Annotated in this window: 56 protein-coding genes (2 of these 56 running past the window's edge); 29 read left to right on the top strand and 27 right to left on the bottom strand. The window is 56.4% G+C overall.

The window, feature by feature from the left end; translation table 11 throughout:
- A protein-coding gene (locus tag LA5095_RS15170; RefSeq protein WP_208992735.1) for a glutathione S-transferase family protein crosses the window boundary here: on the bottom strand, positions 1-382 show its 5' portion. The gene continues 227 nt to the left of window position 1, outside the view; 382 of the gene's 609 nt are visible here — the first part of the coding sequence; its start codon is at positions 380-382; its stop codon lies off the left edge, out of view.
- A 168-nt stretch (positions 383-550) separates the two neighbouring features.
- On the opposite strand from LA5095_RS15170, the gene LA5095_RS15175 reads away from it, so the two are divergent.
- Entirely contained in the window at positions 551-1459 is a 909-nt protein-coding gene (locus LA5095_RS15175) for a LysR family transcriptional regulator (RefSeq protein ID WP_029064541.1), read from the top strand.
- A 511-nt stretch (positions 1460-1970) separates the two neighbouring features.
- On the opposite strand, the gene LA5095_RS15180 is transcribed toward LA5095_RS15175, so the two are convergent.
- Complete coding sequence (locus LA5095_RS15180; RefSeq protein ID WP_055116925.1) at positions 1971-3167, bottom strand: hydantoinase/carbamoylase family amidase; 1197 nt, start codon at positions 3165-3167, stop codon at positions 1971-1973.
- A gap of 516 nt (positions 3168-3683) precedes the next feature.
- Here LA5095_RS15180 and LA5095_RS15185 point away from each other — a divergent pair.
- Together LA5095_RS15185 and LA5095_RS15190 are read left to right on the top strand one after the other, a co-directional pair.
- The gene (locus LA5095_RS15185) at positions 3684-4631 is read left to right on the top strand and encodes an ornithine cyclodeaminase family protein (protein ID WP_055116309.1); all 948 of its coding nucleotides are present in this window, start codon (positions 3684-3686) and stop codon (positions 4629-4631) included.
- A gap of 424 nt (positions 4632-5055) precedes the next feature.
- The gene (locus tag LA5095_RS15190; protein WP_055116311.1) at positions 5056-5850 is read left to right on the top strand and encodes a GNAT family N-acetyltransferase; all 795 of its coding nucleotides are present in this window, start codon (positions 5056-5058) and stop codon (positions 5848-5850) included.
- Positions 5851-6421: 571 nt separating this feature from the next.
- Here the strand turns inward: LA5095_RS15190 and LA5095_RS15195 are convergent.
- Positions 6422-7312, bottom strand: a complete 891-nt coding sequence (locus LA5095_RS15195; protein WP_055116313.1) for a LysR family transcriptional regulator — start codon at positions 7310-7312, stop codon at positions 6422-6424.
- Positions 7313-7410: 98 nt separating this feature from the next.
- Here LA5095_RS15195 and LA5095_RS15200 point away from each other — a divergent pair, with 98 nt between their 5' ends.
- The 5 genes from LA5095_RS15200 (at position 7411) to LA5095_RS15220 (ending at position 10482) form a co-directional block, all read left to right on the top strand.
- On the top strand, positions 7411-7701 hold the full coding sequence (locus LA5095_RS15200; protein WP_055116927.1) for a putative quinol monooxygenase: 291 nt from the start codon (positions 7411-7413) through the stop codon (positions 7699-7701).
- Positions 7702-7776: 75 nt separating this feature from the next.
- Positions 7777-8787: a zinc-binding alcohol dehydrogenase family protein gene (locus tag LA5095_RS15205; protein ID WP_055116314.1), complete on the top strand. Its 1011-nt coding sequence runs from the start codon at positions 7777-7779 to the stop codon at positions 8785-8787.
- Positions 8788-8857: 70 nt separating this feature from the next.
- Positions 8858-9409 carry a thioredoxin family protein gene (locus tag LA5095_RS15210; RefSeq protein WP_055116317.1) on the top strand — a complete coding sequence of 184 codons (552 nt, stop codon included), beginning with the start codon at positions 8858-8860 and terminating at the stop codon, positions 9407-9409.
- Between the two features lie 12 nt (positions 9410-9421).
- Complete coding sequence (locus tag LA5095_RS15215) at positions 9422-9802, top strand: VOC family protein (RefSeq protein ID WP_055116319.1); 381 nt, start codon at positions 9422-9424, stop codon at positions 9800-9802.
- 92 nt (positions 9803-9894) lie between these two features.
- Positions 9895-10482, top strand: a complete 588-nt coding sequence (locus tag LA5095_RS15220; protein WP_055116321.1) for a YceI family protein — start codon at positions 9895-9897, stop codon at positions 10480-10482.
- Positions 10483-10488: 6 nt separating this feature from the next.
- Here LA5095_RS15220 and LA5095_RS15225 read toward each other — a convergent pair whose 3' ends face one another.
- Both LA5095_RS15225 and LA5095_RS15230 read right to left on the bottom strand, forming a co-directional pair.
- Positions 10489-11490, bottom strand: a complete 1002-nt coding sequence (locus LA5095_RS15225) for a hypothetical protein (RefSeq protein WP_055116929.1) — start codon at positions 11488-11490, stop codon at positions 10489-10491.
- A 172-nt stretch (positions 11491-11662) separates the two neighbouring features.
- Positions 11663-12622, bottom strand: coding sequence for an EF-hand domain-containing protein (locus LA5095_RS15230; RefSeq protein WP_055116323.1), 960 nt, complete (start codon positions 12620-12622; stop codon positions 11663-11665).
- A gap of 252 nt (positions 12623-12874) precedes the next feature.
- Between LA5095_RS15230 and LA5095_RS15235 the strand changes: the two genes are divergently transcribed.
- The gene (locus LA5095_RS15235) at positions 12875-13603 is read left to right on the top strand and encodes a response regulator (protein WP_055116325.1); all 729 of its coding nucleotides are present in this window, start codon (positions 12875-12877) and stop codon (positions 13601-13603) included.
- Entirely contained in the window at positions 13600-15045 is a 1446-nt protein-coding gene (locus LA5095_RS15240) for an ATP-binding protein (RefSeq protein ID WP_055116327.1), read from the top strand. The genes LA5095_RS15235 and LA5095_RS15240 overlap by 4 nt, the downstream gene beginning before the upstream one ends.
- Positions 15046-15051: 6 nt before the next feature.
- Here LA5095_RS15240 and LA5095_RS15245 read toward each other — a convergent pair whose 3' ends face one another.
- Positions 15052-16242 (bottom strand): alpha/beta hydrolase, encoded by a 1191-nt coding sequence (locus tag LA5095_RS15245; protein WP_158510382.1) that lies wholly within the window; start codon positions 16240-16242, stop codon positions 15052-15054.
- 168 nt (positions 16243-16410) lie between these two features.
- On the opposite strand from LA5095_RS15245, the gene LA5095_RS15250 reads away from it, so the two are divergent.
- On the top strand, positions 16411-16647 hold the full coding sequence (locus tag LA5095_RS15250) for a hypothetical protein (protein WP_144436004.1): 237 nt from the start codon (positions 16411-16413) through the stop codon (positions 16645-16647).
- 11 nt (positions 16648-16658) lie between these two features.
- Here LA5095_RS15250 and LA5095_RS15255 read toward each other — a convergent pair whose 3' ends face one another.
- The 4 genes from LA5095_RS15255 to LA5095_RS15270 are packed head-to-tail and all read right to left on the bottom strand — an operon-like array spanning position 16659 to position 18678.
- Positions 16659-17066, bottom strand: a complete 408-nt coding sequence (locus LA5095_RS15255) for a (R)-mandelonitrile lyase (protein ID WP_082442421.1) — start codon at positions 17064-17066, stop codon at positions 16659-16661.
- A gap of 15 nt (positions 17067-17081) precedes the next feature.
- Positions 17082-17993: a DMT family transporter gene (locus LA5095_RS15260; RefSeq protein WP_055116334.1), complete on the bottom strand. Its 912-nt coding sequence runs from the start codon at positions 17991-17993 to the stop codon at positions 17082-17084.
- A gap of 11 nt (positions 17994-18004) precedes the next feature.
- Positions 18005-18349 carry an antibiotic biosynthesis monooxygenase family protein gene (locus LA5095_RS15265; RefSeq protein WP_029064523.1) on the bottom strand — a complete coding sequence of 115 codons (345 nt, stop codon included), beginning with the start codon at positions 18347-18349 and terminating at the stop codon, positions 18005-18007.
- Positions 18346-18678, bottom strand: a complete 333-nt coding sequence (locus tag LA5095_RS15270; protein WP_055116930.1) for an NIPSNAP family protein — start codon at positions 18676-18678, stop codon at positions 18346-18348. The genes LA5095_RS15265 and LA5095_RS15270 overlap by 4 nt, the downstream gene beginning before the upstream one ends.
- Positions 18679-18757: 79 nt before the next feature.
- On the opposite strand from LA5095_RS15270, the gene LA5095_RS15275 reads away from it, so the two are divergent.
- On the top strand, positions 18758-19453 hold the full coding sequence (locus tag LA5095_RS15275; RefSeq protein ID WP_055116336.1) for an ArsR/SmtB family transcription factor: 696 nt from the start codon (positions 18758-18760) through the stop codon (positions 19451-19453).
- A gap of 75 nt (positions 19454-19528) precedes the next feature.
- The gene (locus LA5095_RS15280) at positions 19529-20095 is read left to right on the top strand and encodes an MAPEG family protein (RefSeq protein WP_055116337.1); all 567 of its coding nucleotides are present in this window, start codon (positions 19529-19531) and stop codon (positions 20093-20095) included.
- Positions 20096-20566: 471 nt separating this feature from the next.
- Here the strand turns inward: LA5095_RS15280 and metH are convergent, their stop codons facing one another.
- The 3 genes from metH to LA5095_RS15295 all read right to left on the bottom strand — a co-directional run bounded on the left by metH (position 20567) and on the right by LA5095_RS15295 (position 26510).
- Complete coding sequence (gene metH / locus LA5095_RS15285) at positions 20567-24295, bottom strand: methionine synthase (RefSeq protein ID WP_055404280.1); 3729 nt, start codon at positions 24293-24295, stop codon at positions 20567-20569.
- A gap of 291 nt (positions 24296-24586) precedes the next feature.
- On the bottom strand, positions 24587-25498 hold the full coding sequence (metF, locus tag LA5095_RS15290) for a methylenetetrahydrofolate reductase [NAD(P)H] (RefSeq protein WP_029064520.1): 912 nt from the start codon (positions 25496-25498) through the stop codon (positions 24587-24589).
- Between the two features lies 1 nt (position 25499).
- Positions 25500-26510 carry an ArsR/SmtB family transcription factor gene (locus tag LA5095_RS15295; RefSeq protein ID WP_055116341.1) on the bottom strand — a complete coding sequence of 337 codons (1011 nt, stop codon included), beginning with the start codon at positions 26508-26510 and terminating at the stop codon, positions 25500-25502.
- Between the two features lie 388 nt (positions 26511-26898).
- On the opposite strand from LA5095_RS15295, the gene LA5095_RS15300 reads away from it, so the two are divergent.
- Positions 26899-28611, top strand: a complete 1713-nt coding sequence (locus tag LA5095_RS15300; protein ID WP_158510383.1) for a KAP family P-loop NTPase fold protein — start codon at positions 26899-26901, stop codon at positions 28609-28611.
- Positions 28612-28651: 40 nt separating this feature from the next.
- On the opposite strand, the gene LA5095_RS15305 is transcribed toward LA5095_RS15300, so the two are convergent.
- From LA5095_RS15305 to LA5095_RS15320, 4 genes are all read right to left on the bottom strand, one after another.
- A complete protein-coding gene (locus LA5095_RS15305; protein WP_055116345.1) occupies positions 28652-29509 on the bottom strand; it encodes a glycosyltransferase family 17 protein in 858 nt (285 codons plus the stop codon).
- 23 nt (positions 29510-29532) lie between these two features.
- A complete protein-coding gene (locus LA5095_RS15310) occupies positions 29533-30582 on the bottom strand; it encodes a glycosyltransferase family protein (protein WP_055116347.1) in 1050 nt (349 codons plus the stop codon).
- 118 nt (positions 30583-30700) lie between these two features.
- Positions 30701-33109 (bottom strand): mechanosensitive ion channel family protein, encoded by a 2409-nt coding sequence (locus LA5095_RS15315; protein WP_082442423.1) that lies wholly within the window; start codon positions 33107-33109, stop codon positions 30701-30703.
- A gap of 159 nt (positions 33110-33268) precedes the next feature.
- Entirely contained in the window at positions 33269-34354 is a 1086-nt protein-coding gene (locus LA5095_RS15320; RefSeq protein WP_055116351.1) for a DUF2336 domain-containing protein, read from the bottom strand.
- A 523-nt stretch (positions 34355-34877) separates the two neighbouring features.
- Between LA5095_RS15320 and LA5095_RS32410 the strand changes: the two genes are divergently transcribed.
- On the top strand, positions 34878-35114 hold the full coding sequence (locus tag LA5095_RS32410; RefSeq protein ID WP_055404284.1) for a hypothetical protein: 237 nt from the start codon (positions 34878-34880) through the stop codon (positions 35112-35114).
- A 97-nt stretch (positions 35115-35211) separates the two neighbouring features.
- Here the strand turns inward: LA5095_RS32410 and LA5095_RS15325 are convergent, their stop codons facing one another.
- Positions 35212-38733: an indolepyruvate ferredoxin oxidoreductase family protein gene (locus tag LA5095_RS15325; RefSeq protein ID WP_055116352.1), complete on the bottom strand. Its 3522-nt coding sequence runs from the start codon at positions 38731-38733 to the stop codon at positions 35212-35214.
- 146 nt (positions 38734-38879) lie between these two features.
- On the opposite strand from LA5095_RS15325, the gene LA5095_RS15330 reads away from it, so the two are divergent.
- Positions 38880-39359 (top strand): Lrp/AsnC family transcriptional regulator, encoded by a 480-nt coding sequence (locus tag LA5095_RS15330; protein WP_029064513.1) that lies wholly within the window; start codon positions 38880-38882, stop codon positions 39357-39359.
- Positions 39360-39424: 65 nt separating this feature from the next.
- Here the strand turns inward: LA5095_RS15330 and LA5095_RS15335 are convergent, their stop codons facing one another.
- From LA5095_RS15335 to LA5095_RS15350, 4 genes are all read right to left on the bottom strand, one after another.
- Entirely contained in the window at positions 39425-39706 is a 282-nt protein-coding gene (locus tag LA5095_RS15335) for a PepSY domain-containing protein (protein ID WP_144436005.1), read from the bottom strand.
- Positions 39707-39836: 130 nt separating this feature from the next.
- Positions 39837-40400, bottom strand: coding sequence for a helix-turn-helix transcriptional regulator (locus tag LA5095_RS15340; protein ID WP_158510384.1), 564 nt, complete (start codon positions 40398-40400; stop codon positions 39837-39839).
- 145 nt (positions 40401-40545) lie between these two features.
- Positions 40546-40851 (bottom strand): PepSY domain-containing protein, encoded by a 306-nt coding sequence (locus LA5095_RS15345; protein WP_104702376.1) that lies wholly within the window; start codon positions 40849-40851, stop codon positions 40546-40548.
- Between the two features lie 182 nt (positions 40852-41033).
- Positions 41034-42344: an NAD(P)/FAD-dependent oxidoreductase gene (locus tag LA5095_RS15350; protein ID WP_208992705.1), complete on the bottom strand. Its 1311-nt coding sequence runs from the start codon at positions 42342-42344 to the stop codon at positions 41034-41036.
- 68 nt (positions 42345-42412) lie between these two features.
- On the opposite strand from LA5095_RS15350, the gene LA5095_RS15355 reads away from it, so the two are divergent.
- The 5 genes from LA5095_RS15355 (at position 42413) to LA5095_RS15380 (ending at position 47905) form a co-directional block, all read left to right on the top strand.
- Positions 42413-43387 carry a hypothetical protein gene (locus LA5095_RS15355; protein ID WP_055116359.1) on the top strand — a complete coding sequence of 325 codons (975 nt, stop codon included), beginning with the start codon at positions 42413-42415 and terminating at the stop codon, positions 43385-43387.
- A 59-nt stretch (positions 43388-43446) separates the two neighbouring features.
- A complete protein-coding gene (locus LA5095_RS15360; protein WP_055116933.1) occupies positions 43447-44217 on the top strand; it encodes a DUF2259 domain-containing protein in 771 nt (256 codons plus the stop codon).
- 250 nt (positions 44218-44467) lie between these two features.
- A complete protein-coding gene (gene rpe, locus LA5095_RS15370; RefSeq protein ID WP_055116363.1) occupies positions 44468-45136 on the top strand; it encodes a ribulose-phosphate 3-epimerase in 669 nt (222 codons plus the stop codon).
- 158 nt (positions 45137-45294) lie between these two features.
- A complete protein-coding gene (locus LA5095_RS15375; RefSeq protein WP_208992706.1) occupies positions 45295-46113 on the top strand; it encodes an FkbM family methyltransferase in 819 nt (272 codons plus the stop codon).
- Between the two features lie 178 nt (positions 46114-46291).
- Complete coding sequence (locus tag LA5095_RS15380; protein ID WP_055116367.1) at positions 46292-47905, top strand: APC family permease; 1614 nt, start codon at positions 46292-46294, stop codon at positions 47903-47905.
- Between the two features lie 61 nt (positions 47906-47966).
- Here LA5095_RS15380 and LA5095_RS15385 read toward each other — a convergent pair whose 3' ends face one another.
- Positions 47967-48449 (bottom strand): NUDIX hydrolase, encoded by a 483-nt coding sequence (locus tag LA5095_RS15385; RefSeq protein ID WP_055116369.1) that lies wholly within the window; start codon positions 48447-48449, stop codon positions 47967-47969.
- Positions 48450-48606: 157 nt separating this feature from the next.
- Between LA5095_RS15385 and purB the strand changes: the two genes are divergently transcribed.
- From purB to LA5095_RS15400, 3 genes are all read left to right on the top strand, one after another.
- On the top strand, positions 48607-49935 hold the full coding sequence (purB, locus tag LA5095_RS15390) for an adenylosuccinate lyase (RefSeq protein WP_055116371.1): 1329 nt from the start codon (positions 48607-48609) through the stop codon (positions 49933-49935).
- Positions 49936-50116: 181 nt separating this feature from the next.
- Positions 50117-50866: a metallophosphoesterase family protein gene (locus LA5095_RS15395; protein ID WP_055116373.1), complete on the top strand. Its 750-nt coding sequence runs from the start codon at positions 50117-50119 to the stop codon at positions 50864-50866.
- Between the two features lie 23 nt (positions 50867-50889).
- On the top strand, positions 50890-51444 hold the full coding sequence (locus tag LA5095_RS15400; protein WP_055116375.1) for an RBBP9/YdeN family alpha/beta hydrolase: 555 nt from the start codon (positions 50890-50892) through the stop codon (positions 51442-51444).
- 51 nt (positions 51445-51495) lie between these two features.
- Here the strand turns inward: LA5095_RS15400 and LA5095_RS15405 are convergent, their stop codons facing one another.
- The 4 genes from LA5095_RS15405 to LA5095_RS15420 form a co-directional block, all read right to left on the bottom strand.
- Entirely contained in the window at positions 51496-51711 is a 216-nt protein-coding gene (locus LA5095_RS15405) for a hypothetical protein (RefSeq protein ID WP_055116377.1), read from the bottom strand.
- A gap of 181 nt (positions 51712-51892) precedes the next feature.
- The gene (locus tag LA5095_RS15410) at positions 51893-52111 is read right to left on the bottom strand and encodes a hypothetical protein (protein ID WP_055116379.1); all 219 of its coding nucleotides are present in this window, start codon (positions 52109-52111) and stop codon (positions 51893-51895) included.
- 152 nt (positions 52112-52263) lie between these two features.
- Entirely contained in the window at positions 52264-53067 is an 804-nt protein-coding gene (locus LA5095_RS15415) for an HpcH/HpaI aldolase family protein (protein WP_055116380.1), read from the bottom strand.
- 269 nt (positions 53068-53336) lie between these two features.
- Positions 53337-53660, bottom strand: a complete 324-nt coding sequence (locus LA5095_RS15420) for a DUF1476 domain-containing protein (protein WP_055116382.1) — start codon at positions 53658-53660, stop codon at positions 53337-53339.
- A gap of 357 nt (positions 53661-54017) precedes the next feature.
- On the opposite strand from LA5095_RS15420, the gene purC reads away from it, so the two are divergent.
- The 5 genes from purC to purQ form a co-directional block, all read left to right on the top strand.
- Positions 54018-54782 (top strand): phosphoribosylaminoimidazolesuccinocarboxamide synthase, encoded by a 765-nt coding sequence (gene purC / locus LA5095_RS15425; protein WP_029064498.1) that lies wholly within the window; start codon positions 54018-54020, stop codon positions 54780-54782.
- A 105-nt stretch (positions 54783-54887) separates the two neighbouring features.
- Positions 54888-55424 carry a hypothetical protein gene (locus LA5095_RS15430; RefSeq protein ID WP_055116383.1) on the top strand — a complete coding sequence of 179 codons (537 nt, stop codon included), beginning with the start codon at positions 54888-54890 and terminating at the stop codon, positions 55422-55424.
- 106 nt (positions 55425-55530) lie between these two features.
- Positions 55531-55773, top strand: coding sequence for a phosphoribosylformylglycinamidine synthase subunit PurS (gene purS, locus LA5095_RS15435; protein WP_055116934.1), 243 nt, complete (start codon positions 55531-55533; stop codon positions 55771-55773).
- Between the two features lie 16 nt (positions 55774-55789).
- The gene (locus LA5095_RS33250) at positions 55790-55897 is read left to right on the top strand and encodes a phosphoribosylformylglycinamidine synthase-associated small membrane protein (protein ID WP_055116385.1); all 108 of its coding nucleotides are present in this window, start codon (positions 55790-55792) and stop codon (positions 55895-55897) included.
- A 17-nt stretch (positions 55898-55914) separates the two neighbouring features.
- Positions 55915-56573: the 5' portion of a phosphoribosylformylglycinamidine synthase subunit PurQ gene (gene purQ, locus LA5095_RS15445; protein ID WP_055116387.1), read on the top strand. The gene runs 10 nt beyond the window's last position; only the first 659 of its 669 coding nucleotides appear in the window; its start codon is at positions 55915-55917; the stop codon falls past the right edge of the window.

A 56573-nucleotide genomic window follows, 5' to 3' on the forward strand; every position in this document is an offset into this window, starting at 1 on the left:
CGATCGTCTTTGCCCGGTCCGCATCAAGCGGCGCGCCGAAGACGGTAATCAGGCGGGCTGCTGCCGGTCCATTTGCGATTTCGTTTGCAGCCAGCGAAAGGAAACGCTGCACCTCGGCCTCACCGACCGTGTCTTTCGGCATCCAGTCCGGCGCATATTTACGGGCAAGATAGACAAGGATCGCATTGGAATCGGCGACGACGACTTCCCCGTCTTCCAGAACCGGAACCTTGCCGGCGGGATTGAGACTCAGGAACGCTTCTTTCTTGTGTTCACCCGACAGCAGGTCAACATCGACTAGCTCATGGTTGATGCCGGTCAGGCTGGCAAAAAGCTGCGCCCGGTGCGCGTGACCGGACAGCGGATGACGGTGAATGCGAATGGCATTGGACATTGCGATCTCCATTTGGATGACTTTCGGCGGCACCCGGAACACCCTGCCCGGTCCGCTGATCGCAATATGCACCTCTTCCAATTCGAAGATAATACTTCAATTCATTCAATGATTATGTATGATTTGAGGATAATATCTGCAAGAGGATTTGACGCCGTGGACAAGATCGAAACCATGCGGGCCTTCGTTGCGGTTGCAGCGGAACAATCCTTCACTGGCGCCGGACGTCGGCTAGGTATCTCGACAAAGCTGGTCAGCAAATATGTTCAGCAACTGGAGAGCCGGCTGCAGACGCAGCTTTTCAACCGGACGACCCGGAGTGTCGCGCTGACGGACGTCGGAAATGCCTATCTGGATCGCTGCCGGTCCATCCTCGAGCAGATTGACGATCTCGATTCACTGGTCAGGGAACGGCAGGGTTCCCTGGCGGGTTCCATACGCATGACCGCCCCTACGGTTTTCGGCAGCACCCGGCTGACGGAAGCTCTTGTGCCGTTCCTGAGACAACACCGGGATATCGAACTGGACCTGAAACTCACCGACAGCCGTGTGGCCGTCGTCGAGGAAGGTCTCGACCTTGCCATTCGCATCAGTGATCTGAAGGATTCAGCGCTGATCGCCCGCAAACTCTCCGACATGCCGTTGATCCTGTGCGCCTCGCCCGACTACCTGGACAGGCATGGGCGTCCGCAAACGCCGCAGGCCCTGACAACCCATGCCTGCCTGATCTATTCCAACCAGTCGGAGATGAACATCTGGCGGTTTCATGCGCAAGGTTCCGAGCAGATTGTCAGGATCAATGCGACCGTGCAGGCAAACTCGCCCGGCGCTCTGGCCCGCATGGCCATCGGCGGTCTCGGCGTCACCCGTGCACCGCTCTATATCGTTGAAAATGCGCTTGAAAAAGGCGACCTGGAAGAAGTCCTTCCCGATTATCCGTCGAACGATTTTGGCGTATACGCCCTTTATCCGCCCAATCGACACCTGACCCGGCGGATCCGCGCGCTCATCGATCATCTTTCGGCGGAATTCGGCACCCGCTGGCAGCGAACGGCACACATTTAGCGACGCACATGATGTTTCGCCGAGCATACCGAATTTCGTGAAACGGCGGAGTATCCCAACTCTGCAAGCGCCCGACATTCAACGTTCAGATCACACGTTTCCTGGCATGCGCACAAAATTCGGCTCGTTTGTACATGCGACCGCATATTCACGACACTCAAGTACCGGGGAGTTCAAGGCACCGAGTTGTCGTTTGAGACGCATGCGGCGAATGGCTGTTTTGCGCCGCATCTCGGCCGTTCGCCGAGTTGAAGCCTGAGCCTGAAAGTAGACGTTCGTTTGAGACGCACCAAATTTACGAGTTGGGTGGGCAGCGGCCATTCGTTGCAGTCAGATCGAGTGGCCGATTTGCCTGGCTACTCCGCCGGCTAGAGAAGCTCTTCCCGTTGGTTCTGCGGCAACAAGTTGATCTCGAAGAGCCAGGCCGGCCTCGGGAAGTCTATTGTCCGGCGGCAAGTTTATCGGAGAGCACAAGCGTTTGAGCAACGGGGGCTCTGGTTTGACAACTGTTTCAGTTTAGTCGGCTGACGGCGTCCGCCAGCACACGCAGGCCGGTTCTCAAGTCGGCCTCGTGCGTGTCTTCGGCAAAATCGTGGCTGATCCCGTCTATCGACGGAACAAACAACATCGCTGACGGCATCAACCGCGCCATGTTTGAAGCGTCGTGCAAGGCGCCCGACGGCATCTCGCGCCATTTACCCGGGGCCTGTGCCTCGGCTGCGGCGCTCAAGGCCGCGCGCAAGTTGGCGTCCATTGGAACCGGCTGCAGCGCCTTGATCGGCACAATTTCAGCCTGCATTCCGTGGTCTCCGGCAATCTCGGCAACAAGATCGCGAACAAGAGATTCCATCCGGGCCAGCCGATCGTCATCGACATCGCGCCATTGCACGTCGAACACCACTTCACCAGGCACAATGGAGGGCGCATTGGGCCTAAGTTGTATCCGGCCAATCGTCCAGACTGTGCGCGGTGTTACAATGTTTCGAAGGCGGTCGTTTAGCGCGGTGTTGAATGCCGACAACGCCTGAAACGCATCTTTTCGCTGGTACATCAGCGTGGTGCCAGCGTGGTTTTGCTGGCCTGTCAGCGTGATCTGCAGTTGTCGGGATCCGACAATACCTGTGACAACGCCAATCGCCTCGCCCGCGTCGTGCAGTGTGCTGCCCTGTTCAATATGCAGCTCGATGAAACCCGAAAACTGCTTATGTGGCACGCACACTCCTGCAAGATCCGCAATTGAAGACCGCGCGTCGCGGAAAGAGAGCCCGTTCATGTCCGTGAATTCGTCGGCCTCGGCAAGTGTGGTCTTGCCTGAATAAATGCTGGATCCGGTCAGCGCACCAAACCGCCCTTCTTCATCCTGGAAGTTCACGACTGACACCGGCGGACCACCCGCCTCTTTCGCAGCACGCGCGATCTCCAATGCGACGATGACACCCAATGCCCCATCGAGCCAGCCCCCTTCGGGTTGGGTATCGGTGTGAGACCCCAAAAGCATGGATGGAGCATCGGTCAGGCCGAAAACGTTGCCCGCAGGATCCACATGTGGGGTCAGGCCCGTTGCCTCAAACTGTTGGATCAGCCACTTTCGGGCAGCCACATCTGGTTCAGAAAACGCCGGACGCACCACTCCCTTGCCCACGCCACTCGCGCCGAAGGAGCGGAGCGTGAGAAGATCCCTCAAAAACCTGTCTGGCAGAACGTTCATCTTGACCTTCCCAAACTGAAAACACCCAGAATTTGCATGACATGCAGCAATTGAAACTTCTCTTTTGATGCTGCAGCCGAATTGCTCACCTTTCAAGCTAAGTGATCCAAAAGCGCGTCAAACCGCCAGAGCGCGAAACGGGCCATGGCTCCCACGGTCTTGCGGACCGTAATCCACTCTTCCCAATACGTTTCGGTTTCGCGTGGCTGGCGCTGGTATTCCCCCCAGGGAACTTCCCAAACGCGCCCACCTTCCGGTCATTCAGCGGCTGGGGCTTAAAACTCAAAAGCGGAATTTCATTGCGCCGTTCACAAAGGACTGAGATGCGGACTTTTCGGTCATTCGGTTTGGATAACCATTCCAAGTTAGCGGAGTAGTATTTCCTTGTCGTGCAGTGAAGCCAAGAATTTGTTACTTCAGTTTTATTGATACTGGGAACATCAATCGACAAGAAGAAGGTGCCCAAGATATCGTGCGCGGTCAGAATGCCAGATTGCAAAGCCGAGAGATGACAATATGACTTCCGAAAGCAAACCGGTTTATCTTTCCGACAAGGATTTGGAGGCTTTAGGCATCCAGCCTTCCGAAGTTACGGAAGCCATTGAAACTGCCCTGATCGCCAAGGCAAACGGAAAGCTTCACACGTCTCCCAAGACAGCCATCTTGCCTGGGAATGGACGGTATGCAATGTCTACTTTGGCAGTGGGAGATGATGGGTTCATTGTGACGAAACAGGTGACTGTGTGCCCTGAAAATCCGGCGAGAGGGCTCCCCGCGATTAACGGCGCAATCATGGTTATGGACGCACAAACCGGGCTTCTCAGAGCTGTATTGGGGGCGAACTGGATAACCGCAATCAGAACAGCAGCACTGTCAATGGTGGCGGCGCGCAGACTTGCAGACCCTGGTGCCGAGACGGTGGCTTTTGTAGGCGCAGGCGTGCAAGCTCACTCCCATTTGCTTGCATTTTCAGAGTTATTTCCCCTGAAAAGAATTCGCGTGTTTGGGCGTGGCAAAGCGAATACTGAAAAGCTCTGTGGTTGTGCTCGCGACATGGGCCTCCAAGCTGAAACAGCCGCCAATGCCAAGGATGTTTTGCGTGATGCCGATCTGGTGGTGACATCAATTACATTGGACTACTCGATTGAACCGTTCTTAGATGCCCGATGGCTTAAGCCAACTGCCTTTGCTGCGATTACAGATGCCTGCATTCCGTGGTCCCCAAACAGCATGACCGCATTCGAAACTGTTATTGTTGATGACCGAACACAGGAAATTGAAAGTGACAAGCCGATGCTGCCATACGAGCAGATAACCGGCGATTTGACGGAACTTGTCTCGGGGGAAGTCGATGACCGTGCAAACCAAAAACCGGCAGCCTTTGCTTTCAGAGGCATTTCATTGGGAGATTACGCAACAGCGGTCCTCGCGCTTCGTCGGGCTGTCGACATACGAAGATTGTGAAGATAGAAAAATAGACGCTGCTCCGCAGAATTCGTTGACCGCATTGGGCTCAAGGCTGACCTTTACTGCAACTAAATCGGATAGCAGCATTGCGCCCCCATCCTGGACGTTCACAGTATCTAGCACCGATCTTCAAAGCTGCTGTTCGTTGCGCGACGTGCGAAAGTAAAGAGGGGCGGGAAGTCTGAATTCGCGGCAAGTGCGAGCCAGCCGTGTCACGATGTTTGAAGCCGACATTCAGGCAAGCCTGAAATTGAGTTTCACATTGCACCGCCGCATGACCGCTTTGAGCCCATCTTGCCGTTTTTGACCTTGTGCCTGTAGATCATTTTTAATCGTCAGTGCTCGGAAAATTTGGCTCAAAGGCGACATTCAGATCTAACTGCATATAATGTTCTTCTATAGATTGATCCACGAGTGACTAATGGCGGGATTTTTCGGAACAGCGCAGCAGATGGCATTGCAAGCCGTCGCAGAAGATGCACATGAATGGACGATGAGCACGCCCGGGGCTTGTGACCCCGGACGGTTTTTGGGAACGGATAATCCGGACGCCTTTGGTTGGGACACGATAATCGAGATTGTGAAGCGTGATGGTGCTTTCGGATTTCGGCTGATCCAGGCAGCAGACACGGCCGAAATTTCCCGCAAGCTACAGGAAAATGAGTGCAGAATTGATTTTTGGGATGTCTATGTGGCCAACCGCAAAGATGCGACAGTGGCCACGTTAGAAGTTATCTCCTTGGGGTTGCCGAAGGGGTATAGCTATCGTCCAGAACCACATCAAGCCGCAAATCAAAAGATGTTGGAAGTTCAGGCGTTCATGGCGGAAAATGGGATTGCGCCATTTTCGGGAACAAAGTTAGCTGGCCTTGATGGCCCCGCTGTCACCATCACGATTGAGGACGAAAGTAACAGTCTTGCGGCAGTGGCGCACGCATATTTCCCGCACAACAAGTATAGCCGATACAATCGATGGGCATGGGGTGGTCTTGTTGCCGTATCTCCGTCACATCGAGGAATGGGGTTGGGAAAAATCGTAAACGCCAAGATGGTGTCTGAGTGTTTCTCCCGTTTCGATGCCGATTTTATTTATGAGCTCGTGGCAGCATCAAACATACCATCGCGCAAGATGATTGAAGCAAGTGGGTTGGCCCTTGATCCGATGGCCAAATGCGGTATCGCAATGAGCAGCGGCGAAGAACGTTTTACGAAGTGATGGCTGCTTGTTGCGCATTTTGTCATTGCAGGTATTGTCGTCGCCTGAACCTCAGCCCTTGGCATACTAAGTCGCTAAGTCCCGCAGAGCGGACCTTCTGTGCACCTCAAGCTTAGCAGATGCAGCGAAAGTCGGCTTTTGCGGCCCGCACCGCAGCGTCGAACGTAGCCAACGAAGGTCGGCAATGGGCCGAAAGTGTCAGCATCAATTCGCCGTTGTAATGCCTGCTTTTCTAACCCGACAACCCAAAAAACCGACGGTCCGCAGTCGGCCCCGTTCCGGACATTCGTGCGTGTCGCAACAAACATCCGCTCCCCTGCCAGCTCGAAAATTGTGTGTATCGCAAGTCTCGCCCCACTTGAGGGTGCTTTTCCGTATGGCTTGTGATCAATGTTTGAAGAATTAAATGGAATCAGGAACTGATGGGCGAGTTTTGCCTGTAGGAAGCGTAAACGAAATTGCATACGCAAATTGGTGAGGTCTCTTTCGAACAAAATGCCTTAGCAATTGGTCTTTCCATTGAGAAAGCAAATCGTTGGACGCTTCGCTGCAACCCTGAAAAAACGTACGGTCATGCGACATCACGGAACACCCTGGCCAGATGATCGGCAAAGGCACGGACCCTGCGGGGCTGTGCCCGGCCGGGTGGAAACAGGATCTGCAGAGGTGAACTCGGTGGTTCGAAGTCGGGCAGCAGCGCAATCAACCGCCCGTTCCGAATATCACCGGCGGAATCGAATTCCGACTTGAGCGCGAGACCGCGCCCCTCCAGTGCCCATTCGCGTACGAGGGCTCCGTCATTGGCGATCAGGTTGCCGGTTACGGTGACGATGTGTTTCACATCGCCCTGCCTGAATTCCCAGGTGTTGTCGATGTTCTGGCCGAAACGCATCAGCAGGCAATTGTGATCCTTCAGATCCGCCGGTGTCTCGGGTTCTTTTTTGAGCTTCAGGTAGCCAGGTGAAGCGCACAGGATACGTTTGCGGGATGCCACATGCCTGACCCTGAGCGAGCTGTCGCTGATCGATCCGAAGCGAACCGCAAGATCGATGCCGAGCCCCACAATATCAACGTAACCATCCGACAGATGCAGGTCGATCGTGATGGAGGGATGCGCCATCTGAAACTCTGCAATCGCACCGGAGATGATGTTTCGTCCGATATCTTCGGGCGCGCTGATACGGATCAGTCCTGTCAGCGTCTTTGCGCCGGTCCGGATCCTGCTGTCGAGCTCCTCAACATCACTCAGAACCGTGCGCGCACCATCGACGAGTGCCCGCCCCTCTTCCGTCAGGCTGATGGATCGCGTGGTTCGGTTGAGAAGAACAACACCATAGTGGGCTTCAAGTGCCACCAGTCTTTCCGATACAGTCGTCGGCGCAAGGCCTGCCTCGCGCGCGGCTGCAGCCAGGCTGCCTTTTTCCACGATCAGCAGGAACAAGGAAATGTTGTCAAGGAGCATTATACGGAAATTCCGGATTATCACTCCGCATCTTGCCCGTTTATCCGAGACCGTCAAGCAATTAAATGAGCTTCAACACCACACAAGGAAACAGACCCATGACCCAACTCACCATCGTCGCCAACATCAAGGCCAATCCGGACAAGATCGAACTCGTCAGATCTGAGCTGCTGAAGCTGATCGAAGCGACCCGCGCGGAAAACGGCTGCATCAACTACGACCTACACCAGGACAATGAAAACCCGGCTCATTTCATGTTCTATGAAAACTGGGAAACACGGGACCTCTGGCAAACGCATATGAATGCGCCTCATCTTGCGGACTACATGACGGCGACCGAAGGCGCTGTTGCCGAGTTTTCACTGAACGAAATGACCGTTATCGGCTGACGGTGATGCCGTTCCATCCCTTGCGCCCTTGCGATCCATCAGCCCTCCCAATTGAATCGATCTGAGAAAAAAACCATGAAAGCCGTTGCCCTGACTCACTATTTGCCGATTGACGATCCAAAATCGTTTCTGGATGTCGATCTGCCGAAACCCGTGCCGGAGGGACACGACCTGCTCGTTTCGGTGAAGGCTGTCTCCGTCAATCCGGTTGACACCAAGGTGCGTGCCCCCAAAGACACGATCGAGGAAACTCCGCGCGTGCTCGGGTGGGATGCCGCCGGCACCGTCGAGGCCGTTGGCTCCGGTGTCACGCTTTTCAAGCCGGGTGACGAAGTCTACTATGCAGGTGATATCACTCGCTCAGGATCAAACGCGCAATTCCAGCTGATCGACGAACGCATTGTCGGTCTCAAGCCACGCACCCTGAGTTTTGCAGAGGCAGCCGCTCTCCCGCTGACGACGCTGACAGCTTACGAATCCTTCTTTGACAGGCTGGGCATTGATCGGGACGGTGGCAACAGGGGCGAGAGCATTCTGATCATCGGCGCGGGGGGTGGTGTCGGCTCCATCGGAATTCAGCTGGCAAAGGCGGCCGGCCTCAGGATCATTGCAACCGCATCACGTCCCGAGACATCCGCCTGGGTTCGGGAACTTGGAGCGGACGAAGTGGTCAATCACCGGGAGGACATGGTCGCCCAGGTCCGCGCACTTGGTCATCAATATGTCGACCATATCGCCATCTTCAACGACATGCGGCACTGGGAAACAGCTGTCGAGCTGATCCGGCCGCAGGGCGCTATCGTCACCATCGACGACACCAACCTGCCCATGCCGATGGACAAGATGAAACTCAAGGCAGCAAGTCTCCACTGGGAGTTCATGTTCGCAAGGGCAATGTTCCAGACACCGGACATGATCGGGCAACACAAGCTGCTGACCTATGTCGCCCGCGAAATCGACGCAGGGCGGATTCGGACGACGGTCGATACCGTGCTCTCACCGATCAATGCCGAAAACATGCGCAAGGCACACGCTCTTATTGAAACCGGCACCGCAAAGGGCAAGATAGTAGTAGAAGGGTTCTGACACCTGGAGCAGCCGGGTAACCGGCTGCATTTTCCCGCGCGACAGTCTTCCATAACCTGAAGGTATCCAAATGGCAGCTCTTCAACCGCCCGTCTGCGACTTCGACTGGCAGGCTCCGCACTTCAGCCTTCCCGGGACAGACGGCAACACCTACAGCCTCACCGATCTCGCCGGTGAGAAAAGCACGCTGGTCATGTTTATCTGCAACCACTGTCCCTTTGTGCTGGCCATACTCGACAAGATCATTCGCGATGCCCATGACATGAAGGCACACGGGATCGGCGTTGTCGCGATCTGTTCCAACGACCACGTTTCCCACCCTGCGGACAGTTTCGAAAACATGCAGCTGCTGGCCGAAAAACATGAATTCCCCTTCCCCTACCTGCATGATGCGGATCAAATTGTTGCCAGAAACTATGACGCGGTCTGTACACCGGATTTCTTCGGCTTCAACAAGGATCTGGGACTGCAATATCGCGGCCGTCTTGACGCGACGCGGATGGGCACGTCTCCTTCAGACTTGCGCCGCGACCTCTTCGAGGCCATGAAACAGATCGCCGAAACCGGTCAGGGTCCTGATCACCAGGTCCCGTCAATCGGTTGCTCCATCAAGTGGAAATAGGAGATCAGCAAGATGCAGATCCACCAACTCAATCACGTCAACCTGCGCACGACCCGGCTTGAGACAATGATCTCCTGGTATCAGGATGTTCTCGGTCTCACTCTGGGGCCGCGGCCGGATTTTCCCTTCCCCGGCGCCTGGCTATACGCAGGTGATACGGCGTTCGTGCATTTGGTTGGTATCGACGGCGACCAGGGCACTGGCTCCGAAGTTGAACTCAAGCTCGAGCATTTCGCCTTTTCGGCCACCGGCGCAGAAGAATTCGAGAAACGATTGCGCGAACGCGGCGAAAAATACCAGAAGTCAGAATTGCCGCAAATCAACCTTGTCGCGGTCAACGTCTGGGATCCGGATGGCAATCACATTCACGTTGATTTTCGTATGGACGGGTAACTTCGCCTGAAATTGCCATTGCCGCGATGCTGTCATGCGCTAGCTTCATGACTGGTTCCCTATTGGTTGATATTCCAGTTTCGAGGCCAGACATGATCCGCATACCCATCCTGGCTGCCGCAATGGCAATTGCCGCCACACCTGTGCTTGCCGAGCCGCATCGCTATGAGCTCGACCCGACCCACACCACGATCGCCTTTCTGGTGGATCACCTTGGCTATGCGGATACGCTTGGGGCGTTCCTCGAATTCGAGGGGGGTTTTACCTATGACATGGACACCAGGGAACTTTCCAACGTCGAGATCACGGTAAAGACCGCGAGCGTGGAAAGCTTCAATGAAGCCAGGGACAACCATGTGCGCAGCAAGGATTTTCTGGACGTTGAAGCCTTTCCGGTGATGACCTTCAGAGCCGACGGCGGTGCGCCTGCAAACGAGACGACCGGAACTGTTGAGGGCAATCTGACATTGCTTGGTCAAACACATCCGCTGACGCTCGACGTCACGCTCAACAAGGCTGAAAAATATCCCTTCGGGCACGGAAGGTTCACGCTCGGGATCAGCGCGCGCGGCACCGTTCAGCGCAGCGCCTACGGCATGGCCTATGCCGTCGACAACGGTTTTGTCGGCGACGAAGTCCAGCTGATCATCGAAACGGAGGCGATGCGGATCGAGGAGTGACCTGCCTCAGATCGCCTTGTCCATCAGCGGCTGAAGTGCCGGGTGGATGTTCGGGCTTTCCTCCCGGATGAATTTCAGAAGCGCTCTTTCGTTTTCGTGAAGCACGCCGTCACGGCCGATCCGCTCCACCAGCCAGGAGGCCTCGTCTTCGGTCACGACTTCGTTTGCGGCGATTTCCGCCTCCATCGCAGCTCCTCTTGCCGCCAGTGGGTTGGGAGCATCTGCATAGGCTTCGCGAATACCGCTGACACCGCCACTGATCATCTTTCTGAAGAACCCGCCGAGACCTCTTTCATAGCCTCCGGGTTGCCTCAACCAGTCCTCACGCGCGAGCGCGTCTTCCCGCGCAGGCGGCGTGAAGCCGGACATGGCCATCAGATGATTGGCAATCGCCTTGGAAAAGAGTTCCGACCAGGCAGGTGCGTTTTCCGCTTCGACCGTGGCATCGTTCAGGTCAAACAGGATTTCAGCTTCCGCCCTGGAGATGGCGATACCGCCGCACCCGGCTCCCGCATAAAGCACGCGGCGCAAGATCTCCACTTCGCCGTCGGAAATGACACCCGGTTTCAGATCAGCCCCCGATCGCGTCGCACCTTTGCCCGAGATGACCGAGTCCGCAACGGCCTGCAGGGCAAACTTCTCCAGACTTTCCGGCGCTTCGCGGGCTTTTTCAAGAACGTGCAGGACGGTATCCAGTTCAGTTCGGCTGCAGACATGGCCGTCCGCCGTGATCTGGCCGGTCAGCCAGGCCGCGTTGTCTTCCGAAACGTACCCTCGCGGCAGCGCCTGATGCACAAGAATGTCACCGATCGCCTCAGGAAAAAGCTCATACCAGGTGTCTGCATATGTCAGATCGGCATCGTTCAACCTGAAGAGGGCTGCTCCCTCCTCGAGTGAAACGGCCATGTCGCCGTAGATAAACCGGCGGAGCGTGATGACATCGGCTTCACTCACCTGCCCTTCCGCTATCCTTGCGGTGGCAAACGCATTCAAATCGGGCTTGGCCATGGTATCCCCCTGAAAATTCATGCCGAGAGTATCGCCGGAATTTCTTGAGATTCCCGTAACGTCACATGTTTCCGCAAACAAAAAAGGGAACCGCAAAGCGGCTCCCTTTAGTTTCCCGCACCCGGGGGCATGTTAGTGCGGGAAGATAAACCAGGCTGGCTGTTTCCTGCACTCAGCCGCGGTGTTTCTTGCCTTTTTTGCCTTTCTTTCCGCCTTTGAAATCGGCTTTGGTGATGACACCATCCTTGTTCCGGTCGGCGCGTTTCATCAAATTGTCCAGACGCTTGTTGGCTTCTTCCTGGGTGATACCAAGGCTGCCATCGGCATCGGCACGCTGGAACATGTCGACGATCCGGCCATCATTGACGGCAAGCCACAGCGGACCGAAATCCTCAAGAGCGAAAGAACCGCTGCCGTTGGTGTCGGCCAGTGCAAACAGTTCCGCACGCCGTGTATCGAAGTCCTCTCGCGTCACGGAACCGCTACCGTCGGTGTCGAACAGACCCATGAACATCCGGGCAGGTCCGCCTCGGCCATGATGCTTGCCACCGTGCCTTTTGCGTTCGCCGCGCTCCGCACGTTGCTGGCGCTCACCATCATTCTCGGCGCCCTGGCCTCGCTGGCCGCGAACCCTTTCCACGGTACCGTTGCCATCACGGTCCAGCCGATTGAACATCCGGTTGGCAACAAGGTCGATTTCCGCCTGTGTCACGGTTCCGTCGCCGTCTGTATCCATGAATTGGAACGCGCGAACCATGCGGTCGCTGGAGCGTTCCATGAACTGGGCCTTGAATTCCTCGAGGCTGATTTCACCATTGCCGTCAGTGTCTGCAGCCGCAAATTCCTGACCGCGAATGTCCTCGATCTCGGCCTCGGTGATCACGCCATCCTTGTCGGTGTCAAAGCGTTCGAACAAACGTTCGGCGCGCTGCCCGTGACCGCCACGGCCGTGACCCCAACCCCGACGCTCGCCTTTATGCGCCATCTGCTGGTCCTGGGTCTGTTGAATCTTTTGCCCCCCGTCCCCGCTCGCAGTTCCGCTTTGAGCGAAGGCGGGCAGGCCGGCAGTAAGCGCGGTTCCCGCGACGCTCGCAGCCAAAGCGGCAATTGCAATCTTCTTGAACGGTTTCATTCCAACAACTCCTTGGTTCGTTGATGAGCACAAGGTAGGTGGCAATTGTCGCAGGAATACCCGTCGAATGGGCCATAAGTGTCGCGATCTGTCCCGCTGGGCGCGGGCGACACACTTTGTTACAAGTTCAATTCGAAACATCGACCGCCTGTTATTATTTTCGCCTTAGAAACAAGAGCATTGCTGCCGTACCGGTTCCGATTGCGGAATTCAGCAAGACAGCATAATGAGTCCGGAAAACGGGAGAAACATGTGAGCGACCCGAGCCCGCACATTCTGGTGGTGGACGATCACCGCGATATTCGAGAAACCCTCGCGCGCTATCTAATCAAGAACGGCCTGCGCGCAACGGCAGCTGAAAACGCCGCGCATGCGCGCAAGGCCCTGAAAGCGGCGTCGATCGATCTTGTCGTGCTCGATATCATGATGCCGGGCGAAGACGGGTTGTCGCTCTGCCGTCATCTCGTGGAAACGGGATCAATGCCGGTCATCCTTCTGACTGCCATGGCAGACGACACCGACAGGGTGATCGGCCTCGAGATCGGCGCCGACGACTACGTGACGAAACCGTTCAACCCGCGGGAACTGCTGGCCAGAATTCGAGCCGTGCTGCGCAGAACCGCACTCGTTCCCAAGGAACGCGATCCCATCGAACAGGAACGGCTTCAATTCGACGACTGGTCACTCAACGTGTCGCGCCGCGAACTGACGGACCCGGATGGTAACGCCATTGCCCTTTCGAGCGGGGAATACCAGTTGCTGTGCGCCTTCCTGAAACGTCCGAAAATGGTTCTGAACCGGGATCAGCTTCTCGACCTGACCACGGGAAGAACGCCCGCCGTCTTTGACAGGTCCATCGACAACCAGGTCTCGCGCCTGCGCCGCAAGATCGAGGTCGATCCCAAGGACCCCAAGATGATCAAGACCGTGTGGGGCGGCGGTTACATGTTTACTGCCGATGTGAAAGACCGAATTGAATGACGGCTGTTGATCATATGCGCAGGATCTTCGGGTATTTGTGGCCAAGGTCACTTGCATCCCAGCTGATCGTTCTGCTGTTGGCCGCCATTTTCTTCGCCCAGGCCTTGAGCATCTGGATCTTTCACGACGAACGCCGCATCGCTCTCGTTGCGGCCGCGCGCGATAACCTGCTCGCACGCGCGGTATCCATTGCCGAGTTGCTCGAAGATACGCCACTGCCGCTTCAGAGCCGTATCCTGGAGGCCAGCAGCAGCCGTTTCGCCGTCTTCTGGCTCGGAGAAACACCGCTTGCCCGCGACCCCGGACAATCCAGGTTCGAACAACGTCTTCAGGGGATCCTGTCAAAGCGGCTGCAGCACGACCAGACTGTTCACGTCAACATACATGCAGACGAAAAACGCGGCCCCAAGGTTCGGCGCACCAAGGACAACGATGGCGATGGCTCCTACAGCTGGCGCTATGTTCCGAAGAACGAACGCCCACCTAACCTGCGCAAGATAATGAACAAGCCGGAGGACTTGTCGCTGTCCATCCGGATGACCGACGGACGCTGGCTGAATGTTGCGACAAGCTACCGCCCACCGCCGGGTGCCTACATTCCGCTGCTCGTCCAACTCGGGCTCACCGCGGTCCTGACCGTTCTTATCATCGGATTTGCCGTGCGAAGGGTCACGCGCCCATTGAAAACCCTGTCTGTGTCCGCGGAGAAGTTCGGCCGCGGCGAAGAACAGGAACCGCTGCAATTGAGCGGACCAAGGGAAGTTCAGGCGCTGACGTCTTCCTTCAACAACATGCAGGACCGCCTCACCCGGTTCGTGAAGGATCGCACGCGCATGCTCGCGGCGATCAGCCACGACCTGCGCACGCCGATCACGTCGCTCAGGATCAGGGCGGAATTCATCGACGATGAAGAAAACCGCGAAAAGATGATCGAAACGCTCGACGAGATGGCGACCATGACCGAGGCAACGCTCCGTTTCGCCAGGGATGAAGCACATGCGGAAGGGGCTGAAGAAACCGATCTGGGCGCAATGCTGGAAGGTCTTGCAGGTGACCAGAAGGATCTCGGACACGACTGCGGTTTGAACCTTGAAAAGGATGTCACATTCACCTGCCGTCCGATCGCACTCAAGCGCGCCTTGCGCAACCTGATTGAAAACGGCATCCGCTATGGCGGCGGTGTCTCGATTTTTGCGGCAACAACGAACGGAGAGGTCATCATTCGTGTGTCGGACAAGGGGCCCGGCATACCGGAAGACCGGCTCAAGGATGTCTTTGAACCTTTTGTCAGACTGGAAGAATCGCGCAACGAGGAAACCGGCGGCATCGGACTTGGCCTCGCCATAGCGCGTTCCATTATCCATGCCCACGGTGGAACGATTACGCTGAAGAACGGAACCGCATCCGGCCTGACCGCCGAAGTAAGATTGCCGACACGGTAATCGTGGCTACCTGCCTGGCTCCCTCGACAGAAACTCCAACTGCGCGTCGACGATTTGCCGCCACGCCGGATCCGAAGGCAGATAGACGTGGTTGTTGCTCTCGACCTGGAGAAACTCGGCGCCTGGAATCTCCGACGCCAGCCATCGTCCTTGTGTAACGGGATGAACTGCGTCGCCATTTGCGTGAATGATCAGAGTTGGCACCCTCACCTGCGGTAAACAGGCGGAAACGTCGAACTGATCGAATGCCGCCCTGATTGTTGCAGCGTTCTCCGCCGAGGTCGAGGCGAGCTGAATCTCGACCATGTTGTCCATTTCCTCTTTCGAGGCCCCCGGGCAGAAGACGGACGTGAAGGCCACCATGAAGGGGCTGTCCGGTTTCCCCCAGCCTGACCGGATCAGCGCCATCAGCGCATTGGCCTCGTCGTTTGCATATTGATGATCACGCCGTGCACGGCCCTGTGCGAAACCGCCATAAAGAACAAGGCGGCTGACCCGCTCGGGATAGGCCGCCGCGAAAACGATAGAAATGGGCACGCCTTGCGATGAAGCAACCAGCGGAAAGGTTTCCAGCCCCGCCGCGTCTACAACCGCCTTGAGATCGGCGACGTAGTCCTCGATCCTTGTGCCCTTGAGCTCTGCCTCGGAAAGCCCTGTCCCTCGCTGGTCGTAACGGATGAGGCTGTAGCGGGAACTGAGTTCCTTCAGGTAAGGGCCCCACACCGGGCTCGACCAGTCCTTTTCCAGGTGTGTGAGAAAATGTCCGGCCCTCACCACGGGACTGCCGTCACCCGATCGTGCGTAGGCGATCGAGGTTCCGTCCTCCGACCGGACGAAATGAATGGTTTGCGTGCGTTTCGCCGTCCCGGCGGGCGACGTCTCGTTGCAATCAGTCTCTACCGGGGCGACCAGTTCAAGTCCCCGGCGCTGCACGGTCCGGATAACAGCCTGGGATTTGCCGTTGTCTCCGACAGCGGTCCTGGCGGCATTGATCCGGGCACTGATCGTTGCCTCCGACACGATCCTCCCGTCCCAGACACGCTCGATGATCTTGTCTTTCGAAACGAGTTTGCCGGCATTTTCAACAAGCAGAGAAAGAAGCTCGAACACCTGCGGCTCAACCGGAACAGCTGTTCCAAACCGTTGAAGTTGATAGCTTTCCGTGTCCAGGACGCAATCTGCAAATTCGTAGCGCACGCGACCCCCAACGGCAATGTTCAACAGGATCAGCGTACTTGAAGAGCACATTCAACGCAATTTGGCAGGTGGAAAATCAAGGAAAACACAAGCTGTTCTAAAGGTTCCCTTCAAGCGGGAACCGTCATGGGCGCCCATTCTGCTTGCATCAGTTCAAGGGGAAAGATCATGACCGGACGCTCAACTGACTACCGCACGCTGAACGATGGATCGATTGACCTTGCGTTTTATGACAAACGGGCAAGAGCCATTCGAAGCAACGATGCTTACAACATACTTGGGTTGCTTTTCAGCATCCTTCGGTCCTCATGTTCCTCTCTGTTTTCGAAATCAGGAAACACATTCAGGAATGCGAAACGGACCGCGCAGGGCACGGAAGACCCAGTTTCACTTGCCGTTTCCTGATTTCCCGACTTTCAGGTCTTTGCATAGGTCGCCTCGTCGACCGCTTCGAGCCAGTCGGCAACGGCCCCATCGCTTTCCTCCTGGATCGCGAGATGTACCAGGGAGGTCTGCGGACCGGCACCGTGCCAGTGTTTCATTCCGGGTGGAATCCAGACAACGTCACCAGGCAGGATCGGCAGCTTGTCCTGCCCCCAAAGCTGCACGAAACCGGCGCCATCAAGCACATGAAGGGTTTGTCCCAGCGGATGCGTATGCCAGTGGGTCCGGGCAGCCGGTTCGAAAAACACTCTCAAGGCCCTCACCCGTGCGGGCGCGGGGGCTTCGATCACCGGTTCCTGCCAGACAATTCCGGTGAAATAATCCGGGTTGGCGCGTTTGCTCGGCCTGGAACCGGCCTTGTAAACGGTCAGAAAGCTCATAAGATCCCTCGCCAGTTACTTGACAGCAGTCGTCGATTTCACCGCGCTGCTGCTCTTTGGCCAGTTGATCAGAATGACCCCCAGAATGGCAAGGCAAATTCCGGCGAAGGTTTCCATATCCAGTCTTTCGGACAAAAACATCACGCCCAGGAAAACCCCGACACCTGCGCGCAGGTACGCCTGGCTTGCAGTGCCCATGGCTCCAAGTGTCGAGAGCAAACGGAAATAGATCAGGAAAGCCAGCGCCGTGCAGGCCAGGCCGAGAACGATCGTAGAAGTCCATCCGACAGCATTCGGTGACAGGGTCCAGGGTTCCTCGGTCAGAAGGCTCAGGGGCACAAGCACCAATGAGGAGCAGACAAGGGTGCCGGTCGCAGGCACGATCGGTGGCAAACCCTTGAAAAGTTGCCCTCGAAGAGCCGCCATGCCGTAAAGCGCGGCGCTGAAAAAGACGGCGAGTTGCGGAACGAGGTTCTGGCCGAGACTGTCCAGTGCCCCTACACCGATGATCAGCACAACTCCGGTGAAGCCGAGCAGCGCGCCGGTCAATTGACGGCCTCCCGGAAACTGGCCACGTCGCAACACAAGATAGGATAGTGCAAAGACCCAAAGCGGTGATGTGGAATTGAGGACGCTTGAAACCGCCGTTCCGGCATATTGCTGTCCCCAGGCCAGAAGCAGCCACGGACCGGTGCTGTTTAAAAGCGACTGGGTGAAGAAGAGCCACCAGCTTCGCCGGTCCATCGGCAGACCCATGCCCTGAAACGTCATGATCAGCAGGAGCACGGCCGAAGCCAGCACCACGCGTATGGCCATCAGGGTTGCAGGCGGAAACGTCTCAAGTGCAAGACCGATCCACATGTAGGACGAGCCCCACAACAGGGCGAGACACCCCAGCAGCGCGTATTCGAAAGACCGGTTCTGCATGATCCGAAGCGTCAGCCGTGCACTGCAAGGCTGTCAGAAGGCGCAGCTTCGCGGTCATCCATGCCGTAGTCCCGAAGAACATGCGCGACACGCAACCTGTAGTCCTTGAAATAGCTGGTTCGGCCGATTTGCTGCGCTTTTCTGTGTGCGGTCAGCCTGCGCCATTCATTCAGGGCTTCTTCGTCGCGGAAAAACGAGACGGAGAGCAGTTTTTCAGGGTCGCTCAGGCTCTGGAAACGTTCAACGGAGACAAAGCCATCGATCTCTTCAAGAAGCGGGCGTATCTCTGCCGCCGTATCAAGATAGTTCTGCTTTTTGTCCGCATGCGGAATGACTTCGAAAATCACTGCAATCAATTTCCACTCTCCCCTTCGCCATGCGGCGCGGAGGCCAGTGTCAGAAACGTGCGGTCCTCCCGCAAGATGAATTTTTCTCTCATGGCGAATTCATAGTTCATTTGTCCGAGAGGATCGGCGGCAAGTCGCGCGCGATAGGCTTCATAGGCGGCCAGATTTTCAATGGAATAAACGCCATAGGCACGTGTGGTTGATCCCTCGTGTGGCGCAAAGTAGCCGATCAGGTCTGCCCCACAGCGAGGAATCGCCTGACCCCAGTTACGGGCATATTCCTCAAAGGCAGCCCTTTTTGTGGGGTCGATGTGATAGCGGATAAAACATGTGATCATCATCCGGTCCTTTTCAGTTGGTCCTGAAGACGGGTTATGTCATGGTCTGCGGCGAGAATGCTTCGATGGGGATCGAACCATGAAAGACGGACCAGACATTGCTCGCATCGGCGCCCTGATCGGAGATCCGGCCCGCGCCAACATCTTGAGTGCCCTCATGAGCGGCAAGGCACTGACGGCAACGGAATTGGCGGCCGAGGCCGGCATCACCGGCCAGACGGCCAGTTCGCATCTGAAAAAACTGCAGGAAGGCGGGTTGCTGGTTCAGGCCAAGCAGGGCCGTCACCGCTATTTCACGCTTTCAGGTCCCGATGTCGGCACGACACTCGAAGCCCTCATGGGACTTGCTGCCCGCAAGGGGCATTTGCGCACGCGCACCGGGCCTCGCGATCCGGCCATGCGAACGTCCCGCGTCTGTTATGATCACCTAGCTGGCGACATGGCGGTCAGGATCTTCGACAGTTTGCAGTCACGCGATTTTTTGAAAATCACACAGGACAAGGGAGGTTTGGGTCTTACAGCCAGCGGCGAAGATTTTGTCACCGGCTTCGGTGTCGATCTCGCAGGTCTCAGGTTGTCGCGCCGCCCGATCTGCCGGGCCTGTCTTGACTGGAGCGAACGGCGTAACCACCTAGCAGGAGCACTCGGAGCGGCACTCCTGGTCCGGTTCCAGGAAGAAGGCTGGCTTCGGCGCGAAAAAGACAGCCGTGTGGTCCACATTTCTTCACATGGCCACGAAAACCTAAACAGGCTTTTTCCTTCAAGCCTCGACTAGAATTCATCCGGCTCCACGAACTACGCGGGACTGGTTTCAGTCAATTCTGTAACTCACTTGGGATTAAATTCTAACGTGCCTCACCAGGTCGACAACAAGAAACGGGTTGCCCTCATCATCAAGGCCTATCCGGTTGCGCTCATTTTGATCAGCCTCGCGCTGAATCTGGCGGTCTTCGGGATCGCCACCACGTCGATTGCCTTACCTTCGCACGAAATCCTCGTGTCACTTGTGATTGCAGGACTGATGCTTGTCTTGAACCACACCTGGTTGATGACAAGCACCGAGTTGACGAGGCTTAAGTACAACATTCGCGCAACGCCTGAAGAATGGAAAACCAGCAGTTTCACCAGGAAAGATGTCACACAAGATGGGTTCGCCGAATTGGAACGGCATCACAATGCCCACAGAAATGCAACGGAGAACACAACGTTGTTTGCCCTGTTGGCTTTCGTATTTTCGCTGGTGTCTCCATCTGCCATGGCGGCAGGCTTCTGGCTGATCGGATTTGCGCTTGGACGGCTTGGCCACACATTCAGCTTTTTGACCGGCAGGAGCGGTGCGCGCGGATTGTTCATGAGCCTCAGCCTGCTTTCCCTATATGGGATGGCAGGGTACCTGGCGATCAGTTTGCTGATTTAGGGAGTTTACGCAGAAAGGGGTGTCGTTGGTCTGGTTTGAAACCGGGAGCGACAAATCATCGGAAAATTTCTCCGCTTGGTCAGGAACCTTATACAGAGCAACCAGATTTCGGGAGACGCCAAACGTCTCCCGAAACCTTGGGATTGCTTCCCGCCAGGATCGAAGCAGCCTAGCTGGCAACTCTGCGAAGCGGCCACGGCTAGCGGTCTGGCGGTGCTGAACCAGAAGAATTCTGGTCGTGTGCACAGTCTTTTTCTGTCATTTGTGGTCCGCGAATCGAAATCCCCGTCCACCTGATGAGTCTCATTCTAGCGCACTGCGTGCACTTTACAAGAACGCACCTTGTCTTTGATCGAGGAAACACCTGTTTGAACTCCCAGACCGTTCTGTTTGCTCACAAAAACAAGGAAGCCTCCCGTGGTCTTTCCACGGGAGGCTTCTCATCGACACGGAAAATCAAGGCGGGCAGGACTACTCTGCGGCTTCCATGCGCGCCGGATCGTAGTTCAGTATCGGTGCCAACCAACGTTCTGCCAGGCCGAGATCCCACCCCTTTCGTGCAGCATAATCTTCGACCTGGTCTCTCTCGATCTTGCCCACTCCAAAATAGTGGCTGTCCGCGTGGGCAAGATAAAGTCCGGAAACCGACGACCCTGGAAGCATTGCACGGCTTTCCGTCAGCTGGATTCCGGTGAGCTTTTCCGCATCGAGAAGACGGAACAGGGTATCCTTTTCGGTGTGGTCCGGCTGGGCCGGATAGCCAGCTGCCGGACGAATGCCCTGATAATTCTCGGCAATGATTTCCTCGGCCGAAAGAGTTTCATCTGTGGCGTAACCCCACACGTCCTTGCGAACGATCTGGTGCAGTTTTTCCGCAAAGGCTTCCGCGAGCCGGTCCGCGAGCGCCTGGGACAGGATCTTGTTGTAGTCGTCGCTTTCGCGGGCATACCGGGCCGCGAGCTCGTCTTCGCCGTGACCTGCCGTTACCGCGAACCCACCGAGCCAGTCATCAACACCGCTCTCCTGAGGCGCCACGAAATCGCTGAGTGCAACATTGGCCCGCCCGCCCGCATTGCGGGACATTTGCTGCCGCAAAGTATGGAACGTGGCCAGTTCTGCAGACCTGCTTTCATCGGTAAAGAGGCGTATGTCGTCCCCGACCGCGTTGGCCGGCCAGATACTGGCAACACCGCGTGCCGTCAAAAGCTTCTTTTCAACGATCTCATCCAGCATCCGGCGGGCATCGTCGTAAAGCGCCTTGGCTGCCGGTCCATATCGGTTGTCCGTGAGGACGCCCGGATACCGCCCCTTGATCTCCCAGGTCGCAAAGAACGGCGTCCAGTCAATCACCGGCACGAGCTCTTCCAGCGGAAAGTCGTCAAACACGGTACGTCCTGGCTTTCTGGGCGCAATCGGTGGCTTGCCTTCAAAGTCGCACTTGAACGCATTTTTCCGGGCCGTCACGATAGAAGCGCGCTTCTGCGTCCCCCGACTGGCGGCATGTTTTTCGGCAACGTCGGCATACTCCGTGCGTACATCGGCAAAATAAGGTTCGCGCGCGCCTTCGCTCATCAGTTTGGTCGCAACGCCGACGGCCCGCCCGGCATCGGTTACGTAGATCGCCTGTCCGCGCGCGTAGTTCGGGTGAATCTTCACGGCGGTGTGGATTTTCGATGTCGTCGCACCGCCAATCAACAGCGGCAGTTCCATGTTTTCACGCTCCAGCTCGGCCGCGACATGGCACATTTCGTCGAGCGAAGGAGTGATCAGCCCGCTCAAGCCGATCATGTCCACCTTTTCCTCTTTCGCCGTTTCCAGGATTTTGGCTGCCGGTACCATCACGCCGAGATCGATGACCTCGAAATTGTTGCACTGGAGCACGACGCCGACGATGTTCTTGCCGATGTCATGCACATCACCCTTCACGGTCGCCATCAGGATCTTGCCTGCAGACGAATGTCCGGTCAGACCAAGTTCCGCCTTCTCCTTTTCCATGAAAGGCATCAGATACGCGACGGCCTTTTTCATCACGCGCGCGGACTTCACCACCTGTGGCAGGAACATCTGGCCGGAGCCGAACAGGTCGCCGACCACGTTCATTCCATCCATTAGCGGACCTTCGATCACATGCAATGGACGATCGAATGCCTGGCGAGCTTCCTCCGTATCCTCGACAACGTAGTCATCAATGCCATGAACAAGAGCGTGCTCCAGGCGCTTGGCAACACCCCAGGTGCGCCAAGTGAGATCGGCTTCCCTTTTCTTGCCGCCTTCGCCTTTCCAGCGTTCGGCCGCATCAAGCATCCTGTCCGTCGCATCGTCACGGCGGTTCAGCACGACGTCTTCGCAATGGTCGCGAAGATCGGCACTGAGGTCATTGTAGACTGCAAGCTGGCCTGCGTTGACGATTGCCATATCCATGCCACGCTGAATGGCGTGGTACAGGAATACGGAGTGCATTGCTTCACGCACCGCCTCATTGCCCCGGAATGAGAACGACAGGTTCGATACACCGCCCGAAACATGGGCATGGGGCAGATTTTCGCGTATCCAGCCGGTCGCCTCGATGAAATCGACACCGTAGTTGTTGTGTTCCTCGATCCCTGTTGCAACGGCGAAAATATTGGGATCGAAGATAATGTCTTCCGGTGGGAACCCGACGACGCCGGTCAAAAGTTCATAAGAACGGGCACAGATTTCGGTCTTTCTTTCGAAGGTATCCGCCTGCCCCTTCTCGTCAAAAGCCATGACGACAACGGCGGCGCCATACCGGCGGATCAAACGGGCCTGTTCGATGAACGCATCTTCGCCCTCTTTCATGGAGATCGAATTGACGACACCCTTGCCCTGGATGCATTTCAGCCCTGCCTCGATGACGCTCCACTTGGAACTGTCGATCATGACCGGCACCCGGGCAATATCCGGCTCGGCGGCAACAAGGTTGAGAAACGTGACCATGGCATCTTCTGAATCCAGAAGCCCCTCATCCATGTTCACATCGATGATCTGGGCGCCATTTTCGACCTGTTGCCGGGCCACATCGAGTGCCGTCGCGTAATCGCCTTCCTTGATGAGGCGCCGGAAACGGGCCGAACCCGTAACGTTGGTCCGTTCACCGATATTGACGAAGTTGGTTTCCTTGGTCAGCACAAACGGTTCGAGGCCGGACAAGCGCATATGCCGTGCGACTTCCGGAATCGGACGCGGTGTCTTGTCGGCAACGGCATCGGCAATTGCCCTGACATGGGCCGGTGTCGTGCCGCAACACCCGCCAACAACGTTGACGAGGCCGGCTGACGCAAATTCCTCAAGCAACCCGGCCATATGTTCGGGACTCTCGTCATACTCGCCGAATTCGTTCGGCAATCCCGCATTTGGGTAAGCGCAGACAAGCGTATCGGCAACCCGGCCGAGCTCGTCGACATGGGCGCGCATTTCCTTCGCTCCAAGAGCGCAGTTGAGACCGACGGTGAACGGCTCCGCATGGCGGACCGAGTTCCAGAAGGCTTCCGGCGTTTGCCCGGAGAGCGTGCGGCCGGACAGATCGGTTATCGTGCCTGAGATCATCACCGGCAGGATCCTGCCGATTTCCTCAAAAACCTCGTCGATGGCAAACAGGGCGGCTTTAGCGTTGAGCGTGTCGAAAATGGTCTCGACCAGAAGAATATCCGCGCCTCCGGCGATCAGGCCACGCGCTGCCTCCGCATAGGAAATCCTGAGATCGTCGAAGGAAACAGCCCGATATCCGGGATCATTGACATCCGGCGAGATCGATGCCGTCCGATTGGTCGGCCCCAGCGCTCCAGCAACAAAACGGGGACGCGCAGGGTCCTTCTTCATGACGATATCGCAGGCTTCGCGCGCAAGTCTGGCGCTCTCCAGGTTAAGTTCGTAGGCAAGTTCCTCCATACCGTAATCGGCCTGGGCAATCGTCGTGGAGGAGAACGTGTTGGTTTCGATGATGTCCGCCCCAGCCTCCAGATAGTCGACATGGATCTTCCGGATCGCATCGGGCTGGGTCAGGCTCAAAAGGTCGTTATTGCCTTTGACGTCACTCGGCCAGTCGGCAAAGCGTTGGCCGCGATAACCGGCCTCGTCCAGTTTCAGGTCCTGGATTTCGGTTCCCATTGCACCGTCAAGCACGAGGATACGGGTCTTGGCGAGGTCGCGAAGTCGCACTAGGGCGTCGGACTTGATCACGGGTATTTCCTTCCGGACAGTCGAGTTAATTTTGGATCGGCACTCAACGTGAAAGTGCCTCTTGAATTGCCGGGCGAGCTGTCCCTTCCTGTTTCAGGCACAGCTTTTCTTGCAGTATTCGCTTTGACCGAGTGCCCTACGCGGGGCCCCTTCCCCACAAGCAGAAGGGAGATTTTCACGGCCTTGGCCAGTTGCCCCCAGTTCCCGTGCAACGCCTGTCTGTCAGAGTTGCCGTGTTCGGAAGCCGAGCCCCTTGTTGTCGAGGGTCAGGTTGAGGGTCTTTCTGGATCGTCAGGCTGCCATGTTCTCCGGTGCCTGCTGTCCCATGCCGAGCATGTGGCAGATCGCGTAGGTCAGATCAGCCCTGTTCATGGTGTAGAAATGGAAGTCGTTGATACCTCGGTCGACCAGATCCATGACCTGTTCACAGGCAATCGCCACGCCAACGAGTTTCCGTGTTTCCGGGTCGTTGTGAAGGCCGGCAAACCTGCGGGCGAGCCATGACGGAATGCTGGTTCCGCATTTGGCCGAGAACACCATGGTCTGCTCGAAATTGTGGATCGGCAGAATGCCGGGAATCACCGGGACGTTGATCCCGGCCGCTGCGATCCGATCCAGATAATCATCGAACATGTCATTGTCGAAGAAATACTGGGTAATGATCCGGTCCGCACCCGCATCAACCTTGCGTTTCAAGTTGTCTATTTCACTCTGCCAGCTGCCGCTTTCAGGGTGTTTTTCAGGATATCCGGAAACGGAAATATCGAAATCGGCAATTTTCTTGATCCCGGCCACAAGATCGGAAGCATAGGCATAGCCATCCTCCCGGGGCACATAGCGACTGCCGATGCCTTCCAGCGGATCCCCGCGCAGTGCAACCAGATTGCGCACACCCAGTTTCCAGTAGTCCTCGATGATGGCATCGACTTCTTCGCGAGACGCGCCGACGCAGGTGAGATGGGCAGCAGGGCTGAGGTCAGTTTCCCCCAGGATGCGCTCGACTGTCTTGTGGGTCCGCTCCCGCGTCGAACCACCTGCGCCGTAGGTTACGGAAACAAAGGACGGGCTGAGCGGTTCCAGACGCTTGACCGTGCCCCAGAGCGTTTCAGCCATCTTGTCGGACTTCGGAGGAAAGAACTCAAAGGACGCCGTAATTGGCGATAGAGCGGCCTGGTGTGAGCGGCGGTTGGAAAATTCAGACATGTCAGGCGACCTCTCGGGACGTGTCGCGCGCGGGCCAATCGGTGACGATGCGTCGATCACGGGCAAGCCAAAGCGTAACGGTTAGGTTGTTTTCTGTGTCGTCTCCCGGAACCAGGTCGGTGACCTGTTCCAGATCGAGTTCAAGAGCCTCCAGCCAGCGCTCCATCTGGTCATGGGCAAAGCCGAGCCGGCGGTGGGCATGGTTGTCGCGCAGAAACTCCAGTTCATGCGGTGCGAAGTCGATGATCATGAGGCGGCCGCCGGGCCGCAGGGCACGTGCAGCTTCGGCAAGTGCCCGCGCCGGTTCATCGAGAAAGTGCAGAACCTGATGGATCGCGACAACGTCGAAAGACCGCGGTGGTACATTCAGGGCATAGACGTCACCATGGCGTACCTGTGCGTTGCCAAGTTTTGATTTTGCCAGATTTGCCCGTGCCACCGCCAGCATGTCGTGCGACGCATCAATGCCAAGTGCCGAGGAATACTGTTCCGAAAAGACTTCCAGCAGCCGGCCCGTACCCGTTCCCAGATCCAGAAACGACTGGAACGGCGTATCCCCGAGCGCTGATTGCATGGCTGTTTCCACGTCATCTTCCGAAACGTGCAGGGAGCGTTCCCTGTCCCAGGTGAGCGCACGTGCGGCGAAGTAGGAAGCAGCCTCCTCCGCCTTGGCCTTGCGAATGGCCCGGAAACGTTCCTGATCAGCGGCAAGAACGGGATCTTCTCTGGAAATACGTTCAACCAGTCCCCTCGCAAGTTCACCTTCAGGGCCATCCGCCAGGCGATAGTACACCCACGACCCTTCAGGAAATCGCTGTATCAGATCCGCTTCGGCAAGAAGTTTCAAATGGCGTGAGATGCGCGGCTGGCTCTGTCCGAGGATCGCTGTCGCATCTTTCACGGTCAGCTCGCTTTCGGCCAGCAATGCGATAAGACGCAAACGTGTGGCTTCGCCGACGGCCCTGAGGGCAGCAAGCGTGTCTTCCACGGAAAGCGTTGGTTCGTCGGTCATGCGTAGTAGCTTATGCCTTGTCAGCATCAATGTCGATATAAAGATATCTTTATATGAACTTGAAAGCAGATGCAAGCGGCAGAAACAAATACGACGCGAATTGGTGACATTACGGCACCCGATGACGTCCGCGACGTCTCTCAACCCTTTGACTTAAGTCCGTGATGCGGTCAATCATGGCTTTTAAATGCGCTTGAAACCGGCAACGCCACAAGGCTACGGGCCCTCTGGCAAGCGCCATTCAGCGTGTCGTTTGATCGGAATTGCGTGCTTGCAGGCCGCCCGGGTTTTTACCGCGAGTTCGATCCGCCTTGTGATGCCAGACTTACAATTCACTGCAAGCAAGACCGGCCGCCTGCACGCGGCATCCTCGAATGAAGGCAGACCAATGGACCACAGTGATTGGCAGATCATCCTCGACCAGCCTGCGAAGTCCCCTCAGCTTGGTTTTGACCGGTACGCAAACGCATTTGCTGACATCGTGCACAACAGTCCACCCCGGTTTGCAATCGGTATTTTCGGTGGATGGGGGTCTGGAAAGACCACCCTGATGGAGCGCATACGACACAAGCTGAAACCGAACAAGAATATCGTCAAGGTGGACTTCAGCGCGTGGCGCTATGAAAAGGAAGACCACCTGATCATTCCCTTGCTCGATTCAATTCAGGCCGCTCTCGACAAATGGCTCGAGGATCAGGGAGGAAATGATGAAAAGATCGAATCTCTGATCAAAACGATCGGCCAGGTCGCCTACTCAATCACCGCCGGCCTTTCCTTCAAGGCGGGGCTGGGAGATGCCCTTTCAGTTTCCGTCGATGCCAACAAGATGTTGATGTCGGCAAAGAACATCAAGGAAGAGGAAGAAAAGGCAAGCGTTCCGAAATCGTCATATTTCGCCAGTTTTCGCGCCTTGAGCCTGGCATTTGAAACCTTCGCGAAGGACGACCCCGCACGGCGGATTGTTGTGTTCATAGACGATCTGGACCGCTGCCTGCCGAAAGGCGCGCTCTCTGTCCTGGAATCCATGAAACTGTTTTTCGATCTCGACGGTTTCGTTTTTATTGTCGGACTCGACAAGGACGTTATCGCCTGGAGCATCGACAGCATCTACAAGACCGCGGCCCGTGAAGGTGACACGGACGCTCCGCTCGCCCGTCCCATAGAAGGTGCCGACTACATCAAGAAGATTTTCCAGGTCCCTTTCGAATTGCGACCGGTCAGCAGCGACAATGTTGAAGATCTCGTGAATTCCATGGCCCTTGAGGCGAGGCTGCCGCAAACACAAAAAGACGTCCTCATCGACGATATTCTCCCTCATCTGCGCTATCTCGTTTCGGAAGGCGGCGGGATCAACCCGCGAGACGTGAAACGCTACATCAACAATTTTACAATGGCGTCAAAGACGCGCGACCCTGCCAAGGCATTCGACAGCAATGTTTTTCTGACACTCCAGACCCTGGCCACGATACCGGAGTGGCAATTCGTTTATGACGCCTTCCGGGGTAGTCGAGACATGTTCAGGCTCGCGCTGGATCACTACCTGTCGGACGCCAATGATGCGCGTGAAGCACTGAGGGGCTATGATCCTGCCTTTTCCGCACTTCCACCTCTCCTGGAAGAATACCTTCGCGCTCCCAATCTCGGAAATCCCCTCGTGAAGACGGAGACACTCGCGGACTACCTTGAAATCGGAGCCTCTTCACTGGAAAGCTCCGAGGATCTGATCCGGGAGGATTTTGCCAGGGCAATCGCGAACTTGCGTTCTTTGCGCATTGAAATCCTCGACCTGCCCCTTGATCCGTCACCCGAAAACGGCGAACTCACCGAGCTTTCCGACAAGTTCTCACACGTCCACAGCGGAATGGCGAGCAATCTTCCGACTTGGGAATTTCAGAAGCTGCAGGCCGACATTCTTGAAGTCGACAGACTGCTTGGCTTCCGTTTCCCCGAAAAATCCGCTCAGGACACGACGGGAAACCGCCTTCCGGAGACCTGGAAGGAAGATCTGGGAAAGGCGTTCCTGCGCATTTTGACCGCCGTCTCATACTATGTGAACGTTGTTAGACGGCGACCGGAGCAGTTCGCAAACACCATGTCGTGAGCGGGCACGGGCGGAAACAAGTGAAACAAACCCTGCCGCGCTAACTCCGCGCAAGCATGTGATCAAAATTACCGTCCTGAATGCAGGCAGGAAGGTTGGCATGAGGTATGATTTGCGTCCCGACGAGCTCACGCTCGTAAAGCTTTTGAATATCGCTGGTATCGACCGTCTGTCCGTGGACGACCGAGTCCAGCTTGGTCCTGAAGGCCTCAAGACCGCCCATGGAGGAAAAATGCCATCCTGCATCGGGAATGATTTTCACCGGTCTGCCAATACCCGACAGATTGTTGTTCCGTATTCTTAGAAATGGCTGTGTTGCGAAATCCGGAACATACGGCTTCTTGGTCATCCGTGCCTTTGTTCGACGCAATTGCTGAGGCGTCGTCAGATACTTCTTCTCGATCATGCGCGACCCAAGCAGCCAGGTCTTGCCGGGAACGATGCGATCAAGATGATGCTTGTGCAGGCTTTGCTCGAACACCAGCAATCTGCCCCTGAAAAGTCGCTCCGCCATGACCTTCGCAAGGGTCGGGGCACGAACGATTTCGTCGACATCCGACAATAAGATAAGATCGTCGGGATCACAGCTTTCCAGCGCACGTGAAATGCAGTTTCGCTGGTAGTTCTCGCGTTCCCAGTCCTTTTTCCGGCGGTTCTTGTAGACACCGAGCGCAGGTGGAAGCTGGTCAGGGAACCGAACCTGCAGATCGATGATCTTGTCGGCCCACGGCGCGAAACGGTCTCTGTTTTCATCAAAATAGAACGGCTTCGGTGATCCGCGCTGTGTCTGATCGGCTTCAACGAGAACAAACCGGTCAACACTGTCGCCCATTTCGCGCAAGCGGATTTCCAGTAGATCAAACTCGTTGTGAAAGACAAAACAGTCATAAAGCATCATCTTTAAAGTTCCAGTTCCGCCCGTTACATGCTTTTCCAGAGCCTGAATTTTGCCCGCAGGATCTTTTCCTGCAGATATCGTTTCGCCTTGAAACTCGCCGGCAGACGCAAGTCTTCCGCCGAATAGGTTCCGGACAGAAAGGCGCTGTCAAATCGCTTCATCACTGCTTCCGGCCTGTAGGGATCGACTGACCGGCTGGCAAGATCGCTATCCATCGGGTTGGGGGCATAGTCTGTCAGAAGGTGAAGAAGATCCCTGCGTGTGTGGTAGTTCCAATCATGCTCGGGAGTGAGAAAGACATGGTTCTGGTCCATCCCCCCTGCCCAGCTGAAGACAGGTTTGCCGAAGTTCAGAAACTCGGCGATCGCCAGCCCAAAGCTTTCGCCAATTTTCTTTGCGTTCAGGCCAACGTCACAGCTGTTGATGAACCGGGACTTTTCCATCGGATTGACAACCGGTGGCAGAAACAGGGCGCGTGGATGATCAAGAAATTTTTCCGTGTTGACGAAAAGGAAGTGCAGATTTGACCTGCGGTCGAGCGCCTCGGCGACGGCCTCGTGAACAAATGGAATATTGAACTGGTCATACCCGCCATAACGTCCAACAACAAATGCATCGTCCGGAATTCCGAATTCGGAGCGCAAGTCCGCGTTCACTGCCGGCAAGTCCACGATATGCGGCACGGCCGGAGCTCGACCGGCTGTCATCCAGTTCGAAAGCCAGTCTGAGACATAGGCATAGACATCGCCATGAGGTTCGAAATGCCGGAAAACCGCGTGGACACCGATCCGGTTGGCGCTGATATTCAGGGGCCGGTTGCGCCCGTCACGGATGAAGTAGCAAAAATCCAGCTTGAATGGGTCGCTGACTTTACGCCCATCCTGTTCCAGCGGGACTGGCACCAGTTGCAATGATTTGCGGAATTTTTCGACGACCGCCGGATCGCTGTGGCTATCGCTGTAAAAAACGATGGCCTCATGACCCAATATCTCCTGAACACCGAGGGCATAGTCAAAGAGCGCAACGCTCATCCCGCGCTCGTTTATGGCTCCTGCCTGAAATCCGATCCGCATTCCGGTCCTGCTTGTAATCTTTGGCCGGACCGATATCGGATTTCAGCCGCAAGGTCCATGGATTTGCATCCGGCTGAACAAAGCGCACCAGAATATGCGCCTTTTTCAATTTGCAGATCTAGAGTTGATCGGTGTTTGCGTCTCCGTTCGCATCGTCGGGATCGAATATGCCGGCCGCACCGCCGGCTGCCGCAGCATGAGCCGTGGCCTGGAGGGCGGATTGTGATGCCGACGGCGCTCCCTGGCTGTCTGCCCCTTCATCCTGACCCGCAACGCGCACGGTCACCTGGCGGTGCGCGAATTTGATGCCGTTCTTTTCAAAAAGATCCTGCAGACCCGCGTAGACGATCTTGCGAAGTTCGAACTGCTTGCCCGGCTTAGTCGTGAATTTCACGCGCGCGATCATGGCCGAGTCTTCCATGGACATGATCCCTTGAGATTTCAGGGGAGCCAGGAACATCGGCCCGTAATACTCGTCATCCAGCAGCTCTTTGCCGAAATTTTTGATGATTTTGCGCATCTTCTCGACATCCGTGTCGTAGGTGACCCGGAACGCCAGCTTCATGACAGCCCAGTCCCGCGAGAAGTTCTCGACTTGCTGGATTTCCCCGAAAGGGATCGTCGTCAAGGCGCCACGATGGTGGCGCAATTGCATCGACCGGATCGAAATCTTCTCCACGACACCTTTGGCGCTGCCGATGTCGATGTATTCCCCCTTCCTGAAAGCGTCGTCCAGCAGATAGAATGCGCCGGAGAAAATATCGCGGATGAGCGTTTGGGCTCCAAAACCGATCGCAAGACCGACGACACCGGCACCTGCGAAGAGCGGCGCAATATTCACGCCGAGTTCTGATAGTACCACCATCGCTGCAATCACCACGATCGTTATCAGCAGGAAATTCCTGAAGATCGGCAGAAGCGTTGCAATTCGGCTTTCCCCGGTTCCACCGACCTCAACCTCTTCGTCCTGATCGGCAGGTGCCTCCTTGGCAATCTGGCGGTCGATAACGATCTTGACCGCCTCGTAAGCCATGTAACCAAGGAACATGACCAGCAGAACTTCTACGAACGACCCGATGAGTGAACTGCTGCCCGCAAGGGGGACACCCCACATCGACGCCAGCAGATCCAACGATCCGAAAAGCACGATAATCGCGGCGCCGCGGTCGAAAAGGTCCCGGAACGGAGATCTGAGCGCTTCTCTGTCGGCTGCCTCCGCGCGTGCCTGGGCCATCGCGCTTTCGGGATCTTCCTTACCGCCTTCGCTTTCTTCCGAACGCTTGATGTCTTCCGCGATCTTTGACTGCGCATCGGCGGTATCCAGGCGCGGCAGCAGCACCTTGTCGATGATCAGGATCAGAATTCCGTAGACGATCGCCGCAAGCAGCATGACCTGGAGCGGAGCGCCGACAAGCCCGGTTGCATCCGGTAGATCCAGAAGTATCCGGACCGCGGAAATTCCCCAGGCAATCGCAAAGTAGATGATGGCGATGAAGTGCCAGACATTTGCCAGGACCTTGCGCCAGATTGGTGGGTCACTTTCCGCCTCGCCGCGGATGAGACCGGCGATCGTCTTTCTGTAGGCGACCGAAATTCCGATCAGAATAATCATGGACAGGGCCGATGCGCCGATAAGCGCAATCTTGTGCGCATCCAGCGACAGCCCAAGCCGTTCCATCCACAGGCAGAACCCGACGGAAAACAGTGAAACGGCACTGCCTGCCAGAAGAGCCCGGTACAAGCTGCCGGCTTCTTCACTGGACAGGTTGATCAGACGGTGACTGTCGGCATCCGGGGCAAGCAAATTCAGAAAAATTATCCGAAAGACCAGGAACGCTGCAATCACGCTGAATATCACAAGGGCGGTCTGGTTGGCCGCCTGCAGGCCCGTTCCAACCGTCAGGTAAACGACGACGGCGACTGCAAAAAACAGCACGACACCAACGATCATCAACAGCGCGCGCAACAGCAGATAGGTGATCTTGTCGGATCGACTGTAGACATCGGCCTTGTACATGCTGGCAAACTGACGGCGACCCCAGCGCGCAAGAAGTGTCATGGCAAGAACACCGAAGATGACCCCTGCCGCGATGTCGATAAGGGCAACCGGGATCCACCCCAGGCCCCTGTCTTCCCCTTCTGCCTTGAGCGTCGTGAGCATCGTTTCGTGAATGACGGGAATTTCCTTCAGGATGTCCTTGAAGACGTCACGCGCTGAAATGGCCTGGTCGACAAACACGTCGACGTCCTGAACGAACCCAGCACCTTCACCCTCGTCCGCCAAGGCGCTTTGCTCAGCCGGCGTCTCTTCCGAGGCTGTCTTTGACCCGTCCGCATCGGATTTATCCGCATCGTCGCCCGCAGCCATGCCGGTGATGACGCTGGTCAATCCCTGTGCCTGCACCGTGGGCTGACCGAAACCTGCCCCCGACACCAGGAGAAACAGCACCATCGCTGCGCTGACGCAAAGGCGCCCCACGGAAAGCCGAAACAGCCAGTGTCGGGAATGGTTAAGTTGTGCTTGCATTTCAGCCCCATGCGAGTCGCGTTTTTTGCCTTGCCCCTGTTAAGCACGGTTCCGGAGAATTTAAAAGAAAGCTGGTCATCTGCATCGATCGGGCAGACGAAACAAAGGCCCGGTGGCAAACCGGGCCTTTGTTTCGTCCTCATGGGGAAAGAATAAAGATCAGCTCAGGACGTTCTGGTTCCAGTGCGCCATCTTGCGTTTTGCCTCCGCGACCGTCAGTCGGCCGAATTGCGCCACTGCAGCACTGCGGACTTCAGGCGTAAGGCGGTGGCGCCATGGCCCGATGGCAAGGAGTGCGCCAACAGATATTGCGGAGAAACCGCAAGCCTTGGCAAGAACAATGAACGGCTCGGGATTGGGGCTCACCATGCAATGGCTGATTTCCTCCACATCACCACGCACCATCAGCGCGATTGTGGCGACGGCCTCGGCAAAACGATCTTCGGACGCAAAGCGGCGCAATGCCGCCTCGTTGACCATTCCACGTTTTGCAAGCAACAAAACCCGGGACTTGGCAGCTTCAAAATCATACCGGCCAAGCCAGTAGTTGTTGGACATGTGCTGCGCTGCTATGTCGGCAGCCTCATCAACAAGTTCGGCTTCTTCGGTGCGACCGGATTGGTGCAGTTTTCTGCGGACTTCTTCGCTGGCGATCGTGACCAAACTTGCTATGTGCGCTTCTGCAAGGTCGCCGCGGTCGCTCAGAAAGTTTTGAAGTGTGGCGTCTGAAGCGGCATCGCTGATCAGACAGTGAATGGAATTGTCCGAAAGGTTTGCACCATCGTTGCTGGCGACCTTGCGCTTCACATTCAGGTCTCCCTGTTGCACCAGGACATCGGTCACATTTTCCGAGAGAGCCTCGCGTTGCGCAATCGCGTAGCAGTGAGAGTTCCCGCGCTTTTCGGCGATCTTGATCAGGTCTTCGTCGCTCAAAATGGTCGAGCGGACCAGGATCGGCTCGGCGACCTCGATATCGTCATCGGCAAGCCTGCGAATGGTATCCAGGGGTCCGCGTCTGAGACCGGACATCTGGTCGGCAACATATCGCCGAACCTCCGCCTCCACCATGTCCACGAGGCGAAACAGGACCGAGTCATAAATTCCGACCTGTTCATCGGAGCAACGCTCTGACGTCAACGCAAAAAGGGCTGCAACATGCCGGGCCAGTTCCGCCTTGCGGGCGTTTCCAGCTTCCCCGGTAAGCTCCGAAAAGTTCACCAGTTCTGTTTTCAACGCTTCACTCATGCTTTGATACCAATTCTCAAATTTGTCCTTGGGCGTCGGTATCGAAAATGGCGAGGAGAATTAAAGAAGCCCCCAAAACCTTTGTCTGAAATGTAATTGTCTTTGTGAAAAATTTACTGAAAATTATAATTTGTTGGCTGCCAGTGATATTAAGAATCTGAAAAATATAAAGAATTTAGCGCGAAACTCCCATAGCCGCAGCGATGCATACAAAGGAAAAAAATTGTAAATTCGTTCGAAAAAAGTTTGTTGCATCTGCGAATTTGCCCCGAATCCAGAAAGCTTTTTCATGACTTCGTAAACCCTTTTGGATTTGCATTTTGCGTAATTTCTGCATTCCGCGGTATTTTAGCCTTTGAATCCCTCGACACGCCTTGTCGTGCTCGCACCTTCATTTTCCCAATGATCGAATCGACGGATTTCAAGAATGACAACTTAATTTAAAAATATTTTTCTTTCTTTATTGAAAATCAGCGCATACTCCCCAATAAAATAAGAGAACTGTTTTTTTATGGAGGAGACAATGCCCAAGGTAGTTCCCTTTTCAACGTCACATCGTGGCAAATCCATTCACGCAAACAGGCCCGTGACCTCTGTATTCGAAATGTTGTTTGCATGGTTCGCGTTCCGCCGGCACCGCAGATCCCTGCGCCTCATCCCGGAAGAGTTGCTGGACGACATCGTTGCGGACGAAGACGCCAGAGAGCGGGAAAAAATTCGCCGCGTGCCGGCACGCAGTGAAACCCGAACCTGGTTTTGAAACAGTCACCGGCTTGACCCTGGATAAGCAATCGATTTGACACCGCAAGAAACCGGCGCCGAAGCGCCGGTTCGGATACGCGATCCGGTCGCGTCAGTTACTCAGCCGCTTCCAGAAACTCGTTCCCAGCTTCACTGCGATCGCCGCCACCGCTTCCGCTCGAATTCAGCTGATCCAGTAGAACGCGCCGCTTCTCAGCGGCCTTCTTGAGATTGGCTTCCTTCACAGGCCCGAATCCCCGGACAAGGTCCGGAACACGTGCCAGCTCGACCAGCAGACCGTAGTTTCCATCCGGCAGTCGGTTCAGGATTTCCGCGATATCGGACCTGTATTGAGAAATCAGGTCACGTTCAGCCTTGCGCTCGGCCGTCCGGCCAAAGGGGTCATACCACTTGCCCCGCGCTGTCTTGAATTTCGCAAGTAGACCGAAGGCTGTGAGAATCCAGGGACCAAAGGCAATCTTCTCCGGGCGGCCGGTTTTCGGATCCTTGCGGTGCGCCAGCATGGGCGGTGCAAGATGAACCCTGATCTTTCTCGGATCCTCGAAACGCTGTGCGACCTTCTGCTTGAAGGACGGATCGGAATAAAGCCGGGCGACTTCATACTCATCCTTGTAGGCAAGAACCTTGTAGAGCATGTCGGCAACGGTTTGCGTCAACCGCAAGGTTCCAGATCCGTGTTCTTCGTCGGCGGCCTTCACTTTCTCAACAAGATCACGATAACCGTCTGCATACGCCGCGTCCTGGTAGGATACGAGTTCCCTTTCATTCAGCGCGATTTTCTCGCTCAAAGTGAGAGCCTGCTGTTTAGCCTCCGATGGCAGTGCATTCAGCAGTTTATCCGGCGCCGCCGCAAGCACTCGTCCGGCCCGGAAAGCCTTGATGTTGTTGGCAACAGCCGCGCCGTTCAGCTCAAGAGCAGTTTCAATTGCATGACCGGAAATCGGTAACGCACCGCTCTGGTAAGCCATGCCGACGAGCAGCATATTGGCGTAGATCGCATCGCCCAAAAGCTTTTCGGCGATTTCCGCCGCATTCATCGCCAGATAACTGCCAGAGGCTTCACGCAGAGCCGTGTCCATGCGCTTTTCGTCGAAGGATAGCGTTTGCTTGAGAACGAACTCTGCGGTCGGTGCCACTTTGGTGTTGGCAACTGTCAGTGTGTGGCCCCGGCGCGCCAGAGCCAGTTGATCCGCGTTGGTGGCAACCACCATATCGCTGGCAATCAGAAGATCCAGGCTTGCCGTCGGCACGCGGGGGCCCTCGATTGATTTGTCGCTGGCGGCAAAGCGGACATGTGATGTTACCGGCCCGCCCTTTTGTGCAAGCCCGGTCATATCCAGCGTCGACGCCTGCTTGCCATCAACGTGAGCAGCCATGGCCAGAACCGCACTGATCGTGGTCACGCCCATCCCGCCGATACCCGCAACCAGCGCATTCCGGGTTTCCTTCAGAGAGGCAAGCACCGGCTGAGGCAACTCAGCGGCCAGAACATCGATATCGATATCGGCCTTCTTTGGCTTTCTAAGGGCTGCGCCATCGATTTCCACAAAGGACGGACAGAACCCCTTGATGCAGGAAAAGTCCTTGTTGCAGCTTGACTGGTTGATCACCCGCTTTTCGCCGAAAGGCGTCGGCAGTGGTTCAACAGACAGACAATTCGACTGAACCGAACAGTCTCCGCACCCTTCGCAAACCCGGTCGTTTATGAAAAGCCGTTTATCGGGATCCGGAAACTGGCCGCGCTTGCGCCGGCGACGCTTCTCCGCAGCGCAGGTCTGGTCGTAGACGATGACCGACACACCTTTGAACGACTGAAAATCCTGCTGGACATCCATCAGTTCGTCCCGGTGGTGGATTTTCGTTCCAGGTGCAACGGGTGTCCAGGTGCCGAATGCCTCCGGGTTCTCGGAAACCACTGCGATCCGTTCAACGCCTTCGGCTTCCAGCTGCCGGGTGATCTGCGGAACGCTCAACTGACCGTCGACTTTCTGTCCGCCGGTCATCGCAACGGCATCATTGTAAAGGATCTTGTAGGTTATCGGCACATTGGACGCGAGTGCCTGTCGGATCGCCAGGATTCCGGAATGGAAATACGTTCCGTCGCCGACATTGGCAAACACATGACTGTCACCGGAGAAAGGCTGTTGCCCGACCCACAGAACGCCCTCACCGCCCATTGCGATCTGACCTTCCGTCGTCCGGCCAGCCATTTCGGTCATCGCGTGACAGCCGATGCCGGGCATGGAGCGCGATCCCTCGGGTGTCTTGGTCGATGTTGAATGCGGACATCCCGAGCAGAAATACGGGATACGGGCAGCCCGTTCGGCATGCCCCTGCGCCCACATGACCTGCTTGGTCATCCGGTTGGCGACGGCGCCCATTTCTTCCGAAACAACTTCCTGGGGCAACCAGGTCATAAGCCCCTTGATCAATTCGGCCACCGAAAGTTCCAGCACATCGGACAGGAACGGTGCACCGTCCGGGCGCCGTTTGCCCCAGACTTCCGGACGGCTCATTTCCGGCCAGTGATAGGAGATATCCTTGATCTGGGTTTCCATGAAGGCGCGCTTGTGTTCAACGACAAGCAAGCGTTCTGCGCCGCGCGCAAACTCCCGTAGCCCAAATGGTTCAAGCGGCCAGGTCATCGCAACCTTGTAAACTGCCAGACCAAGAGACCTGGCGAAGTCTTCAGTGATGCCCATCAGGTGAAGGGCCTGCAACAGGTCGCGGTAAGCCTTGCCGGCGGCAACGATGCCAAGTTTGACCTGGCCTCGTGTGCCGAAGGTCACGCGGTCGAGGCCGTTGGTACGAACATAATTCTGGGCTGCCGGAATGCGGAGGTCCCGGACCAAGCGCTCGGTTTCCAAACGATTGCCAAGCAACAGATCGCGATTCTGGCGATAGTCCTTGCGTGGATCATCGTCCAGCGGACGCATAAGCCGCAACCGGTCCGGTGAAACATTGATTGTCGCAGAAGCGTCCATTGTGTCGGCAACACAGATCAGTGCGGTCCACAGACTGGTAAATCTCGACATTTCCAGTCCATGAAGGCCGTAATCCAGCACATCCTGAATATCTGCGGGATTGAGAACCGGAATTTCGGCATGTTCGAAGAAAAATTCACTCTGAGCCGGAAGGATCGACGACTTGGCAAGATGATCGTCTCCGGCAAGCGCAAGGACGCCGCCATTCCGGTCCGTTCCAGATGCATTCGCCTGGCGCAGGACATCGCCGGCCCGGTCCACACCGGGGGCCTTTCCGTACCAGATGCCGAAGACACCGTCATATTCAGTCGGCCTGCCAACACCACCCTCGCCCCGAAGTTTCTGGCTACCCCAGACCGCGGTCGCCCCGAGTTCCTCATTGACGCCGGGTTTGAAGACCACGTCGGACGCGTCGAGATGGCGTTGGGCTCGCATCAGTTCGGTATCGTATCCGGCAAGCGGAGAACCTCGATAACCGGAAATGAAGCCTCCGGTCTTCAGACCTGCCCGATGGTCCAGGCGCGCCTGGTCGAGCGCGAGTCTGACCAGCGCCTGAATTCCTGTCAGATACACCTGTCCTTCGCTCGCAACATATTTGTCTTCCAGCGAAACGGTTGGCATATGTACATTCATCCGGCGTCCTCCTGAAACGTCGATTCTGACGGCCACGTCCCCGCTGCAGCCTCTGTCAGATAAATATCATCCTTTTCTTGGGCAAATTCTGTGCTATCGTCACGGGTAATCACCCAGAGACCGCATAAAATTTCCCCAAATAGGCAATGACCGACAAATATCTTCTCGACCCGTCTGACATACGTGTTCTCCGAGTCTTGCAGCGGGATGCATCGCTGTCGATTGCGGAAGTGGCAAAAGAAGCCGGAATGAGCCAGACGCCTTGCTGGCGCAGGATCAAACGGCTGAAAGAACAAGGAATCATCCGGCAGATCACGGCGATTATCGACCGGGAGTCGGTTGGCCTTGGTTTTGTCGCCTATTCCTTCGTCAAGCTCGCGGTTCCCAGCCGGGACAACATGGAAACCTTCGACAAGCTGGTGCATCACTGGCCTGAAGTCGTGACCTGCGAACGGATCACGGGAGCTGTTGACTATCTGATCAAGGTCGTGACCGACGACATCAAGACCTATGACAACTTTCTGAGATTGAAGCTGCTGGACAACACGCTGGTATCGGACGTGCAGTCACGGATCGTCGTCAATACGGTCAAGGATACCGTTGCGCTGCCGCTCAGGGAAAACTAGGGACATCCCTGCCGGACGGCCGGCATCGTTTCACATTCGATGAGACGATGCCCGTGAAAGCATGCTCAGTCGATTTCGACCCTGATCACTTCGCCGGATCGGGGATCGACCTTGATTTCCAGTTTGGTGCCATCCAGCAGAACGTCGACTTCGATGCGGTTGTTCTTCACTTCGATCTCGCGAATGTCGTAGCCGCTGGTCTCAAGCTTGTGCGCTATTTGCGAAACGGAGGTACCGACCGTGTCCCCGGTCTGGATTTGTGCAATCGCGACAGCGCCGGTTCCAATCAGGATGGAAGACGCCAGAAGACCGGTTTGCACACTGCGACAGGTTTTTGAATGGGTCATTTTCTTCTCCAGGATCGTGACGGCAAAATGCCGGCTACCCAAAGCGAAATGGGTATTTGAAGGAGACTTGCAAATTAAAGATTTTCCATCAATCGCGAGCGCTTGGCACAAAAAGGCGGACGTGACTGTCTCAGGCCTGAACCTGAAGAAGCCGGGATCTGCGTTCACTTTGCCCGTTGTTCGTCATTCCATCGGCCAGAACGGCTCCATAGAGAAGCTCGTCCAGGAAAAGGGACAGGAGTTGCGGACGCCCGCTCACGCCTGCCTTCCGGTAAATGGCGTTGCATTGCGCCTTCACAGTCCCTTCGGCCGTCTTTCGAATGCCTGCAATTTCGGCGATGGAAAAGCCCTTGAGGCATAGCATTGCAACGTCACACTCGGACGGTGTCAGCGCCCATTCCTCGAAGTGTTCTTCAAGCATGCCGGCAAATTCGCCGGACGCCGCCTTTACCTGGTTTTCCAGGCGCTTTTGCCTGGTCATCACCCTTCTGACTTCCAGACCGGACGCAACGAGACTGACAAGCAACACCGAAATAACCAGATTTTCGAGAATGTCGGTATTGATGACCCCGCCCGGGGTTTCCCCCCAGAACAGATCGGCAAATTCTTCACCCACCAGGAACAGGACGCAAACCGCCTGCAAGCCGACGAGCAGCCATGGCCAAGTGGTTTTCAAACGTTCCGAGGATGGCATGCACATTCCCTTTCGCTTTTGTTTCCGGACAGAACCTGTTCACCGGTTAGTACTATACCAATTTCTTTGAGTGCAGGTTTGCAAGTGCCCCGACCGGTGGAACCAGGCTGGTCCGGTCGGGGCCGATGCGAACGCCAGTCAGAGATCAGTCGTCGTCTTTGTCGCCGTCTTCATCATCCTCGAGTTCCACTTCCAGAACCAAGCCGGAACTGGCGTCGACAACAACTTCCATCTCCTGGCCATCCAGAGTGACTTCCGCCTCCAGTTTGCCGTCTTCCGTTTCGACTTCCTCAACGGTGTAACCCTGGCTTGTCAGAGCCGAGCGAACGTCATCTTCCGTGGTGCCGAGATTGTCACCGAGGGAAACGGCAGCCGCGGCAACACCCATGCTGGCGAGAAGGCCCGAGACGGAAAAAATCGTGAGAGCTGAAGAGGTGAAGGTCTTTTTCATCGTGTACATTCCTTGTCCTGATTGGAGATCAGATCACCGGCAAACCACTCACCGGCTTGACCCGATTTGGATCCGGGAATGTTGATTTCGCTATTGCCCTAAGGCTTATAAACCCCGGAATGAACCAAAGTTTATGCGCATAAACCGGGGGCGCATGGCGGGTTTAGGCCGCCCGTTCAGGCTCAGACCGGAAACCGCGCCGGTGAAAACGCCGTCAAGTCCTGCACACTCTCCTTGCCGGCAATCTGCTCCGCCAGAAGCCGGCCGGTTACGGGGCCGAGTGTGAAACCGTCATGGCCATGACCGAAATTCAACCAGAGGCCGGATGTTTTCGACGACTGCCCGCAGACGGGAAGCGAGTCCGGCAGACAAGGACGGGATCCCAGCCAGGGCTGGTCTTGAAGCGCCTGTCCAAGCGGAAACAGTTCAGAAGCCCGCCGCTTCGTCAGTTTGATAATATTCGGATTTGGCGGCGCATCGCGGTCAACCAGTTCCACGCCGGTTGTCAGTCGAATTCCGTTGTCGGTCGGTGTCAGGGCGAAGCCGTTTTCGACATCGACGACGGGCCTGGAAAGTGAGGCTCCGGTTCGGGGCTGAAAATGCATGTGGTAGCCGCGCTTCGAGACGAGCGGATAATGTTCTCCCAGTTCCGCAAGCAGGTCCGACGACCAGGCGCCCAGCGCGACAACGACATTGGGTGCGGTAATGGTCCCGCGCTCGCTGTCCAGGCTCCACTCTCCTCGCCCCTTTTGCAGTTTTCGTGCGTCGCCGCGTATGGAATGCCCGCCGTCCTGAACAAAGCCGCGCCAGAACGCGTCGACAACTGCTCCCGGGTTGGAAACGGAGCAGCTCTCCGTCCAGTGGACGGCCTTGAAAATCATGTTGCTCAGGCCCGGCTCGAGCACATTGGTGTCTTCTGTTGTAAGTTCCTCGTAAGCAACCCCATACACGCGCGCATAGTGGCGTTCTATCTCGCTTTGGCGAAAGGAGCCTTCACCTCTGTAGAGATGCAGCCAGCCGCCCTTGCGGTAATATCTGTCGGCCAGCGTCGCGGCGGCCAGGTCAAGATGATCCTGCACGGCAAGTGCTCTCAGCGGAGCAATCGCTCTCGAATAGGTTTCGATACCGCGGCCACTGCTTGCGGCGTGGTACTGGCGCAGCCAGGGAAACAGTCTGACGAGTGTGGAAAAATCATAGGAAACGGCACTCGATTGCCCAAGCATTATTCCGATCAGCTGCGAGGGGCGAGACGGGATCGCATGCGGGACAAATCCATTGCACTGGACGATACCAGCATTCCCGAACGATGCTTCCACACCGGGATGCTTCCGGTCGATCAGGGCGACATCAAGACCCAGCCGGCGCAAATGAATGGCCGTCGAAACCCCGACTATTCCGGCACCCAAAACCAGAACGTCGAATGATCTGAGTTGACCTGCCTGTCTTGTCATGCCCATGCCAGCGACTTGTCGGGCGGCCAATGTGTCTGGCATCGGCGTCCCGGTTCCTATAAGTAGCGCAAGGCACCTGCCTCACCTCGCAGTTTCAGGAGTAACACTAGATGATTCGACTGCTAGGGGCAGGTTTGGCATTCACTGGCCGTCACGGAACCGCTGCCCTTGCCGTGACTGTCTTTGTCGGCATGGCCCTTCCGGCGTTGTCGGCCTATCTGCGACCTTATCTGGCAGTTGCCGTATTCCTGCTCCTGACGCTCGCATTCCTGCGCGTCGACCAGGTCGCCATCAGGAGTCGATTGAAACGGCCCACGATTCTGATCGCCGCTCTGTTGTGGATGATGCTCGGAGCGCCTCTCCTGACGTATCTCCTGATAAAATACACCGGCCTGTCGGCCCTTGGTCCTGACGTCGCCCTGGCGCTTTACATCTCGACCGCAGCACCCCCGGTAATGGCCGCCCCTGCCTTCATTTACCTGCTCGGCCTGGACGGGACGCTAAGCCTGGCGGTTTCAGTCGCCGCCGTGATAGTCACGCCACTCACTGCCCCTTTCGTCGGAAGCCTGATGCTCGGCCAGGCCCTTCCCCTGAGTGTCGCAAGTCTTGCCGTGCAGCTGTCCTTGTTGCTTGCCGGTGCGTTCATTGTTTCCGCGATAGCGAGAAAACTTGTTGGAAAGGACCGCCTGATGCGCGGTGCGCATCACATCGGCGGCTTGAATGTTCTTCTCCTGCTCTTTTTTGCAATTGCCGCCATGGACGGTGTTGCTGCGAGTTTTGCCTCCAAGCCGCTCTACACACTTGCCATCACCGCACTCACATTCTGTCTTGCACTTGTTCAGATTGGGCTTTCCCTTGTCCTGTTCGCACCGGCAACCCGGGAAGATGCCTATGCGATCGCCCACACATGCGGCACGCGCAACATGGGCTTGATGGTAGCCGCCTTTGGCGGCACGCTGCCGGAATTCACGTGGCTTTGGTTCGCGGTCGGACAATTCCCGATTTACCTGCTGCCGATGATCCTCAAACCATTTGTTCGCGTGTACTGCCGCCTGAACGTGAATTCTGTGACATCACAGACCTGAATTCACTGAAAGTTGTGTTTTAGTCTCGGCAAACAGGTCGGTTGCCGAAGGAGAACGCAATGCCACTACTGTCTTCGCTTGCAAGAATTGCCATCAGGTCGATCCCGGGCCTGCTTCCCGCTCTGGTTCTTGCCGGCTCGCTTGCCAATCCTGCCCGTGCGGGAGACACCGCCGAGGCGGAGATCTACGGGTTTTCCAGTCACGGCGATTTTTTTGCCTTCGAGCAATATGGAACACAGGATGGATCCGGTTTCCCTTATTCCGAGATTTTTGTCCTCGATGTTATCGGCGACACCTGGGTCAAGCCTTCCCCATTTCGCCGCCTTGACGAAGTGGACGAGACCAACGGGTACGACGAAGAGCAGGTTCTGAATGAAACACGGGAACGCAACCAGGAAGCCGCCGGGTCGCTGCTGCAGGACAAGGGTATATTCGGCAAGGGAAAAACAGTCGCATTCAATCCACCGACCGAGTTGACCGCCAATCCTTACAAGATGGTTGTCGCACCCAGACTTCCACTCGTTTCCGGTGAAACCTCGATCGAACTGACGCTGACCGAATATCCGTTGAAAAACTCCGAATGTGCCGGGTATGACGTCAACACAAAGGGTTTCCGGCTGACAATGGTGAATAACGGAGTTACCCGAACTCTGAACGACGATACATCCGTACCCGACAGCCGCCGCTGCCCCTTTGCCTACCGGATCGAGCGTTTTTTCACCTACTATCCTGACCAGGCCCCGCCGGTGTTCGCCATCTTGATTCAGATGGAAAGCCTCGGCTTTGAAGGACCGGACCGGAGATATCTGGCAATCACCGGACGACTGTGAAAACGCTCCGGTTCCCGAACGGATTTCCGATCGCAAGTACGTTCCCAAGCAGGTGACCCCGTAGCGAGGCCAGAATGGCACGTTGGCCAAGGTTCTCTTCAAATCCCGGGACAACGCCATTGACAGGTGGCCACCTTCCGTTCAACGCCGGAAAACAATTGAAACTGTCGCCCGGCCATGTTAGCCGCGCAGGCAACTTGGCCGGCGCGGTTTCTCTGTCGCTCCGGCAGCACATTTTCGGGAGCCTCTCATGCCGCGCGACATCAAAATCGCCCCCTCCATCCTCGCCTCGGACTTTTCCAAACTGGGCCAGGAAATTCGCGATGTGATTGAAGCCGGCGCCGACTGGATCCACCTCGACGTCATGGACGGTCACTTTGTCCCGAACATCACGTTCGGTGCAGACGTCATTTCGAAGCTCCGTCCTCACACTGACCGAGTTTTCGACACACACTTGATGATCGAGCCCTGCGATCCTTACCTGGAGGCTTTTGCCAAGGCCGGATCAGACATCATTACGATCCACGCAGAGGCCACAACTCATCTGGACCGGACCCTGCAGGCCATACGCAGCCTGGGAAAAAAGGCCGGCGTGTCACTCAACCCCTCAACCCCCGAAACGGTTCTGGAATACGTGATGGACCGCCTGGACCTGATCCTTGTGATGACGGTCAATCCGGGCTTCGGTGGCCAGAAATTCATTCATTCGCAGATCGAAAAGACACGTCGTATCCGCGACATGATCGGCGATCGCCCGATCGATCTCGAGATCGATGGTGGTGTAACACCGGAAACGGCACCGCTGGTCGCTGCCGCCGGCGCCAACGTGCTTGTAGCTGGCTCCGCCATCTTCAAGGGCAGTACAGTCGAAAGCTACGCATCCAACATTACGGCCATCCGCAGCGCTGTTGCATCGTGACGAACGAGAACTGTCTCGACAGACAGATTTAAGACTTTGGTGACCATTTCGGGCAAGGACTGGAATTATTCTTTCCGTTTATAGGTTTTGAAAGCCTGTTCAGACAAGCTCGCGCGCTTGACACCTCGATACTTCGAGACAGACGCCGGGCGAAAATGTTGCGCAAGAGAAATTTATCCAGCCTTCTGATCGATCGCGGCCTTTATTCGATAGCCGAAGCCATGCGGAACCGTGCATTGCGAAGAAACGGCTTCACGCACATATGTGTTCCAATCAACGACGTCATCGGAATGCGTTTGTTCAGCACCGGAAGTTTTGAACAAACGCAGTTGGATGGCGTCCTTGATTATCTTGACGATTTCCCTCCCGACCCGAACGCAATTTTTCTCGACGTTGGCGGCAACATCGGCGTGTATTCCATTCTGCTTCGGGACTATTTCGCGCAGGTCTACTCGTTTGAACCGAACCCCGTGACCTACGAAATACTGAAGGCGAATTTCGTGCTGACAGGGGCAAGAAACATCAACGCAATAAACAAGGCGCTCTCGAGCGAAGAGGGACAGGTGCCGATCTTCGTCCCGCAAAACGGCAACCTGGGCTGGGCAACACTCGATGCGCAGCATCATGACATCGCGGTGGACCGAACCGACATAGAATGCACAACGCTGGATTCCTTCGTAAAATCCCACGATATCAATGCCGGGAACATCAGGTTGATCAAGATTGATGTCGAGGGCCACGAGACAAGCGTCATCAAAGGCGGCGCGTCGACGCTTTCTGAATTCAGGATACCCTTGCTCTGTGAAATACTCAGCGACAGCAAGGGGATTGAATTGATCTCCTTTCTTGAAAATCTGGGTTACGTCAAATTCGAAATATTCAAACGCGACATAAGGAATGTGTTTTCAACGACCGTTCGGCGCGAAAAACTGGATCTGTCGAAATCAGACAAGGCTGCACTTGTGCTGGCGACCTAGTACGCGACAATACCTGTTTCACACTGGTCGCCTTAAACCGGTGCTTGTCCTATTGTCCCTGCTGATCCAATGAACTTCCCCTTCACAAAGCCAAATCCCGTCTTCCCGTAAAGACCCTCCCTCGGCTAAGGTCTGGCCTGATGCTCGGGAACAGGTTGTGGGGGACACATTGGCACATATGCATCGCAGTATCGGATTGCTGAGTCTGACCTTTGTCGCCATTAGCGGCATTCTCGGCTCCGGTTGGCTGTTCGCCCCCCTTCTCGCGGCCCAGGCGGCAGGTCCCTCCGCCCTGGTCGCATGGGTGATCGGCGGCTTTGCCATGCTGCTTCTGGCAGCAACCTTCGCTGAAATAGCAGCGATCCTGCCGGTTGCGGGAGGTATCGGGCGCGTGCCGCATTTCTCGCACGGTTCGGTAGTCTCAATGACAATGGGCTGGACGGCCTGGATCGGTTACAACACCACCGCGACCATCGAAGTCGAAGCGGTTCTGCGATATTCAAAGACCCTCGCCCCCTGGCTCTATCTGCCGGACGGCAAGATGTCCGCCGGCGGGCTGGCAGTCGCCTGCCTGCTGCTACTGGTGTTCACGGTGGTGAATGCGTTCGGCGTGAAATTCTTTGCGCGCATCAACACGGCACTGACGTGGGTGAAAATCGTCGTTCCGGCGCTGCTTGCTGCCGTTATCCTCACATCCGAATTCCGCTACGCCAATTTCAGCGACTACGGTGGTTTCGCGCCGGAGGGCTTAAAGGGCATATTGTCGGCCATTTCCACCGGAGGCGTGATATTCGCCCTCATCGGTTTCCGGCACGTTATCGACATGGCCGGAGAAGCCCGCAATCCGAAAGTCAATGTGCCGCTCGCCCTTGTTCTCAGTCTTGTTATCAGCCTGGTCATCTACGGGGGGCTGCAACTGGCCTTCCTGGGGGCCCTGGATCACTCCGATCTGGAAAAAGGCTGGCCGGAACTTCATTTTTCCGGCGATCTCGGCCCGATGGCCTCGCTTGCAACCGCAGTCGGCGCGCTCTGGATTGTCAGCATCCTGGACACCAGCGCCCGGATATCCAGCTTTGCTTCTGGCCTGGTCTCCGTCGGCTCCAATGCCCGCCTCGGACTGGCAATGGCACAAAATGGTCTCTTCCCGAAATTCATGGAAACGCTGTCTGAGCGTGGCGTACCCCTGTTCGCTCTCTTCGTAAATTTCGTGGTCGCCGCCATTTTCTTTGTGCTGCTGCCCTTCAAGGAAGTGCTTGCGCTGAACACGTCGTCCATCGTGCTGTCTTTTGTTGTCGGTCCCATCGCGGTTCTCGCATTCCGGCGCCTGCTGCCGGACACGCCAAGAGCCTTTGTATTGCCTGCAGCTCCAGTGACCGGCTGTCTTGCATTCGTCGTCGCCAGTCTGATCATCTACTGGAGTGGCTGGGACACGATGATCCACCTCGGGATTTGTCTTCTTGTCGGGCTTGTCCTCCTGGTGGTGAGGAATTCCCAGGGCGGCTTTGACAGCCTGGACTGGCGCGAGGCGATGTGGCTTGCGCCCTATCTTGGCGGTCTCGTTCTTCTGTCCTACCTCGGATCCTTTGGCGGTGGGTCCGACGTTATCCCGCTCGGGCCGGATATTCTTGCCGTGGCTGTCCTTGCCACGGGTGTCTATTTCCTGGCAAACCGTCTCAGTCTGCCAAAAGGCAAGTTCGACCGCTATCTTGCGGAAGAGGAGCTCGATGAGATCGGCGAGTATGACACCGTCGAAGACGCTCCCGTGGAAAAGCCGGAATTCAAACGGGATTAAGCCGGTGAAGATCCTCCTTGGCGAATTTGTCCTGTCCGGGCCAGATGAAACTCGACAAACTCTAGCTGAGATAGGCTGTCGGGCGCGAGACGACATCAGCAATTGAGAGTTTTTCTCTCAAACCGCCGGGATAAAGATCCAGTCCCTTGGCCTCAAGCTCTGCCAATGACACCCATTTGGCCAGTCCATCCGTCTCGTCGCTCTCCTCAAAGGCCATACTGTCCCTTCGGTAAAAGCTGTTATCGGCGAAATGGGCGTAACACAGGAAGACGATTTCATGTCCCTGCACGCCATGGTGCTCATAGAGATTTTCAAGGACGAAGTAGTTTTCGAGCAGCGTCAGCCGCGCACCGAGTTCTTCCAGAAATTCTCTTTGCAGGGCATCTCGCCAGGGCTCACCGAACTCGATGGTTCCACCAAGCGGTCGCATTCCGGTTACGCGACCGGTGTCATCCTGGACGTCGGACAGGAGCAACGCATCATCCTGCCAGATCAGGGCAAGCGCCTTGACCCGAATTGTGTTTGCGGGACGCCAGATCGGCATAAAGATCTCCGTGAAGGCTGTGTTCCGGGAACCGTCGACATAAATTTCACGTTGTTTGTGCTGCTCGCAAGCAAAAAGCGCTTCGCCGCATTGAAGGCCGCGCGCCCCTCTGCTATTCCGCAGCCAGAAATTCCCTGAAAAAGAGGTTCTGCCCGCGATGATTCCGCGCTATTCCCGCCCCGACATGGTTTCCATCTGGTCTCCGGAATCCAAATTCCGCATCTGGTTCGAGATCGAGGCCCATGCCTGCGATGCGCTTGCCGAGCTCGGCGTCATCCCGAAGGAAGCGGCGGCGACGATCTGGGAAAAGGGCGGCAATGCCACTTTCGACATCGATCGCATCGACGAGATCGAGCGTGAGACCAAGCATGATGTCATCGCCTTTTTGACGCATCTGGCTGAAATCGTCGGTCCGGACGCCCGCTTTGTCCACCAGGGCATGACGTCATCGGATGTTCTTGACACTTGCTTCAATGTTCAGCTGGTCAAGGCCACCGATCTTCTTCTCGACGACATGGACGCTTTGTTGGCAGCGCTCAAACGGCGCGCGATGGAACACAAGGACACCGTCTGCATCGGACGGTCCCACGGCATTCACGCAGAGCCGGTCACTTTCGGACTGAAGATGGCCGAGGCCTATGCCGAGTTCGATCGCTGCAGAACCCGTTTGCTTGCTGCACGCGAGGAAATCGCAACCTGCGCGATTTCCGGTGCCGTCGGCACGTTTGCGAATATCGACCCGCGTGTTGAAGAACATGTCGCCAACGCCATGGGCCTTGCCGCCGAGCCCGTCTCCACCCAGGTGATCCCGCGCGATCGGCACGCGATGTACTTTGCAACGCTTGGCGTCATCGCATCCTCCATCGAGAGGGTTGCGACAGAAGTTCGCCACCTTCAGCGCACGGAAGTCCTTGAAGCCGAGGAGTTTTTCTCCAAGGGCCAGAAAGGATCTTCGGCAATGCCGCACAAACGGAACCCGATCCTGACCGAGAACCTGACAGGCCTGGCGCGTCTCGTGCGCGGTTATGCGATCCCTGCCATGGAAAACGTCGCCCTCTGGCATGAACGCGATATCTCGCATTCCTCCGTCGAACGCATGATCGGCCCTGACGCGACGGTAACGCTGGACTTTGCCCTCGTCCGGCTGACGGGTGTTATCGACAAGCTGATGGTCTATCCGGAGCGTATGGTCGGCAACATGGACCGTCTGGGAGGTCTTGTTCACTCGCAACGCATCCTGCTGGCCCTGACGCAGGCAGGCTCCTCGCGTGAGGACGCCTACCGGCTCGTCCAGCGCAATGCCATGAAGGTCTGGGACAGCTACCAGGTCGCCGGCTCGGCTTCGGTGGATTTCCTGACCGAACTGCTCGCAGACGATGATGTACGCAAATATCTGTCCGAACAGGAAATCCGCGACCGGTTCGATCTTGGCTATCACACCAAGAACGTGGACGTGATTTTCAATCGTGTATTTGGTGAGAGCTGAAGCGTTCCCGGTGTCTCCGTGTTGTCTTGCCCGGACCCGTCCATGACCAGATCCGGAAGCAACAGCGGCGACTGGAAAAAAGTCCAGGCTCGAGATCGGAATTGCGCTGGAAATTCGGTTTTGCACCGATTGCCTGGGCCGATTCTTCAGTGATTTAGACGTTAGTTGGCCGGAGCATTTGATGAAGATCGCAGTTGTGTCCGACATTCACGGCAATCTCCCGGCGCTGGAGGCTGTTCTGGACAACCTCAAGCGGGAAAGCCCGGACGTGGTCGTCAATCTCGGCGATTGTGTTGCCGGGCCGCTCTGGCCGGAAGAAACAGCCACGATCCTGAGGGAGACGAACTGGCCGACAGTGCGTGGCAACCACGACAGGTTCGTTACCGACGACCCGATAGAAACAATGGGTCCGACTGACCGGTTTGCCGCCGAAAGGTTGTCGCCGGAAAACATGGCCTGGCTCAAAACGGTCCAACCAACGATCCGACTGACGGAAGAAGTGTTCCTGTGTCATGGGACCCCGGATGATGACGACCGTTACCTGAGCGAATTGGTCGAGGGTCCGAAGGGACATCTACCGGGTGAAGCGACGCTTCTTGAAGAGCTCAAAGGAGAGAAGTCTCCGATCATCTGCTGCGGACATACACACATTCCGCGGGTTATCCGGCTACCATCCACTGGCCAGACTGTCGTCAATCCCGGAAGCGTCGGCTTTCCATCTTATGACGAAAACCATCCTCTTCGAAAAACCATGGCCATGGGAAATCCACAGGCACGCTATGCAATCCTGACAAGAGCGGCGGAAAACTGGACCTTTGAAGACAAGATGGTTGACTATGACTGGGAGACGGCAAGCCGGGAGGCCGACAGGAACGGACGTCCCGGATGGGCCCGGGCACTGAAGCTCGGTTTTTTCGGCCCGCTCTCCTGACCGGACAATATCAAGGGTTCATCATGAAAATTTCTGAGACGGACATCCTGCTTATCCCCGGCTACGGCAAACCTCTTCCGGGGCACTGGATCCTGCGCTGGAGCGACAAGATGGCGACCGCCCGTATCGTCAAGCAGGCGGAACTCCACGCTCCTGAAAAAAACGAGTGGCTGGAAACCCTTGTCAAAGAAGTCGAAGCCGCCGAGCGCCCCGTCGTTCTGGTGGCCCATTCTCTGGGCTGCATCCTGGTTGCTCACGGAACGCACGCGCTCAAGGACAAGGTCAAGGGGGCCTATCTCGTGGCACCTTCAGACTGGGACCGCGACGGACTGGTCAAGGAATTCGACGGCGGTGACTTCAAGCCTGTCCCGCGCGAACCGCTGCCCTTCCCTGCCCACGTCGTTGCCAGCAGGAACGATCCCTATTGTGACCATGAGCGTGCTCAGGAACTGGCAACCGCATGGGGTGCGACCTTTCAGGACGCCGGCGAAGCAGGTCACATCAATCTGGAAAGCGGCCACGGTCCCTGGCCAGAAGGCATGATGTCCTTCGCCCATTTCATGAAGCGTCTGGGCTGAATGAAACACCGCCTGTAGCAATCGACAGGTGGGAATTCCGTGTGATCGCCTTCAAAACGCTGCCGAAGCGCCATCTGCCTCCGGATGCTGGGTGCTTCCGGTTGTCCGCTGGAAGATGGATCCGGCGAGAAACACCGCGCCCGTCGTGCCGGCGACAACGACAAGCGCAATGACTTCATCGACACGATAGATACCTGACACGGCAAAAGCGGCAATGGCCACCAGACCTGCCCAGATGACAAACAGATAGAACGCCGGATTTCTCATGATGAACTCCCTTGGAAAATGGCGGCGGCTCCCTCCCGAAGACCCGCTTGTTCCCAAGCGGTCATTCAACCTCGCGAATTCATTGATGTGATTGTCTGTACACTCACATGCATGGCACATTGGCGGAATCCAAGTGTGCCCTCTTGCCGCAGCAAACGGCCCCAAGCTTGAATGCCTCCGACTACCACTGCGTCGAGGGGCTTGAATTCATCAGGTTGCCAATGCGTTTTGCGACAAGGTAGCTGACAGGCATTGCAACCAGCCCTCCGGCAGCCGCTGCGCTGATCAGCAGGAGCGGATCGAAATCAGCGGCTCCAAAGATGCTGAGCGGCACCAGCGCACCGATACCCGCCAATGTCGGGCCGATAATGATGAACAGGATAATCGACAGTTTCCACATGATGCCTTCCTTTCGGGAAAGCGGCGGCCTTCCGTCCGGAAGCTTGGCGTTACGCCAGGTTCCAAAACCGTCGCAAGGGATGATTACCTGTTTGCGAAGTTTCGAAACCTATCACATTGACGAAAATCAAGCATTCCGCATCAAAGGGCAAATCAGTAGCCGATCCCGGTGCCAGCCTTGTCCTTCGTCCAGGCGGTTTCACCAAGAGCGGTGCGTGCGGCCCCGTCGATAAAGACGGTGTCGATCCCGTAGGACAACAGCCTGTAACCCTGCGCGACAGCCTCTTCAACCTTTTCGGCACTGAGACAGAATATCCCGGCGATCTTGCCGGCTGCCTTAGCTTTGCTGGCAATATCAGCGCAGGCGCGGGCAGTCTCCGACCCGTTCGGATCGAGGGCAGTTCCCTTCGAAAGTGACAGCGACAGATCGCTTGGGCCGACAAAGATACCATCCAGCTCCGGCACAGACAGGATATCGTCGAGTGCATCGATCGCCTCCTGCGTTTCGATCATGGCAAGGGCAAGCGTCTGGGAATTTGAGTTCGTCAGATACTCGTGATCGGTCTGACCGGAAAGCATTGCGGCACGGCGTGGTGACCAGCTCCGCTCGCCCATTGGCGGGTACTTCATTGCCCGGGCAAACTGCTCTGCCTCTTCCCTGGAATTGATCATCGGGGCGATGATGCATTCCGCCCCCATGTCGATAAGACGACCGGCAAGCGCATTGTCCGCGACCGGAATGCGGGCAATCCGGTGCGCTCCGCCCAGTGCGATCAGCCCGAGGGAATCGACGGCCGCTTCGAAATCGAACATGCCGTGTTGCAGATCCAGCGTGACCGCCTCGTATCCTGCACGCGCAAACAGCTCCGGAACCATGGGCGCGGACAACAGGCACCACCCTGTCACGACCGGTTGTCCGGAACGCAGCTTGTCAGCAAGAATGGATTTGTCTGTCACGATCGATCTCCCTCAGTCTGCCGCCATCAAATCGGCAGCGAACGCAAGTCGCAAGTGTGCGTGTCATCAATTCCGTTCGTTCATTGTCGAAGTGGAACGATTGACCAGAAACTTGTTTCAAAACTCAATGTACTTTTGACACGCTGGTTCATTGATTGATTTCGCAGTTTTTCGTTTCTGCAGCGGAGGAGCGAATTTCCTGCGCTTAGCAAAAACGCCCACCGTTTCCGGCGGGCGTTCGAATTCCAAAATGACGATCGAAGGCTGTATCAGCCTTCGTTCTGGAGCTGTTCGATGGCGGTCGCCATCAGTTCATCCATGTTGCGGCGAATCTGATGGTCGGACTGGTCGATGTTGTTAGAGTCGAAGTCTCCGCGGATCTTGCGAAAGACATCCTCATCGCCCGGCTCTTCGAAATCCGCCCGGACAACTTCCTTGGCGTATTCCTCGGCTTTTTCGCCTTCATAGCCCAGCAGTCCGGCGGCCCACTGGCCCAAAAGCTTGTTGCGGCGCGCGGTCGCCTTGAACCGCAGCTCCTCGTCATGCGCGAATTTGCTTTCAAATCCCTGTTCGCGCTTGTCGAATGTGCTCATACTCTTCGTCTCCTGAACTGCGCTTATGCACTGCACCCCATATGGGGATTCTTTGGCCTCTTGCATATCCCCGCCAGCCCGCCAAATCAACGCAGTAGATACACACTTGCGTCAAAAGCATGATAAAGCTGCGTTTATCGGAGGTTGGACACACGAATATGACCGGGTCTTGCACGCGTCGGTCGCCCAAAAAAACATAAGATTGTACTTTTGCCGCGCTTCGGGTAAGTTCCGCGCCGCAAATCGGGGAATGCAGCCTTCTTGACACCTGCCGGTTGACGGGAAATTGTCCCGCAGGAAATTTGACTAGGTTGGCAAGTCCCGTCCCAAGGTTTCACGAAAAACACGGTATAGCTCATGAACCGCCGCCGGCGCATTTATGAAGGTAAAGGCAAGATTCTCTATGAAGGTCCGGAACCGGGAACCCTGGTCCAGCACTTCAAGGATGATGCGACCGCCTTCAACAACAAGAAACACGAAATAATTGACGGCAAGGGTGTGCTCAACAACCGCATATCCGAATACATTTTCAACCACCTGAATGCCATCGGCATCCCGACTCACTTCATCCGTCGCATGAACATGCGCGAGCAGCTGATCCGGGAAGTTGAAATCATTCCGCTGGAAGTCGTCGTGCGCAACGTTGCCGCCGGCTCGATCGCCAAGCGTCTGGGCCTGGAAGAAGGCACACAATTGCCGCGGTCCATCATCGAGTTCTACTACAAGAACGACGAACTCGACGATCCGATGGTTGCCGAGGAACACATAACCGCCTTCGGCTGGGCCACGCCGCAGGAGCTCGATGACATGATGGCACTCGCCATCCGCGTCAACGATTTCCTGTCCGGTCTTTTTCTGGGCGTCGGTATCCGCCTCGTCGACTTCAAGATCGAGTGCGGCCGTCTTTTTGAAGGCGACATGATGCGCATCGTCGTCGCGGACGAGATTTCTCCCGACAGCTGCCGGCTGTGGGATATCGAGACCAACGACAAGATGGACAAGGACCGTTTTCGCCGGGATCTCGGCGGTATGCTTGAAGCCTACCAGGAAGTTGCCAAGCGTCTCGGCATCATGATCGGCAACGAACGCCCACCCAACTCGGGCCCGACATTGGTGCAGTAAAGACACAACAGCAGCACAATCAGAAGGTGAATTACGCGGCCTGATTGTAATGGTCAAAAATGCTGATTAAGACGCCTCCTTGGAAATCAAGGGGGCGTTATCTTTATGAAATTACGGAACTTTACGAAGACAGGGCTGCTGATCCTGTTTTGCGGGTTGCTGGCGGCCTGCCAGACAAGCGGGTTGAAACCCGGCAGCATAGACTCCAGCTTCGCACCAAGTGGATGGCAGTCGGAATCCCGTGGTGGCAAAACAATCTACTTCTGCATGCCTTCTGTATGCGGCTCTCCTCAAGGCGTCGTAATCGGACCAATGAAAGTTCGCGGCGACGCGGAAGCTGCAATCCGCGAAGACATTCTTTCCACGGAACTCCTCAAAGCTATGGACAAAGTGGTGAACATTGCCGCGAAGGGCGATTTCAGGATGTCGACGGACCGCCGGATTGTGAAAAAGAATTTTTCGGGTTTCGACATGAGCGCTCGGCTGAAGGACCGGAACGGCCGTTACGTATATGCTGCCGCAAGGGTGATCATCCAGAACGACAGGGGTAGTATGGTGGCATCTTTTGCGACAAGTCGCGCAAAGGCACGAAGCAATTTGCGCCGCTTCCTGAACCAGACGACGATCCGCCGGCTGCCGTAAACCACGGCTTTTGTGCGCATTGCTCTTTCGCTTCAGGGGCTCCTCGTGTATGGGGAGCCCCAAACTGTTTGTCGCTGCACCTTGTGCAGACCATTGCGGGAAGCCAATCATGAAAGCACGCGTCATCGTCACCTTGAAAAACGGCGTACTCGATCCCCAGGGGAAAGCCATTGAGGGAGCGCTCGGCGGCCTCGGTTTCGGCGATGTTGACTCCGTCCGCCAGGGAAAGGTGTTCGACGTCGAACTGGCCGGTGCAGACATGAGCACCGCCAAAGAGAAACTGGAACAGATGTGCGAAAAGCTGCTGGCCAATACGGTTATTGAAAACTACGCGATCGAAATCGACTGAGTTCGGGGTCCGGACAATGGACGAGGACACCCGCAAGGCCATAACCTACATGGCGATCAAGGCGGCGATCTTCATCCTGGTACCGGCCCTGGCGGCGCTAGTTGCCGTTCTTGTCCTGCTATAGAAAAACGGGATCACCCCATGAAGACCGCCGTTATCGTTTTCCCAGGTTCCAACCGTGACCATGACATGTTTCACGCCCTGGAACTGATCACCGGCTCGCGTCCCCAAAGTGTATGGCACGCTGAAAGCACCTTGCCTGATGTCGATCTGGTGGTCGTTCCCGGCGGTTTCTCCTACGGCGACTATCTGCGCTCCGGTGCCATTGCCGCGCGCTCGCCCATTTTGAAGGACCTCGTCGCCAAGGCCGACAATGGTGTTTCCGTTCTTGGCGTGTGCAACGGCTTCCAGATCCTGACTGAAGCCGGACTGTTGCCAGGTGCTTTGATGCGTAATGCGGGCCTCACTTTCGTCTGCAAGGAAGTGCTGATGGAAACAGTCAACAACGCAACCCGTTTCTCCTCCAAATTCACCAGGGGACAGGTCTGGCGCTGCCCGGTTGCCCACCATGACGGCAACTACTTCGCCGATGACGAAACACTCGACCGCATCGAGGACAACGGCCAGGTCGTCTTCCGCTATGCCGACGGCACCAATCCAAACGGCTCGCTCAACGACATTGCCGGGATCACCAATGAAAAGGGTAACGTCCTTGGCATGATGCCCCATCCGGAAAACCTGGTGGAAGCGCTCCATGGTGGCCTTGACGGGCGGCTGCTGTTTGAAAGCCTCGCCACGCA

Source organism: Roseibium album (genome assembly GCF_001404515.1).
GTDB lineage: Bacteria > Pseudomonadota > Alphaproteobacteria > Rhizobiales > Stappiaceae > Roseibium > Roseibium album.

Bases quoted from the DNA above. Each gene is read 5' to 3' on its own strand.
- LA5095_RS15180 (WP_055116925.1), bottom strand. From the start codon at position 3,167: ATGAACGTTCTGCCAGACAGGTTTTTGAGGGATCTTCTCACGCTCCGC.
- LA5095_RS15185 (WP_055116309.1), top strand. From the start codon at position 3,684: ATGACTTCCGAAAGCAAACCGGTTTATCTTTCCGACAAGGATTTGGAG.
- LA5095_RS15190 (WP_055116311.1), top strand. From the start codon at position 5,056: ATGGCGGGATTTTTCGGAACAGCGCAGCAGATGGCATTGCAAGCCGTC.
- LA5095_RS15195 (WP_055116313.1), bottom strand. From the start codon at position 7,312: ATGCTCCTTGACAACATTTCCTTGTTCCTGCTGATCGTGGAAAAAGGC.
- LA5095_RS15200 (WP_055116927.1), top strand. From the start codon at position 7,411: ATGACCCAACTCACCATCGTCGCCAACATCAAGGCCAATCCGGACAAG.
- LA5095_RS15205 (WP_055116314.1), top strand. From the start codon at position 7,777: ATGAAAGCCGTTGCCCTGACTCACTATTTGCCGATTGACGATCCAAAA.
- LA5095_RS15210 (WP_055116317.1), top strand. From the start codon at position 8,858: ATGGCAGCTCTTCAACCGCCCGTCTGCGACTTCGACTGGCAGGCTCCG.
- LA5095_RS15215 (WP_055116319.1), top strand. From the start codon at position 9,422: ATGCAGATCCACCAACTCAATCACGTCAACCTGCGCACGACCCGGCTT.
- LA5095_RS15220 (WP_055116321.1), top strand. From the start codon at position 9,895: ATGATCCGCATACCCATCCTGGCTGCCGCAATGGCAATTGCCGCCACA.
- LA5095_RS15225 (WP_055116929.1), bottom strand. From the start codon at position 11,490: ATGGCCAAGCCCGATTTGAATGCGTTTGCCACCGCAAGGATAGCGGAA.
- LA5095_RS15230 (WP_055116323.1), bottom strand. From the start codon at position 12,622: ATGAAACCGTTCAAGAAGATTGCAATTGCCGCTTTGGCTGCGAGCGTC.
- LA5095_RS15240 (WP_055116327.1), top strand. From the start codon at position 13,600: ATGACGGCTGTTGATCATATGCGCAGGATCTTCGGGTATTTGTGGCCA.
- LA5095_RS15250 (WP_144436004.1), top strand. From the start codon at position 16,411: ATGACCGGACGCTCAACTGACTACCGCACGCTGAACGATGGATCGATT.
- LA5095_RS15255 (WP_082442421.1), bottom strand. From the start codon at position 17,066: ATGAGCTTTCTGACCGTTTACAAGGCCGGTTCCAGGCCGAGCAAACGC.
- LA5095_RS15260 (WP_055116334.1), bottom strand. From the start codon at position 17,993: ATGCAGAACCGGTCTTTCGAATACGCGCTGCTGGGGTGTCTCGCCCTG.
- LA5095_RS15270 (WP_055116930.1), bottom strand. From the start codon at position 18,678: ATGATCACATGTTTTATCCGCTATCACATCGACCCCACAAAAAGGGCT.
- LA5095_RS15275 (WP_055116336.1), top strand. From the start codon at position 18,758: ATGAAAGACGGACCAGACATTGCTCGCATCGGCGCCCTGATCGGAGAT.
- metF (WP_029064520.1), bottom strand. From the start codon at position 25,498: ATGTCTGAATTTTCCAACCGCCGCTCACACCAGGCCGCTCTATCGCCA.
- LA5095_RS15295 (WP_055116341.1), bottom strand. From the start codon at position 26,510: ATGACCGACGAACCAACGCTTTCCGTGGAAGACACGCTTGCTGCCCTC.
- LA5095_RS15300 (WP_158510383.1), top strand. From the start codon at position 26,899: ATGGACCACAGTGATTGGCAGATCATCCTCGACCAGCCTGCGAAGTCC.
- LA5095_RS15305 (WP_055116345.1), bottom strand. From the start codon at position 29,509: ATGATGCTTTATGACTGTTTTGTCTTTCACAACGAGTTTGATCTACTG.
- LA5095_RS15310 (WP_055116347.1), bottom strand. From the start codon at position 30,582: ATGCGGATCGGATTTCAGGCAGGAGCCATAAACGAGCGCGGGATGAGC.
- LA5095_RS15315 (WP_082442423.1), bottom strand. From the start codon at position 33,109: ATGCAAGCACAACTTAACCATTCCCGACACTGGCTGTTTCGGCTTTCC.
- LA5095_RS15320 (WP_055116351.1), bottom strand. From the start codon at position 34,354: ATGAGTGAAGCGTTGAAAACAGAACTGGTGAACTTTTCGGAGCTTACC.
- LA5095_RS32410 (WP_055404284.1), top strand. From the start codon at position 34,878: ATGCCCAAGGTAGTTCCCTTTTCAACGTCACATCGTGGCAAATCCATT.
- LA5095_RS15325 (WP_055116352.1), bottom strand. From the start codon at position 38,733: ATGAATGTACATATGCCAACCGTTTCGCTGGAAGACAAATATGTTGCG.
- LA5095_RS15330 (WP_029064513.1), top strand. From the start codon at position 38,880: ATGACCGACAAATATCTTCTCGACCCGTCTGACATACGTGTTCTCCGA.
- LA5095_RS15335 (WP_144436005.1), bottom strand. From the start codon at position 39,706: ATGACCCATTCAAAAACCTGTCGCAGTGTGCAAACCGGTCTTCTGGCG.
- LA5095_RS15340 (WP_158510384.1), bottom strand. From the start codon at position 40,400: ATGCCATCCTCGGAACGTTTGAAAACCACTTGGCCATGGCTGCTCGTC.
- LA5095_RS15345 (WP_104702376.1), bottom strand. From the start codon at position 40,851: ATGAAAAAGACCTTCACCTCTTCAGCTCTCACGATTTTTTCCGTCTCG.
- LA5095_RS15350 (WP_208992705.1), bottom strand. From the start codon at position 42,344: ATGCCAGACACATTGGCCGCCCGACAAGTCGCTGGCATGGGCATGACA.
- LA5095_RS15355 (WP_055116359.1), top strand. From the start codon at position 42,413: ATGATTCGACTGCTAGGGGCAGGTTTGGCATTCACTGGCCGTCACGGA.
- LA5095_RS15360 (WP_055116933.1), top strand. From the start codon at position 43,447: ATGCCACTACTGTCTTCGCTTGCAAGAATTGCCATCAGGTCGATCCCG.
- rpe (WP_055116363.1), top strand. From the start codon at position 44,468: ATGCCGCGCGACATCAAAATCGCCCCCTCCATCCTCGCCTCGGACTTT.
- LA5095_RS15380 (WP_055116367.1), top strand. From the start codon at position 46,292: ATGCATCGCAGTATCGGATTGCTGAGTCTGACCTTTGTCGCCATTAGC.
- LA5095_RS15385 (WP_055116369.1), bottom strand. From the start codon at position 48,449: ATGCCGATCTGGCGTCCCGCAAACACAATTCGGGTCAAGGCGCTTGCC.
- purB (WP_055116371.1), top strand. From the start codon at position 48,607: ATGATTCCGCGCTATTCCCGCCCCGACATGGTTTCCATCTGGTCTCCG.
- LA5095_RS15395 (WP_055116373.1), top strand. From the start codon at position 50,117: ATGAAGATCGCAGTTGTGTCCGACATTCACGGCAATCTCCCGGCGCTG.
- LA5095_RS15400 (WP_055116375.1), top strand. From the start codon at position 50,890: ATGAAAATTTCTGAGACGGACATCCTGCTTATCCCCGGCTACGGCAAA.
- LA5095_RS15405 (WP_055116377.1), bottom strand. From the start codon at position 51,711: ATGAGAAATCCGGCGTTCTATCTGTTTGTCATCTGGGCAGGTCTGGTG.
- LA5095_RS15410 (WP_055116379.1), bottom strand. From the start codon at position 52,111: ATGTGGAAACTGTCGATTATCCTGTTCATCATTATCGGCCCGACATTG.
- LA5095_RS15420 (WP_055116382.1), bottom strand. From the start codon at position 53,660: ATGAGCACATTCGACAAGCGCGAACAGGGATTTGAAAGCAAATTCGCG.
- purC (WP_029064498.1), top strand. From the start codon at position 54,018: ATGAACCGCCGCCGGCGCATTTATGAAGGTAAAGGCAAGATTCTCTAT.
- LA5095_RS15430 (WP_055116383.1), top strand. From the start codon at position 54,888: ATGAAATTACGGAACTTTACGAAGACAGGGCTGCTGATCCTGTTTTGC.
- LA5095_RS33250 (WP_055116385.1), top strand. From the start codon at position 55,790: ATGGACGAGGACACCCGCAAGGCCATAACCTACATGGCGATCAAGGCG.